Genomic DNA, 57,671 nt, shown 5'->3' with positions numbered 1-57,671 from the left:
CGGCTAACTTTTCAAGCACTGGGCGTGTTTTTTCATTCACATAGTGCTTCAAATTGCGCACGCCGCCGTAAATACTGTTATCCAGGGCCAGACGAAAACCAAAAGCAGTTTTTTCGGTCGCATTATGCGTCAATACCGCCAGAAAATAGTCCTCAACCCGGCTGTCAGTCTGATAATTTTCAAACCAACATTTGCATTTGTCTTCAGATACATACCAGCTTGATGGCGAAATCCAGAGATAATCTTTATCTTCAATATTGGAATTCCCATGCCAGTCATTCGCCAGAACACACTGTTTTACGCATTGATCAAAAGCTTTTATGAAGGCAGGTTCAATCTGATTTTCAAAAACAACGGCCGCCTGGTTAAACATCTTCAGTTGCGAAAGAAGCAGCGCACCCGCCTGACGTTCCTCATCATTGTAATAGGTCATTTTTATTCCTTTATTTATAACTTACGCATGTGATCGATAAAACTGATTGCCGAACAGGCCGCCATCAGACGTGCGTTTGAAATGGGCTTTGATGATGTGATTTCCTGATAGGTATCTGCAACGGCATTATCAAATGCCAGAGCAAGCTGTCGCCACGAAATCGCCGGGATATGTTCAGGTAAAACGTTGGGTCCAGCCGTTTGCGACGCCCCTCCATGAGTGGTTAAAAACACCACAGCCCAGGGACGAATACCGGCCCTGGCGACAGCTTCATCACAATAGCGTTGCATTTGATTTTCCTGTTCCCCGGCCCTTATTTTGACCTCGATTAACAAGAAAAACGTATCGCTATCCATTTCTATATCGACACGATTGCGACTATCGCCAGTAGGGTTTGTCTCAACCTGAACCCGGCAATAACGCTTGAATTCTGAGGGGAATTTACCTTCACTTCGTTTGTGAAGTATTTTCAATAACGCGTTAAGTGGACCTGGACCAAAGCCATGACTCCCGGCCGGGTCCAGTAGCCATGCCAGCAGCGTCGAGTTACGTACTTCATTGTGGCCTATACCCGCAGCGTGCCACGGATCAAAGCGAATCGAATCATGACGTATAGCGAGAAGGGGTTTGTTCAGCGCAGTGAAAAAATGTTGCAAAGCATCAGGCTCTGGAAATAAGACGGGATTTGAGCGGTCATCTGAAATGTTCAGACCCTTTGGCCATTGCTGGAAAAATAACGCTAATTTTTCCGCTAATCCAGATTGGGTTTGTTCCATTTAATATATCATCCGTAACAATGGGTATATATTGTTGTATCGGCAATATGTCTTCTAAACTTAATTAAATTTCGTTTTGCTCTCGCCATTGTTTTACCATTTCATCCGTTACCTCATTCTTATAACAGACTGGAGCATACCCTCCGGCCTTGCTCCATGCACTACGTCGGCCACATGAGCTACCATTTCTTGCTCGATTAAAAGGGCACGCGCAGACGCTGGGATAAGAGGCAATAGATTCTGCAATAACATTTTCTTTAACCTTCGCATCCGACACACCATTGTTTTTTGCCATCGCGCTGTTCGTCATAAAAACGCAGCACGCAGCCAAAATCGCCATCAAATATGGTCTAATTTTCATTTAAATTTCTCATTAAAAGGAAGAAAGCAAGTACACATTAGGACGAGAATAAATGAAAAGTTATGATGTAAAACAATAAAACATATTTGCTGATGAATCTCAGGCTCGTTGGCACAGCCAGACTGAATGACCGCCGCACTCTGGATCTTCAAACATCACATCGATGACCGCGAAACCAATTTCCGCCAGCCGTTGCCGGTACTCATCGGGTGACAGGCTGGCGTGATACAGCGGCTCGCCCTCAAATTCCCCCATCGCGATACCGTTGTCCGTCCCGCTGGTGAACATCAATACGCTGCCAGGATGGCTGTGACGCGCAAAAATCGGGAACATCTGGCGCTGATCGTCTTGTGTCAGGTGGAAAAAACTGTCCCAGGCGATCAGCCCGTCGAAGGTTTCTTCCAGCGCCATCTGGCGCATATCCAGATTCACCCAACGTTGTTCTGGAAACGCCTGAAGCGCCCTTTCCAGCATCGCAGACGCACCATCGACGCCCGTCAGCTGATAGCCGTGGCGGATAAAATGTTCCGCGATAGGTACTCCGTTACCGCAGCCGATATCCAGAATCGAGCCGTTTGATCCGATCAGCCGGGTAAATTTGTCTAGCCAGCCTTTTTCCATCAAATGACGGGCGCGCAGCCGCGCAAAGGCGCAGGCATAAGTCTCGTAGATATTCAGGATATTTTTCGCGGCGGCATCAGACATGTCTAGCCTCGTTTGGATGGGGTTTGTGCAACGTTTATACCTTACACGACCGGCTGAAAACAAAAAAAACCGGCGCAGGTGCGCCGGTTTGTGCGTGCGAATAGCGTGCTTATCAGGCGTTAGTCACCGGTTTCGACTCAGTTTTAGTCTGAGCGTTCTCCAGCATCCGACGCACCGGAACGATCAGCACCGCCAGAACAGCGGCACAAATCAGCAGTGCAATTGAGCAACGCGCGAAGAGATCCGGCAGCATATCCAGTTGGTCAGCTTTCACGTGACCACCGATCAGGCCCGCCGCCAGGTTACCCAGCGCGCTGGCGCAGAACCACAGCCCCATCATCTGGCCGCGCATTCTCTCTGGTGCCAGCAGGGTCATGGTCGCCAGACCGATCGGGCTAAGACACAGCTCACCCAGCGTCAGCATCAGAATACTGCCCACCAGCCACATCGGGGAAACGCCTGCTCCGCCGCTGCTCAGGACATTTTGCGCCGCCAGCATCATCAGGCCAAAGCCCGCCGCCGCGCACAGAATGCCGATAACAAACTTGGTCATGCTGCTCGGACGCAGGCCTTTTTGCGCCATCATCGGCCATGCCCAGCTAAACACCGGTGCCAGCAGAATGATGAACAGCGCATTGATTGACTGGAACCACACGGCTGGAATTTCAAAATCACCGATCATGCGGTTGGTGTAGTCGTTCGCAAACAGGTTAAACGAGGTCGGTTTTTGCTCAAACGCGGACCAGAAGAAAGCGGCAGACACCAGAAGGATAAAGCACACCAGCAGACGCGCGCGCTCTTTGCGATTCAGACCGGCAAAGACAAACAGGTAAATGAAGTACAGTGCCACCGAGATTGCAATTACGTAGACCAGCATACTGGCCACCGCGACGGGGTTGATCACAATGATGCCCTGCGCAATCAAGGTAATGACCACCGCCACACCGACGGCCAACGCCAGCAGCCAGCCGCCGACGCCATTTTTCTTCGCCACCGGGCTGTTCCAGGTGGAATCCAGACCGACTTCGCTGTCGTAGCGTTTCATCGACGGGACGGCAAACAGGCGGAAGATAACCAGCGCGACCAACATCCCGATACCACCGATGCCAAAGCCCCAGTGCCAGCCGTGAGTTTTAATCAGCCAGCCGGAGATCAGCGGCGCGATAAACGACCCCATGTTGATGCCCATGTAGAACAGGGAGAAGCCGCCGTCACGACGCGCATCGCCTTTCTTGTAGAGCGTGCCGACCATCACCGAGATACAGGTTTTGAACAAACCGGAACCGAGAACGATAAACATCAGGCCGATAAAGAACAGGTTGTTACCCATAAAGGCCGAGAGCGCGATCGACAGATGGCCGAGCGCAATCAGAATCGAGCCGTACCACACCGCGCGCTGCTGGCCGAGCCAGTTATCCGCCAGCCAGCCGCCCGGCAGTGCCGCCAGGTACATGCTGCCCGCAAAAATACCGACGATAGCCGATGCGTTCTCGCGTGCCAGCCCCATGCCGCCGTCATAAACGGTCGCAGCCATAAACAGAATCAGTAACGGACGAATACCGTAGAACGAGAAGCGCTCCCACATTTCCGTAAAGAACAGCGAGCCAAGAGGATAAGGATGACCGAAGAAAGTTCGACTTTCTTTTTGATTAACAGAGGATTGCATAATTCTCCCGAAGAGGTGTGTCGTGTTGCAAATCACCACCAGATTGTTTGCCAGCCCAAGATGTGCAAGGCCAGTCTTTTACATCCAGCGAAATATTATTTAACCATTTGATAACCGGACGGTGGTTTTGTCTAGTGCCCGGAGTAGGACTTTAAGATGAAAATTCGATAGATGTCTAGTTTTGTAGATTTTTTGTTTGATAAAAGTCGGTAATTATTGACATCAATGCCAAGACCACAGCCCCTTCTGAGAACGAAATAGCGACGCAAAAACGCCTCTGCTTTACTTCACTGTTGAATTATTTTTTTCAATATTATGAACATTCAAATAACTGCTTAATGGGTCTACGATTAGACCCACAAAAAACTTGAGTGTAAGACACTCAATATATAAGAATGCAAAATAAGAACCCACCCTGAAGCAAGGAGAGCTTTAAGACAGCACCAGGGAAATTAATTCTCCTTAAACCAGGAAAATGACAATAGAGGAATCAAAGCGGGGCGGTATCACGCCAACCTGCGGGACGGATTTCACCAAAAAACTCTGGGGGTAAAAGTTTGTATCTTTTATCAAAAATAATGAAAGCGCTGATCGTGATTGTTCTTGTGAGTTCTTTTATTTGGGCATTAATACCTGAATCAGAAGCTTCTCTTCATTATTCTCATCGTGGTCGCGCATGCACTTCAGGTGCGTTGTGTTTATTATAATGGGGGTGTTATTGCTGTCCCCTCAATCTGGTTTATGATGATAAAAATAATTATTGATGAATGCGACAGTTTTTACCGACACGGCATGAATGCGTTGCTTGGTAAGGTATTTCTGGAACAATTTGATGAATGTATTTCAGTCACCAGCGAAATGGCACCGCACAGCATCGCGATGGCGGATGTGATTGTCCTCGGGCTTTCGCCCGGAGAAATCAGTATCTGCCACCCTTTCTTACATGCACGTAAGAAAAACAGCCTGATTCTCGGGATTTACGAAGGCAACCACAAACCGCAGTTTGATGATCTACCACTGTGTTTTAAAAATATTATTTTTATCAATCGTACTGAACCTGTAAGCAGAATTAAAAAGAAAATATTCCACGGCTGGGAAAGCAGTCGCACGCAGTCAATCTTGCCTCATCACTGGAAGTGTCATGACTGCAAACATAAAACGCTTTCGCCACAGCAGATAAATGTCGCAACGCATTATTACCGGGGTGACAGAGCAGAGCAAATTGCCGGAATTATGCACATTAGTGTGAAAACTGTTTTTACGCATAAAAGAATGATCATGGGTAAGTTTGACGTTCATTCAGATTACGAGTTATTCACTTTACTAAAAGTCATGAAGGCGCTGAATCACAACACCCCTGACTTTCTCGAAGCAGAAAGAGAGTTGAAGCGGGCATAAACCACAAAGGATGTGTATGAAATTGTCGCCACCATTACTCTGGTCCTTCATTGGAATAAGCCTGACATGTGCTCCTCTATATATTCATTCTGCTGGACTTGTCTCTGGCGATAATATTCTTCGAAGCGATCTGACATGGCTAAATAACCGTAATATTATCAATATCAATCTGTCCACCTGGCCGCTTAGCCAGGACGAAATTGAACGTGCGCTTCGCAGCGCTAAAAGCCAGGATAATCCAGCTGCCCAACGGGTCATCACCAGGGTGCGTTCTCGTCTGGGCGACATTAAAGCGCCCCTGAGAGTTAGCTCCTGGACGCAATCAGCAAAACCGATATTACCGGCAGGTTTTAGCGCTTCCAGAACCAGTGCCAACGGGTTCAGTGCAGCGCTGGAGTTCAGCGGAGAATTCTGGGATATAAATTTACAGGGGCAACGCGAACACGATCAGTATATCGATGATATTACACGTGGAAATTTGAACGGGGCCTTTGCCGGGATGAACGTTTTCAACCAGTGGATCGCCTTCGGGGAAATACCGCAATGGTGGGGGCCGGGCAATGACGGAAGCCTTATTCGCTCTGATGCCGCGCGTCCGGTCGTTGGGTTTATGATGCAGCGCGCTGAACAGTCACCGTTTGAATCCCCGTGGCTTTCCTGGGCCGGACGCTGGCAATATCAGCTTTCCGCAGGGCAAATACGTCAGTATCACAGTCCTGAAGAACCGAAGCTGATCGGCGGGCGACTCACCTTTACTCCCGTAGATTCTCTGGAAACTGGTTTTTCCAGAATTATGATGTGGGGAGGCAAAGGTCGTCCAAATGATATGGCCTCGTTTCGCGATGCTTTCCTGGGGCGAGATAATACGGGAAGTCAGGCTCGTGACCCCGGCAATCAAATGGCGGGGGCGGATATTAACTGGAAGCTATTCACCCTCACCGGGCTTCCGCTCTCAGTGTATGGGCAGGTCATCGGAGACGATCAGGCCGGTGTTTTACCCTCACATAATACGTTCTTAGCCGGTCTGCAGGGGAATTATCTTTGGGGCAACCGGCAGGTAAACGGGTATCTCGAAGGTGCGGATACGCGTTCAGGAATGAAAAAAACCGGCAATATTTATTATCACTATTGTTACCACGAGGGCTATTACCAGCAAGGCGCTTCTCTGGGAGAGGCGATGGGCGGCGACGGGACGCGTTTTTCCGCAAAGGTTGAGCTGGTACTGGAAAATGAACAGCGTTTTAGCACCCGGCTAGTGTGGGCAAGAGTCAACCGCGAATCGCAGGCCATCAATAGCAGGTATCCTTACGCAGATACGTTAAAAGGTGCAGAGCTGGGCTGGTCGGCGCCGGTCTCGAAAAGGGTAACGCTCGCGCTGGGAGCCTGGTATGTGGACAGCAGCACTCAGCAAAATGATGTGGGAATAGCCGCGAAGCTGGATTTTTTCTGGGCTGATGGCGTTTAAATGCTCAGAACAAAATAATTCACTCATCTTAAGTCTTTTTTAATCTTTCCTTTGGTCGTACTTATCAAACTGGTGTTTTATGCCAGAAAAAGTGCGATCACCCCGATTTCGCTGCCTTCTACACAAGTGATAATAACTTTCATTATCATCCTTTAATAATTGTGCTGTAATCCGCCTCGTTATGCTTTCTGGTGCTAATGACTCACTTTTATGAAGGATTAACTTATGAAATTTGGCGTATCGTCTTTATGCTCCCTCGCGATGATGACTTCCTCGATGCTGCTTGCGCCGCAGGCAATGGCAGCCGACAACAACGAAGGCATCGTGGTGTATAACGCGCAGCATGAGAACCTGGTTCAGGCATGGGTGGATGGCTTCACCAAAGAAACCGGTATCAAAGTGACGCTGCGTAACGGCGGCGACAGCGAGTTGGGTAACCAGCTGGTGCAGGAAGGCAGCGCGTCCCCTGCCGACGTGTTCCTGACCGAAAACTCTCCGGCGATGGTGCTGGTTGATAACGCCAAATTATTTGCACCGCTGGATGCCGCGACGCTGGCTCAGGTGGCCCCAGCTTACCGTCCAGAGCATGGCCGCTGGACAGGCATTGCAGCCCGCAGCACAGTGTTCGTTTACAACCCGGCGAAACTGACCGAAGCACAGCTGCCGCACTCGCTGATGGATCTCGCAAAACCTGAGTGGAAAGGCCGTTGGGCGGCGTCTCCATCAGGGGCGGATTTCCAGGCTATCGTCAGTGCCGTCTTGGCCCTGAAAGGTGAAAAAGCGACGCTTGAGTGGCTGAAAGCGATGAAAACCAACTTTGTGGCTTACAAAGGCAACAGCACGGTGATGAAAGCCGTGAATGCCGGTCAGATTGATGGTGGCGTGATCTATCACTATTACCGCTTTGTCGACCAGGCAAAGACCGGCGAAAACAGCAAAAACACCCAGCTCCACTACTTTAAACATCAGGACCCAGGCGCGTTCGTCAGCATCTCCGGCGGCGGTGTGCTGGCTTCCAGTAAGCACCCGCAGCAGGCTCAGGCCTTTATGAAGTGGGTCACTGGCAAAGCGGGCCAGGAATCTCTGCGCACCAACGACGCGTTTGAATATGCGGTGGGTGTGAACGCGGCATCCAACCCGAAACTGGTTCCGCTCAAAGATCTGGATGCACCAAAAGTTGAAGCGTCATCGCTTAACAGCAAAAAAGTTATCGACCTGATGACTCAGGCTGGCCTGCTTTAATCGTAACAAACGTGGTGAGTGCTGAATGTCCGTAGTGAATGTTACTGATAAATCCATCGCGGCGCGTCCGGTGTCACAGCACCGCCCCGCGCCCGTGATGGTGATAATGGCGGTGGTGTTTTCGCTGCTGTCGCTGATCCCGCCGGCCTTTATTGTGTACATCAGTTTTGATACCGGCTGGGATACCGTTAAAGCACTCATCTTTCGCCCGCGTGTTGCTGAGTTGCTCAGCAACACGCTGTTATTAGTCCTGGTGACCGTGCCACTGTGCGTGTTTGTGGGGGGGCTGCTCGCCTGGCTGACAGAACGAACCACCCTCGCGGGCCGCAGGGTTTGGTCGATGCTGGCGGTTGCCCCACTCGCCATTCCGGCGTTCGTGCAAAGCTATGCCTGGGTGAGCGCCGTGCCCTCGATTCACGGTTTGAGCGCGGGCGTTTTCCTGTCTGTGCTTGCCTATTATCCCTTTATTTATCTGCCCGTCGCCGCCGTGCTGCGCCGTCTGGACCCGACGCTCGAAGATGTGGCGGCCTCGTTAGGCACGCCGCCGCTGCGCGTCTTTTTTCGTATTGTCCTGCCGCAGCTGCGCCTGCCAGTATGGGGAGGTGCATTGCTGGTCGCACTGCACCTTCTGGCGGAGTACGGCCTGTATGCCATGATTCGCTTCGACACCTTCACTACCGCCATTTACGATCAGTTCCAGTCGACGTTCAGCGGTCCGGCGGCCAATATGCTGGCGGGCGTGCTGGCGCTGTGCTGTCTGGCTATTTTGACGCTGGAAGGTGCGACGCGCGGTAAAGCACGCTACGCGCGAGTCGGGGCCGGAGCGCCCCGCGAACAAAAACGCGGGCAACTTCATTACGCCTCTCAGTGTCTCGGGCAAGTTTTCGCCTTCGCGGTGATCCTGCTGGCCTTTGTGGTGCCCCTCGCGGTGCTCTGTCGCTGGCTGTGGCTGGGCGGTTTAGAGAACTGGAACCAGGTCAATCTGTGGCTATCGCTCCAGCAAACCCTGGTGCTCGCCTCCAGCGGTGCAATACTCACGCTGCTTGCCGGTGTGCCGATTGCGTGGCTCTCGGTGCGTCATCCTCGCCCGCTGTTCCGCGTGCTGGAGGGCTGTAATTATTTCACCAGCTCGCTGCCCGGCATTGTGGTGGCGCTGGCGCTGGTCACCGTGACCATTCACTACGCGCGCCCCATCTACCAGACCGAAATCACGCTGTTCCTGGCGTACCTGTTGATGTTCGCTCCACGCGCACTGATCAACCTGCGCGCGGGCATCGCTCAGGCCCCCGTAGAGCTTGAAAACGTGGCCAGAAGCTTAGGTAAAACGCCCGCCACCGCGTTGTGGAGCGTGACGCTACGCCTTGCCGCACCCGGTGCCGCCGCTGGAGGCGCGTTGGTTTTCCTTGGCATCTGTAATGAGTTAACCGCCACGCTGCTGCTTTCACCGCTCGGCACCCGCACGCTGTCGACCGGGTTCTGGGCGTTGACCAGTGAAATTGATTATGTCGCCGCAGCGCCTTATGCCCTGCTGATGATCCTTATCTCGCTGCCGCTCACCGGCATTCTCTACGTGCAGTCACAAAAACTCGCAGGGTTGTAAGATGATTGAGTTATCGAACATTTCGAAGAAATTCGGCCAGATCACCGTGCTGGACGACCTGAACCTGAAAGTCGAAGCCGGAAGCAGAACGGCGATTGTCGGGCCGTCCGGTTCCGGTAAAACCACCCTGCTGCGCATTCTTGCCGGATTTGAAACCCCGGATGCCGGGCAGATCACACTGAGCAATCAGGTGCTATTCGACCAGCACACCTTTGTCCCCGCCCATGAGCGAGGCATTGGTTTTGTGCCGCAAGAAGGTGCGCTGTTTCCGCACATGAAAGTCGGCGACAACATCGCTTACGGTCTGAAAGGCTCGAAAGAAGAAAATCGCCTGCGCGTGGCGGAATTGATGGAACTGGTGTCTCTCGATAATCGTCTTGCCTCACACTGGCCGCATGAAATTTCCGGCGGTCAGCAGCAGCGAGTGGCACTGGCCCGCGCGCTGGCGCAAAAACCGGCGTTGATGCTGCTGGATGAACCCTTCTCGGCGCTGGATACCGGTCTGCGTGCCGCCACGCGCAAAGCCACGGCGGATTTGCTGGAACAGGCCGGTGTCGCCACGATTCTGGTGACGCACGATCAGCAAGAAGCGCTGTCGTTTGCCAGCCAGATTGCGGTCATCCGTAACGGGCGTTTTACCCAGGTCGGCACGCCAGTGGAGGTTTACTCCCGGCCTGTAGATGAAGAGACCGCGCTGTTTCTCGGTGACGCATTGATTTTCGCGGCGCAAGTGCACGATGGCATGGCGCGGTGTTGCCTGGGCGATGTCCCCGTCGGCAATCCGCAACTCACGGGCGACAGACGCATTATGCTGCGCCCGGAACAACTGAGGATTATGGCTGACCATCCGCAGCCAACAGCGATAGTCAGCGAAGTGGATTTCACCGGCCATCTTTCGACGCTGACCTTAACGTCCCCGGACTGGCCAATGGCGTTGCAGGTCAAAACCTTGAGCCAGCAGCACTGGCAGAAAGGGGCGGCAGTCAAGGTAACGATCAACGGCCAGGCCTGCGTGTTAGCCGCCTGATACATTTTTTACAGCCGCCCGCTTTTCGGCATGCAGGGCGGCTGTTACTCTTGAATTCCGGAGCGTCGTGCTCGTCAGCAAAATGTCAGGCAACTCAAATGAAAACTATCACTCTCAGTGACATGCGTCAGCAGAGCGACGCGGCAGCCAGTGCCCCACGTTTACGCGCTCATCGTAATCTTCACCCTGAATTAAGCGACCCGGTACAACGCCTGGCCATTGCGATGGAACCGGGCACCTATGTCCGACCTCACCGCCATCCGCACACCTTTGAACTGCTGTTTGCGCTGAGTGGCCGTTTCCTGGTACTCAACTTTGATGACGAGGGCAATGTCACGCATCGCGTGGTGCTGGGCGAAGAGTGCAAGGTCGTTGAAATGGCGGCGGGCACCTGGCACTCGGTGCTGTCGTTAGATCACGGCGGCGTGATTTTTGAAGTCAAACACGGCGGCTATCAGCCGGTAGCGGAAGACGATTTTGCCCGCTGGTCCCCGGCAGAGGGGGAACCGGCCACCGCCGAACTGCTGCGCTGGTCAGCTGAGGCGCAAATCGGCGACACCGGTTTTAAAGCCTAGTCATCGCGCTGCGCGAAGCCCCTGCTCCGCTTCGCGCGCCTTTCCCCTTCGGAAGTCTTAGCCAGGTTCACAACTCTGCAACATCCTGATTCCGGCACTTCTGCCCGCATGCTAGGCTGCGATCATGTCCATCAGCCCCCTTCGTTGCAGGCCACATGAAACCCAGATTCCCTTTTCAGGTGAAGCTTTTTCTGTCGCTAGTGCTCTTTTCCTGCCTGCTGCTGGCGATTTTGGGCGGGATTTTGTATCACGTCATCGACAAACAGTTGCATCATGATTTAGGCCAGCGCGCACGGGTGCAGGCCAGTGAAATTGCCCTGATGCCGGGGCTGGCAGAGAAAGTCGAAGCCCGGGATATCGACGGCATTGCTCGCATAATCCAGCCGTTACGCGATCAAAGCGATGCCAGCTATTTCGTGATCGGCGATGTAAACGAGCAGCATCTGTATCACTCCGAATCGCCGGAGCGCCTGAACCTGCCGATGATTGGCGGTGATAATGCCGAGGTGCTGCGCGGCAAAACCATTATCTCGATGCGCCAGGGCGGCATTGGCGTATCGCTGCGCAGCAAAGCGCCCATTTTCGATACGCGTCATCAGGTGATTGGTATAGTTTCCGTCGGCTATCTCACTTCTTACATCGCCAATATCAACGCGCGTCTGCTGTGGCAGGCGGCATTGTATGGCGTTGCCCTGCTGTTGCTGTTGTTTCTCTTTTCGTGGATTTTCACCCGCAACGTTAAAAAACAGATGTTCTGGCTGGAGCCAAAAGACATTGCCCTGCTGGTACGGCAACAAAAAGCGCTGCTGGAAGCGATGTATGAAGGCGTTTTTGCTGTGAACGGCGAGCGACAGCTGATTCTGATTAACCGGGCCGCGCGGGAGCTGCTCGATTTGACGCAGACGGAAGAGAAGCTGATTGGCAAACCGCTGGACCAGGTGGTGCATCTTCCTCCGGCCTTTTTCGCCGACAGCGGTGTGGCACAACACGACCAGATTACGGTGCTCAATCAGAAGCAGATGATCGTTAACCGCGTGGCGATTACGCTGGACCCAGGCGAAGCCAACGGCTGGGTGTTTAGCTTCCGCGATAAAAATGACATCAACACCCTGAGTAGCCAGTTAAGCCAGGTCCGGCGCTACGCCGACAACCTGCGCATCATGCGCCACGAACAGCTGAACTGGACCGCCACACTGGTCGGCCTGCTGCAAATGCAGCGCTATGACGATGCGATTCACTACATTCAGGCCCAGTCGGAGGGCGCGCAAAAGGTGCTGGATTTTGTCTCCTCGCGCTTTACCTCACCGGCGCTGTGCGGGCTACTGCTGGGGAAATACGTAAGCGCGCGGGAAAAAGGGATCGAACTACAGTTTGATCCCGTGTGCCAGCTGATGCGCATTCCTCCGGGGATCACCGAAACAGCGCTGATGTCGGTGCTAGGTAATCTGCTGGATAACGCCGTGGACGCCACGCTGAAAATGCCCCTGCCCCGCGCGCCTGTCGAACTCTATATTTCAGACCGCAATCGAGATCTGCTGATTGAAGTCGCCGATCAGGGCAGCGGCGTGGACGATGCGCTGAAACCCCATCTTTTTGAACAGGGCGTGACCAGCAAACCGCAGACAAACGATGAGCTGGCGGGGGCCGAGCACGGAATTGGTCTCTATCTGGTGGCAGGCTATGTGCAAGGGGCCGGTGGCAACATTGAAGTGACGGATAACACGCCGCAGGGCACGCTATTTTCGGTGTTCATTCCTTTTGAAACAGGAGGAGTCCATGACGCACAGCCAGCCGCTTGATGTGGTCATTGTGGAAGATGAGCCGCATCTTGCCGAACTGCATCGCGAGTATATCGAACAGAATTTCCACCTGCGCGTCGTCGGGATCGCGAGCACGCTTGAGCAGGCTCGCGCCCTGTTGCAGCGCCACCAGCCGCGGTTGATCCTGCTCGATAATTATCTCCCGGACGGTCAGGGCGTGGACCTGATTGACAGCCCGTTACTAAAAAGCTTCGAATGTTCGGTGATCTTTATCACTGCCGCTAGCGATATGCAGACCTGCAGCCACGCCATGCGCAGCGGCGCGTTTGACTACCTCATCAAACCGGTCTTTTTCCAGCGCCTGCGGGCGTCGCTGGAACGTTTTATGCTGCTGGTCCACACCCTGCGTCAGCAAAAAGTGGTCGATCAGCACGCGCTGGACAAGCTGTTTAATCTCCCTGCCGCCGACACCTCCGCCGTGCCGTCAACCAAAGGCATCGAACCCAATACCCTTGAGCGGGTGAAACAGGTTTTCAGCGACGATCCTGACACAAACTGGTCCGTGGAACAGGTGGTGGAAAAAACCGGCATCAGCAAAACCACCTGCCGTCGTTATCTGGAATACTGCGTGGAAGCAAAGTTGATAAGCGCGGAGCTGCAGTATGGCAGCATCGGGCATCCACGAAGGTTGTACCGAAAAGTCCCGTAACAACCGCCCGGTGGCGCTGCGCTTACCGGGCCTACAGGGTCATCACGCTTTTGTCGGCCGGGAGGTTTTGGGATGGGCGGTTTAAAACACCCGCCCGGCGGCGCTTCGCTTGCACGAGCCTACAGGGTCATCACGCTTTTGTAGGCCGGGAGGTTTTGGGATGAGCGGTTTAAAACACCCGCCCGGTGGCGCTACGCTTACCGGGCCTACAGGGTCATCACGCTCTTGTAGGCCGGGTAAGGCGCAGCCGCCACCCGGCAATTCGCGGGCACCGTTCAGCCATTCCTGCAATCGTTACATTCCCCTTCAATTTTTGCTGAAGAGCCGCCGCATTTAATAACTTTGCCCGTAATCACATCGCCTGTATTTATATCCAGCAAGGTAGAATAGGCACGCGCGCAATTAACAAGGTTGAACCAGGGAATTAAAAGAAAGGAATGAAAGTAACGTAATTAAGAAGACGCAGCGCAAAGGTGCTAGAACACCTTCACGCCGCTGACCACAAACAACTTAGAAGGAGTTATTTATGGCTGTTCAGAAGTGTATGCCAGATCCTGTCGTGGCCCAAACAGATCTTCCAGGATCAGAGGCTAATGATCGTTTCCCCGAGGTGACTCGCAAAACCAGCGCCCGCCGTCTGCACGGAAAAGCGCCCGATGCCGCCGCGATCCATCCCAGAGCCGACACTCCGGAATCCAGCGCCGCCTGCTGCGAGCTGCATTCGCGGATCCGCCAGAGCTATATTCCCCTTCAGGGCGAATGGCTGAAGAGAGCCGGGTTTTTCGACGGAATGCCGGTCAAAATCCGCGTCATGCCGGACTGCATCGTCATCACCCCGCAAAACACCCGCGAGCTGTGGGGCTGCCTGGAAGGCCTGAGCATCATCGATATTAACCAGCGCAAAGTCGCCACCTGGCTCAAAACCTTCCCCTATCCCCTGAACGATACCGGCAATATCCCGGCGATCCGCCGTAAACCGGAGGATGGATTGATTCGCGGGGGAAGTTGACTGGATAGCTCCCGGCCTGAGGGCCGGGAGAATTTGGTATGGGGGGAATGGCTGTTTTGAGCGAGAAGCGGACATTGCTAAGAGCATTATGTTTGAATCAACGAGGAGCAGGTCAGCGTCTAAAACTAAGCAGCTTAGTCCGAAACATTATTTATTGTAGTTTTTGCATCTTCAGTTGATACCACATACAGTGGATGAGGAGGAGCCGGACAGGCCAACATCAATTTAGAACGCGCCATTTACCCTGTTGCGCTTTAATGATGCCAACAACCGCGTTAAATTTAACATTTTATGGGTGGACGCATATGGACCAAGAAAGTTTGAATAAGCTCACTGAAGAGTATCAATCGAAATACGATAAACATCTAACTCCTGAACTTGACATGACGTCATTAGTATTAAAGGCCCACCTTTTCTTGGAAGAGATTTTGTACGAAATTGTTTTACTTCACTGTAAGGCTCCTAATGCTTTAGAGGGTATTCAATTCTCATTTCATCACAAATTGAAATTAGCAGAAGCGCTTTACGGAGTTCATATGTATAAGATAGAGTTCCCTAGAGGTGTGTGGCCTGTACTTGATGCACTAAATAAACTTAGAAATGAGTTGGCTCATAGAATAGATAGTCCAAAGCTTGAAGATAAGATTGTTAATTTTTTAAGGGCATCAGAAGAAAATATGATGAAAGAAAAATCACCACGGAATTTCGATGAAATATTATGCGACCCTAAGCTTTTAACGGAAAGAATGCTCAGCGTATTATTATACGTTCTTGGATGGCTTGGTTACATGCATGGTATAATATACTTGAATCCGCCCGAAAAATTTTTAGCACCTCTATTTCCAGATGTTAATAAAAAAAGTTAGTTTTCCCCACAGTCCACTTTTGGCTGTAAGTTCAACGGGTCGATGTAACGCTACACTTAATCAAGGGGGACGTTGCCATGAAACGAAGAACTCGAATTACTACACGCCAGAACAGAAAGTGATTATCTGGGACAGATATAAGCAAGGGGATTCCCTGCATCAGCTCGTACAGCGACATACCATGCTGTAAGCTGGCCAGTGCGGTCACCGCTTAGGCTTGTCCCCGGGGGCTAATTATTATTCCACCGCTGTATTCGGAAGGTACGCCAGCTCTCACGCAAAGCATCGGTATCACCGTACGGTTGAGGAGGATACCGCCGGCAGGCTTATCGCGGTAAGCGGGAGACTTACAGCTACACGGGAACATTTACCGAAAATTTCCAGTCAGATTTTGCTGACCTGTGAAGGCTATGAATATCTCCGTAAAAGTCTTTGAAAAACACAAAGGAGATGTGGCGGAAACCCTCAACTGGTCAGACCTGCTCATGTTTTCGAATGCAGAGCCGATAGCTAACGATAGCTAAGATGTTCTTAACCATGGATACATATTGATGGTAAATTCATTTGGCGATGCTTAGGTGCATCGTCTTTTTTGATTAGGGCCGAAAATAGGGATGATGTGATATTTCCTGCCTGTTAATTACCAAATCAAATGTTATGGAATGTTATTATTCAAATTGGGGGGGGGGTGGTTATATGAAGAATAGTAATTCAGCCACTAAACAAGAAGTTGTATGGTTTGAAAAAACAGTTGAGTACAAATTTATTGCTGACTGTCTGGAGAAAGGAATTATTAAAAGTATAGCTCCTTTGGACGGGATTCAGGAGCGGGTAGGTGACACTATTATAGTTACTAAAGACTCTTTGAAAAACTACAGGTTTTATATTGTAGAGTTTAAAAAAGACCTCGGGAGCAAGGGGTTTAATTCAGAGGTCAATAATAAATTCCTTGGGAAAGTGTCAGGTTATAATGCTGCCAGAGATTGTTTTAGCGACGAGGGAAAACCTTCAATAAAGGGACATTATTTTGTTGGTGCTCAGTATGAAGACTCTAATTTTCAATTGATTGTGAGGGATTATTTCGCGCCAAGCAGAGATACTCATGAGACACTAGAAGATGCTTTCTCTTCAATAGTTGGAATGACGCAAGAACAGTTCGCACTCTATGTAAACCGTTTTACATCTCATAAAACCAGCCAGAAATGCTATAAGTGCTCAGATTCAGACAATGGGGGCGACAAAGCCACATCGCCTGCTGGACCTAACCCAGGAGGTAATGGGTTAAGTGTAGAAAAGCATATCAGTATGGTGGTTGCAATAAATCCTGACAATAAGGAATGTATAACTTTTCCTTTAACCTCGGTGCAGGTAACTGATGGGTTGGGGGGATTACCAGAGGTAAATATTTCTCCTGATTTTGGGGGTGATGGTGGTGCCGGGATTGTCATCAAAACTGAAATCATCATCGTACACCCTATATATATGGAACCAGAACCGGGTGAGCTTTCACATCCAGATGATTTGGAAGAAGAAATTGCCGGTTAGCTTTATATTTACTGCACTAATCAAAAATTATATCGGGTTTATTGATCCCCTACGGCTCGCCGGCTGGCCGGTAAGCGCTGTCAAACCGCAAAGGGATGCGTTTCGGACCTTGCGGGTATGGCCTGATGGCGAAAATGCATGATAATGATGATCAAGGTGGGTCCGCAACGAGCGAGAAGCGGATATTCATGTAGCATTTATGTAAATAAGCCCTCGGATAGAGAGGGCTGTTATCTGATCTAAGCTTGTTTTTGCCTAACAGTATTTAGTATGAGCGAATAAGCTTATCGTAGGCCGTTGCTTTCGATAGGTTCGGTAACTGGGGGTCAGTCGATGCTATGATCGCATTTAGAGCTTGCGAGGTTATTTGATTGGTAGTTCTGCTAACAAAATGTGATGCTATATGTTTATATCGAGAAGCACATGTTTGAGTTGCAAGCCTAGATATTACGTCTTTATCATAAATTATTTTAACGAACTCTTTTAACTCAGCCTCGCCGAACTTACCAATCATTTCTTCATAGTAAGAAACGGCCATGTTAGACACTCCATAGCTGTTACCCAAATAACATAAAACTATAGTCTTAACATATTCGAATCGAACTGAATCAGGAACATTTCCAGCAGAAGAGATATATGCAGCCAAAGAAGATGCATGAGCTGGTTCATTATGGAAATTATTCCATCCAAAATGGGCTTGGTATAGATTCGTCACTCTGATTGATATTTCAACAGCCAAAGAGTCAGATGGAAGATATGGAAGACCAGATACAGTTGTTAAAAACTCATTAGCCGCATCTTTCCTAGCTCTCTCACCGTTAGCTGCAAAAGATTGATATCTTATACCACAACTATACTTCGTAGTTTCTGACGAAAGATCCCAACATTTTTTTGCAATTCCTTTTATATTATTCTTAACCTGTACAGCTGCATTGTCATTAGTATACATCCCAAATATAGTTCTTAAGAAAGAATCAACAACATCTTGAGGCAGGCTTTCCATCGCGGATTTTATATGGGCTAAGTCATCGCCATCTAAGATAGCGCCTCTGATGTTAGATAGTACTCTCTTTATTTGTAATGCAGAAGGTTCTGGTTCTTTCGCAATCACTTCTTTGATGCAGGTTTCAAGCCACGAGATGAGCATGAATCCTGTTAGCTGACTTTGGTTAGGATGTGCTGCACTAGCCCAGTTCCTCATGTCTCTTATATAATCAAGATGTTTAAAACCTATATCCGAAAGTAATCCTGTTAAGTGGCAACCCTTAACAAGTTCCCACTCCTCTATATTAACTAAATCATCTACAGTTTTAAGTTTATCTCTTCTTTTTGTGTCAGTGACAATACTGTCATAAAAATAGTCTATATCGTTAAGGGAAACCTTCCATCTTAAATTTACTACTGTTTCATTCCATAAAAAATTGAGTGCTGCATCAAAAAGGCCAGCGCCGCACGCTGCAATAAACTTTGATAGATATAAAGAATCTGCACGCCTTACACTGTCAATACCGCCAATAACCTTTGGGAAGTTATCGATTACAGTGTATCTCTGATCATTGCCGACTAAAACGCCATTTGCCGGAAGATTCAAATCGGTGAGGTAGGTAGTTAATGATGTTGTGAAGTTATCAACACCAGTTGTTACTGCGGTTGTATTTACTGTAGTAGGAAGATTACTCATCTTTAACCCTTTTAATTCTTTGATAGTAGGTAAATCAGCTAATTTTCAAATCAATCCATTTTTAATTTAACGGGAATTTAACTACGAAAAAAACTCATATTGCTTCTCTCACTCCATCTGATTTGTCTTGAAGGTCGTGACGGTCGACTATTACGGCTTAATTTAGAAGGTCTGCTCTTTCTTGATGATCTACTTGGTCGAGACTTTCGGCTTGGTCGCGATGGCCCACCAGAACTATAAACTGTAAAAAAAACATAAGCCCCATTTTTATAATCTATAACACTCCCATTATATAGCCAACCTAAATACTCACCTGAATATGAAACTATAAATTCATTATTATATAAATAGGCTAGTGGGGTACCGTCATAGTGATAAAAATTTTCACCATCACTGTGTAGGTAAAAAATTGGCATCCCAGTACAGTCATAGAAAGATATAATTTCGTTATCTGGGAAAGGATTGGATACGTTAATCATCAACACTCCTTGGTGTAGGAATCCTGCTGTAATGTGTAGCAGCCTATTGCATGTTACACATTTTCATGTCTATAGCAATGTTCTGAATTATAGGCATGTAGTCTGCTTTAATGAACAGATTAGCATGGCTCCTGACGTGTCCTAGGATTAGATCCAAACCTCAGTTAGCAATATTGCGTTGTTGCCCCTGACTCCTTTGACCACGGTAAACCGTTTTAGCAACTTCCGCTCCTGGCACAAAGCCGACTAACACACGCTCCCCAAGGATAGAGAAGATAACTCCCCCTCTCCACTGAACCAGAACATCCGCCATTCCCCTTAAGGCATCCGCTGCACTGTGTAAAACACCCGCCCGGTGGCGCTAAGCTTACCGGGCCTACAGGGTCTTCACGCTTTTGTAGGCCGGGTAAGGCGCAGCCGCCACCCGGCAATAAAACCTTTCCCGTGGTTTCTATGGTGTTAATTGCTTAAAAAAGGCCAGCAATCACACTTCGGAAACAGAGCCTGTTGCCCCCTATTGTCTGAAAATCACCATCGGCTATGTTGAGTTTTGACTACTAAAATGTAACTGAAAGGTTAATTACAATGTCGAACACAACACTCCGTATTTCTCTGCTTACCGCTACTGTGCTTTTCTCCGTTTCTGCAATGTCTGCTCTGCCGCAAGGCTATCCGGCGGACTACCAAAAGGTCGTCGACGCCGCGACCAAAGAAGGCAAAGTGGTTATCTACTCCACTACTGACACCAAAGCTGCCGGGCCGCTGATTCAGGGCTTTGAGGCGGCGTACCCGGGCATCAAAGTTGAATACAACGACATGAACAGTACCGAACTGTACAACCGTTTTATCAGCGAACAGGCTGCTGGCGGCGGTAGCGGCGACGTGGTGTGGAGTTCTTCAATGGACACCGGTCTGAAGCTCGCCACCGACTATGCCCTGGAGTACAAATCCCCGGAACAAGGCCAGCTGCCAAAATGGGCGGTGTGGAGCGATAAAGCCTACGGCACCACTTACGAGCCGGTGGTGTTTATCTATAACAAGCGCATGATCCCGGCGAACGAAGTGCCGGATTCTCATGCCGCGTTAGCAAAACTGATCGCCAGCCAGGCCGATAAATTCAAAAGCAAAGTCACCACCTACGATATCGAGAAATCGGGCCTCGGCTTTATGCTCTCGGTGCAGGATTCCAAAGCCGATCCGAACTATTTTAAAACCCTGGCTGACGTCGCCAAAGGCGGTTTAGCCGTGCAATCTTCCACCGGCACGATGATGGAACGCGTCTCCTCCGGCGAAAACCTGATTGGCTTTAACATCCTGGGTTCTTACGCCGAAGCGCGTGCCAAAACGGACCCGTCGCTCGGCATCTCCTATCCGAAGGATTACACCCTGGTGTTGTCTCGCGTGTCGTTCATCAGCCAGCAGGCGCAAAACAGCAACGCCGCGAAGCTGTGGCTGGACTACGTGCTATCTGAAAAAGGCCAGAGCATTCTGGCGAACCAGGCCGACATCCCCTCCATCCGTAACGATATCGAAGGCAAAAACGACATTGACGGCATGACCAAAATGCTCGGCAACGCGCTGAAGCCGATTCCGGTGGATGAAAGCCTGCTGGAATACCTGCAGCCGAAAAAACGCCTCGATTACATCAAACAGTGGCGCGAAGCTGCCGGCAAATAACCTCAGGCCAGCCACTCTGCGTCTGATTGCCCGGTGACGGCTCACGCCTTACCGGGCCTACAAAAAGTAAGCCGGATAAGCGCAGCACATCCGGCAACCAATGCCGTTCCTCAGGGTCAACAGCCAGGGAAACCCTATGCAAGCCTTACAAAGAAAATGGCAAAGCCTGCCCCGCGGCGTGGTGGTGTTGATCACCGCGCTGGTGATTTACGTTCCTTTGTCGTTCATCGTGATACAAAGCTTCTTATCCGCACCGTTCTTTTCCCCGTCGAAAGAGTGGAGTCTGGAGTCATTTGGCTTCATTTTCACCGACCCGGATTTTTATAAAGCGCTGAGAAGCGGATTTATTCTCGCTTTCGGCCTGGTCGCGATCGCCATTCCGCTCGGGGGCGTGCTGGCCTTTTTGATGGTGCGAACCGACCTCCCCGGACGCCGCCTGATCGAGCCGCTGATCCTCGTGCCGATCTTTGTCTCGCCGATGGTGCTCGGCTTTGGCTACGTGGTGGCCGCAGGTCCGGTGGGGTTCTTCTCCCTGTGGGCGCAGTCGCTGATCGGCTTCGTGCCGTGGAACATCTACGACATGTCGAGCATCGTGGTGATTGCCGGGCTGACGCACGTTCCACACGCCTATCTGTATATCTCCTCGGCGCTGCGCAGCGTCGGGTCTGATGTGGAAGAAGCCGCGCGTATCGCCGGTGCGTCGCCGTTGCAGGTTATGACCGCCGTCAGCCTGCCGATGGTGCGCCCTTCTATTCTTTACGCCGTCGTGCTGCTGTTTTTCCTCGGGCTGGAAGTGTTCGGCCTGATGCTGGTGCTCGGCGATCCGGAAGGCAACATGGTGCTGGCGACTTACCTGTACCAGCTAACCAATAAACTCGGCACGCCGTCTTACCATCTGATGGCCGCCGTCGCCGTGGTGCTGATCTGTATCACCATTCCGCTGGTGATGCTCCAGCGCCGTCTGATGCGCACCGCCAACCGTTTTGTCACCATGAAAGGCAAAGCCTCTCAGGCACGTGCGTTGCCGCTGGGCAAGTGGCGCTGGGTCGCCGGTGCCGTCGTCGCCTTCTGGCTGACGGTCACGATTGGCGTTCCGCTGCTGGGCGTGGTGCTGCGCGCATTTATCTCCAACTGGGGCGTGGGCGTGTCTGTCTGGGATGAGCTGTCGCTCAACACTTTCCGCACCATCTGGCAGCAGCCAAACCTGCTGCGCGCGATCGTCAACTCGATGGCGATTGGCGTGTTCGGCGGCGCGCTGGCGGTGGTTTGCTATCTGTTTATCGGCATCGCCATGCACCGTAAACCGGACAACACCACCCGCTTCCTCGATTACAGCGTGCTGGTGCCACGCGCGGTGCCGGGCCTGCTCGCCGGGCTGGCGTTCCTGTGGGTATTCCTGTTCCTGCCAATGTGGCTGGATAACGCCCTGAAATCTGGCTGGTTTTCGGGTATGCCGTGGTCGCAGTGGCTGCGCGATAACCTGATTGTCTGGCTGCGATCGCTTCGCAGCACCATCTTCAGCGTCTGGCTGGCCTACACCGTGGTGTGGATGGCGTACGGCCTGCGGCTGATCTCTTCCACGCTGTTACAGGTGGCACCGGAACTGGAAGAAGCGGCGCGCAGCACCGGAGCAACACGCGGGCAGATCACCCGCCACGTAACGATTCCTCTGTCTCGTTACGGTTTGATTGGTTCCTGGTTGTTGATGTTCCTGATTTTCGAGCGTGAATATTCTACCGGCGTGTACCTGCTTTCGCCGGGCACGGAAACCATCGGGTCGATGCTGGTTTCCCTGTGGGCTGCAGGCGCGATCGATATCGTGGCCGCGCTCTCCTTTATCAACATCCTGCTGGTGGTCGTCGGCCTGGGGATTGCCCTTCGTTTTGGAGTCAAATTACATGATTGAGTTAACGGTCGAGAATCTGCATTTAACCTACGGCGACAATCCGGTGTTGAAGGGCGTGTCGATGAACCTGAAGCGCGGCGAAGTGGTGTCACTGTTGGGGCCCTCGGGCAGCGGCAAAACCACGCTGCTGCGCGCCGTCGCCGGGCTGGAAAAACCGACTCAGGGCGCAATCGTCATCGGCAACAACAAAGTGTACGACGGAACGCCGCGCAGCGAAGTCCCTGCCGAAGAGCGTAATCTCGGGCTGGTGTTTCAGTCCTACGCCCTGTGGCCGCATAAAACTGTGTTTGAGAACGTGGCCTATCCGCTGAAACTGCGCAAAGTGCCTGCCAAAGAGATCACCCAGCGGGTGCAGGATGTGCTGGATCAACTTGGGCTGGGGCATCTGGGCAAACGTCACCCGCATCAGCTTTCCGGTGGTCAGCAGCAGCGAGTGGCGATTGGCCGTGCGCTGGTGTATAACCCGCCGGTTATCCTGCTGGATGAGCCGCTGTCGAACCTCGATGCCAAGCTGCGTGAAGAAGCCCGCGTGTTCCTGCGAGAGCTGATCATCAAACTGGGGCTGTCGGCGCTGATGGTGACGCACGATCAGAATGAGGCGATGGCGATTTCTGACCGCATCCTGTTGCTCAATAACGGCAAAATTGAGCAACAGGGCACGCCGCAGGAAATGTATGGTTCGCCGAAGACGCTGTTCACTGCAGAATTTATGGGGAGCAACAACCGTCTGCACGGCAAAATCACCGAAGTCCGCGACGGCAAAGCGCGCATCGAAGGCAGGGGCTGGTCGCTGTGGGGCAAAGCCGCAGAAGGCGTGCAAAGCGGTCAGGAAGGCACGGCGGTGATCCGCGTCGAACGCGTGGCGTTAGTCGAAGGACCAGGGGAAAACCAGTTCGAACTGCCGCTACTGACCAGCATGTATCTCGGCGATCGCTGGGAATACCTGTTCAGGACAATCGGCGATGATTTCGTGATCCGCGCTTATGGCACTGAGGTGCGTGACCCGCAGCATTGCCACCTGGCATTACCGGAAAATCACGTCTGGATTTTCCCGAAAGGGTGATGGCGAAAGGGAGCGATTATGTCGCTCCCTTTTTACAGAAATTTGATTTGGGGTTGTAGTGGTCATCGGGTTTGTTTCAGATAAACCATGTCACGTAACTGTATGCCGCCCTCAAAGATAGGATGATCATAATTATCGATAAAGAAATCCTTCACCCGATGGGAGTCAACAAACCCACAGCGCTTATAGAAATCAAGGGTAAAAGGCACATCACCCGTGCCGACATACAGAGTGTTAAAAGACGTTAGGTAGGTTTTTTTGAGGAATGCGATCATGGCCTTACCATATCCCTTTCTTTGGGATGCAGGATCGGTGGCGATATTTTTCAGTTCACACTCGTGGCTATTTAACGCCACAACAACCGCAATGCATTTCACGCCATTATCATCCAGCTTGAACATTCGCCCTGCGTCGAGATAGCGATCAATCATATCCTCTTGCTCATCACCCAGAAGAAGGAGTTCAAGGAAGTCTTTTTTGTTATGTAACACTTCTGTGATGAGCATGATGGTTCCCTTGTTAGCTTTATCCTCGAAGGAATTATTGCATTATCCAGTGGGGCTAAAGAGATTTTCGTTCTGGAAATGGGAGATAGGGGCTGGATGAAGCGGGTTCTAAGGGCGTTGAGTTGGTTTTGATAGACTTGGGAAGAGTTTGAAATGGTGCCGATAAGAGGAGTCGAACCTCCGACCTTCGCATTACGAATGCGCTGCTCTACCAACTGAGCTATATCGGCCCTGAAAGGCCGGTTACGAGCGTAACCACGGGGCAAAATGTTAAAACTAACAGGGTGATGCGTCAATGGCCTTGCGAATCAAATGCCTATTTTTGCATCACCCTCGTTTATTTACGCACGAATCGTATCATCGCCGTAGCCGATCCACTTGTAGGTGGTCAGCGCTTCCAGCCCCATCGGGCCACGGGCGTGCAGTTTTTGCGTGCTGACCGCCACTTCGGCGCCCAATCCAAACTGACCGCCGTCGGTGAAGCGCGTTGAAGCGTTCACATACACTGCGGAAGAATCCACTTCATTGATAAAGCGATCGGCGTTGCGCAGAGTGCGGGTCAAAATCGCGTCGGAGTGCTGCGTGCCGTGGGCGCGAATGTGGGCAATCGCAGCGTCCAGATCAGCGACCACTTTCACATTCAGATCCAGCGACAGATACTCATCGTCATACTGCTGCGCTTTTACCGCTTCCACTTTCGCAGGGCCATCTTTCAGCAGTGCCAAAGCCTTGTCATCCGCATGCAGCGTCACGCCGCTCTCGGCCATCTGTTTGCTCAGAGCAGGTAAGAAAGTCTCGGCAATGCCCTGATGCACCAGCAGCGTTTCAACGGTGTTACAGGTGCTTGGACGCTGAGTTTTGGCGTTGACGATAATCTTCAGCGCAGGTGCGATTTCAGCGCTGTCATCCACAACGATATGACACACGCCAATCCCGCCGGTGATCACCGGAATGGTCGATTGCTCGCGGCACAGCTTGTGCAGACCCGCGCCACCGCGTGGGATCAGCATGTCGATGTATTTATCCATACGCAGCATTTCATTGACCAGCGCACGATCCGGGCTTTCGATAGCCTGAACCGCACCCGCTGGCAGGCCGCACTCTTCCAGCGCCTGCTGAATGACTTTCACCGTCGCCGCGTTGGTACGCCACGTCTCTTTACCACCGCGCAATATGGCTGCGTTACCGGTTTTCAGGCACAGAGAGGCAACGTCAACGGTCACGTTCGGGCGCGCTTCATAAATCACGCCGATAACACCAAGCGGGACCCGGCGACGTTCGATACGCAGGCCGCTGTCGAGCAGACCGCCGTCGATCACCTGTCCGACCGGATCGGCAAGATTACAGACCTGACGCACATCGTCGGCGATGCTTTTCAGGCGCGCAGGGTTCAGCGCCAGGCGATCGAGCATCGCCTCGCTCAAACCATTTTGACGTGCGTCAGCTAAATCCTGTTCGTTAGCGAGCAAGATTTGCTGTGATTGCGCTTCCAGATAGTCAGCGATTTTTTCCAGAACGCGGTTTTTTTCGCGACTGGAAAGGAGCGCCAGTTTGTAAGAGGCGGCTTTGGCAGCAGCACCCATTTGTTCCAGCATGATTGGCTCCTTAGCGAATGATCATATCGTCACGATGCACAGCAACCGGGCCATATTCATAGCCCAGAATAGCGTCGATTTGCTGTGAGTGATGCCCGGCAATGCGTCTAAGCGCGTCGCTGTTGTAGCGGCTGACGCCGTGGGCAATATCGCGACCTTCAAGATTACAGATACGAATCACTTCACCACGGGAGAAGTTACCTGTCACGCTTTTAATTCCTTTCGGAAGTAATGAACTCCCTCTTTCCAGAATCGCCGACGTCGCACCTTCATCAACGGTGATTTCACCCGCTGGCGGAGCGCCGAAAATCCAGCGTTTACGGTTTTCTAGCGGAGAGGCTTCAGCATGGAAACGCGTGCCGACGGAAATGCCTTCCATGACATCACCAATCACACCGGGACGGCTACCAGCAGCAATAATGGTATCGATACCCGCACGACACGCCACATCAGCAGCCTGCAGTTTGGTGCCCATCCCACCGGTTCCCAGCCCGGAAACGCTGTCTCCAGCAATCGCGCGCAGGGCGTCGTCAATGCCGTAGACATCTTTAATCAGCTGCGCCTGCGGGTTATTGCGCGGGTCGGCGGTAAACAGCCCTTGCTGATCGGTGAGCAGCAGCAGTTTATCCGCACCGGCCAGAATCGCGGCCAGCGCGGAGAGATTATCGTTGTCGCCAACTTTGATTTCAGCCGTCGCCACCGCATCGTTCTCATTAATAACCGGAACGATGTTGTTATCCAGCAGCGCACGCAGAGTGTCGCGCGCATTCAGGAAGCGTTCCCTGTCTTCCATGTCCGCGCGGGTCAGCAGCATCTGGCCCACGTGTATACCGTAGATAGAGAATAGCTGTTCCCACAGTTGAATCAGTCGACTTTGCCCTACCGCCGCCAGCAGCTGTTTAGAAGCGATGGTCGCGGGGAGTTCGGGATAGCCCAGATGTTCGCGCCCGGCAGCAATGGCGCCAGACGTGACAATCACAATACGGTGACCTGCGGCATGAAGTTGTGCGCACTGGCGGACAAGTTCAACAATGTGGGCGCGATTAAGGCGGCGCGATCCGCCTGTTAAAACACTGGTACCGAGTTTTACCACCAGCGTCTGGCTGTCACTCATGATTCTCTGCCATTCAACAATAAGGGAAAATGATGTCAATCAGACGTTTTAACAGGACTCAGCGCCGTTGCCAACTGCTGGCGCATAAAGCACGCCACTTTGTTGCGCGGGATCAGGAAGCGTAGCGGCAGATTTTTACAGATTTATGACTGAAAAAATAAAACATACTTTTTTAGACATATTCTTACTTTGTCATAAAACGTTCACCCGCAGACGATAAAACCCTTCCTGTTTTTCACGGGGTAATAAGTCGAGTCTTATTGCTCAGCGAATATTAGCGCGTTTTATAAAACATCAGGATTGAAAATGAAAAAGAGCACTCTGGCATTAGTGGTAATGAGCGTTGTGGCCTCCGCATCTGTACATGCAGCAGAAGTTTATAATAAAGACGGAAATAAACTCGACGTGTACGGCAAAGTAAAAGCAATGCACTACCTGAGTGATGACGATACCAAAGATGGCGACCAGACTTATGTTCGTTTCGGCTTCAAAGGCGAAACGCAAATTAACGATCAGTTGACCGGCTTTGGTCGCTGGGAAGCTGAATTCTCCGGTAACAAAGCTGAGAGCGATTCCACGCAGAAAACCCGTCTGGCCTTTGCCGGCTTGAAACTAAAAAATATTGGCTCCTTCGACTACGGCCGTAACCTCGGTGCGCTGTATGACGTGGAAGCGTGGACCGATATGTTCCCGGAATTTGGCGGCGACTCTTCCGCTCAGACCGATAACTTCATGACCAAACGCTCAAGCGGCCTCGCCACTTACCGCAACACTGACTTCTTCGGCGCGGTTGATGGCCTGGACATGACGTTGCAGTATCAGGGTAAAAACGAAGGTCGTGATGCCAAGAAACAGAACGGTGACGGCTTTGGTACATCTTTGACCTATGATTTCGGTGGCAGCGATTTCGCCGTCAGTGGCGCATACACCAACTCTGATCGTACCAACGCGCAGAACCTGCTGGCTCGCGGTGAAGGTGATAAAGCTGAAGCCTGGGCAACCGGTCTGAAATACGACGCTAATGATGTATACCTGGCGGCGATGTATTCTGAAACGCGCAATATGACACCAATTTCGGGTGGCTTTGCGAATAAAGCACAGAACTTCGAAGTGGTCGCGCAATATCAGTTCGATTTCGGTTTACGTCCATCCCTGGGTTATGTCCAGTCTAAAGGCAAGGATATTGAAGGGATCGGCGATGAAGACCTGGTGAAATATATTGACGTGGGCGCAACCTACTATTTCAACAAAAACATGTCTGCGTTTGTTGATTATAAAATCAACCAGATTGATGACGACAATAAACTGGGTGTGAGCAGCGACGATATCGTTGCCGTGGGTATGACCTACCAGTTCTAATAGCGATGCATTAAAAAAACCCGGCACGAAAGTGACCGGGTTTTTTATTGTCTGCTGCTTTGGCGGGAAAAGCGTTATGCGGAGAGCTTAACCTGCTGGTTGGTGAAATCATCGGCAGGCTCAAGCTTTAAATTCAAGGTCGCCAGCAGTTCACGCGCCCTGTCGTGAAAACCGCGCAGCGTGAGCTCGAGGCGATCGATAACTTCCTGATCTTTGATAGTCGTCGCTTCCCAGTGCCCGTCTTTGTTAAACAGGCCAAAGTGATAGCTATAGGTAAAACGCTTCTCTTCAGCGTCCATTTCCATCCACCAGCCCCAGAACTCCCGTTTTTCGGGTGCAGGCTTCACGTTGACGCAAACAGCCAGGCAGTCGAAAAAAAAGCGATTCTCTTCACACTGCTCTTCTCGAATATACGGGCCAAGAGCCATGAACTTCTTAATCAGTCTACTTTTCGGGTGTCCACTCGGTAACGTCATTGCGATCTCCTTTTGTGAAGCCACTGTTTTACCAAACCATCAAAATTTAGCAATCTCTTAACACAATCTCTGGGTGATCCAGCGCGTAATCTCGTTGAGTGCTTTGTCAAAATTCTGATACACCGGGCTAAAGGGTATCTCAAGCAGTTTGCCATCCACAGATGACGATGTGATTAAACGTGACTCTTCTTCCGGGCTGAACGGATCGTTTTTCCAGAATCCGGAAAGCATCGGTGTCGGACAACGACGTCCTAGCAGGCCCTGGGTTTTTAACGAATAGCGATTCAACTCCACACGCAGCGCTTCGTCTGATGCATCATGCATGCCAAGACGGCTCGCCAGGACGTCGAGATACATCTCTGGCACGCTTGCTTGTCGGGTTGGGTCACTTAATAACGCGTGGACAACCGGCCCGAGACACGCCACCGCTTTCAGGCGCGACGATTCAAGATAAGCCAGGCGTACCGCGACATTCGCGCCAAAGCGGAAGCCAAAGGCAGCGACTTTGGTGTGATCAACCCAGGGAATATTCTCCAGCGCTTTTAACGCATGCTGGTGCAATAAGCTGGAATCCTGCGTCAGTTTCCACTTTGAGGAAAAACCAATAGACGGCATATCCAGCGTCAGCATCGCGACCCCTTTTGGTGCGAAGTAGCGCTCAAACAGGCTGAAATAATCAATTTGCAGGGAATCCAGGCCGCCGCACATCATCACCGTCGGGAACGGGCCTTCGCCTGGCGGCATGTGCAGAAATCCCGTGACCGGCGCCCCGCCGGGAATGGTGAACTCAATTTCGCGCACATTGCACGGCAAACGCTGAGCGGCTTCTTCGTAAGCGCGGTTCGCCAGCGCCTGCGCCTGTTCTGCCAGGTCGTCGCCTTTCAAATGCGGGTAAGCAGCGATGCTGTATAGATTAGCTGCATGAAGCCAGTGCTTCCCGCTGAGGGTTTGATCTTGCTCCTGAGAGGCTTTTTGCTGCCAGAGCATCGCCTGGGAGGCCCACTCGTAAATCCAGTTGCCGCCGCGATAACCGACCACCGTGTCGTACAGATCGCTGTCGGTACGATCGGCCTCACTCATGACGATACGCGCCTGCACGTCGAGGATTTCGCGGGCGTCAATGCCGCGCCAGATCCACATCAGACGGTTAATCATGCGATACCAGTGCGGTACGTTTTTGCCGTCCAGGGCGGACTGCACAGAAGGCTGAGTGCCAGGGTTGAAGCGACGAACAAGGGTCGACGTTTCCGGGTGTTTGAAACGAGGTTTGAACAGGGTTTCGCTAAGATTCGCCTGGGTCATTGCGCGCTGCCTCCATGATTACGTCACATTAAACCCATTGTAACGCGCTGGAGGCTAAAAAAAACAACGCCCGGCATCACCGGGCGTTAAAAATAATTTCGGACTGTAATTATCGGCTGGAGATTGGCGGGATAAATGCCACGCCCATATCCCACGGCTGTTCAATCCAGGTATCCTGCGGGATGTCGATCACGTAGTCGTTCACCAGTGGACGGCCAGCCGGTTTAGCGAAGATAGTCACGAAATGCGCTTTTGGGTACATTTCGCGGATCGCAACAGCAGTGCCGCCGGTATCGACCAGATCGTCAATCACGATAAAGCCTTCGCCATCGCCTTCAGCGCGTTTCAGCACGGTCAGCTCACGCTGGTTATCGTGGTCATAGCTGGAGATGCAGACGGTATCGACATGGCGAATACCCAGTTCACGCGCCAGCAGTGCGCCCGGAACCAGACCGCCACGGCTCACGGCAATAATGCCTTTCCACTGTTCAGAAGGCATCAGGCGTGCAGCCAGTTTACGTGCATGAATCTGCAACATGTCCCAGGTGACGACGTATTTTTCGCTCATGTGAAGTGTCCCAGCCTGTTTATATACGGCTTAAAAAGTGTTCGAGGGGGAAATAGGTTGCGCGAGATTATAGAGATCTGACGCACTAAAAACCAGTGTTTAGCGGCGCGGGGCGGAGTTTTTACTTGCTTTATGCTAGCAGCAGACGGAGAAAGTGGTATTCTCAACCTCATCTCGCAAGCCCGACTTGTGCTGACTATCACTCTGCTAACCCTGTGACCTGCAAGCTTGTTTGCAGCGCCACGACAAGGAGACTTATCGTGTCTGAACTGTCTCAATTATCGCCACAGCCACTGTGGGATATTTTTGCCAAAATCTGTTCCATTCCTCACCCTTCCTATCACGAAGAACAGCTTGCCGAACATATTATGGGCTGGGCGAAGGAAAAAGGCCTGCACGCGGAGCGTGACCAGGTAGGCAATATTCTGATTCGTAAAGCGGCCACCGCCGGTATGGAAAACCGCAAACCGGTTGTGCTTCAGGCGCATCTGGACATGGTGCCGCAGAAAAATAACGACACCGAACACGACTTCACCAAAGATCCTATTCAGCCCTACATTGATGGCGAGTGGATCAAAGCACGCGGCACCACGCTGGGTGCAGATAACGGTATTGGTATGGCATCTGCGCTGGCTGTGCTGGCTGACGACAGCGTTGAGCATGGTCCACTGGAAGTGTTGCTGACCATGACCGAAGAAGCCGGTATGGACGGTGCGTTTGGTCTGCAGGCTAACTGGCTGCAGGCGGATATCCTGATCAACACCGACTCTGAAGAAGAGGGTGAGATCTACATGGGTTGCGCCGGTGGTATTGATTTCATCTCTACCCTGCCGCTGACCCGTGAAGCAATTCCTGCTGGCTTCCAGACCTTCAAGCTGACGCTGAAAGGTCTGAAAGGCGGTCACTCCGGTGGTGATATTCATTTAGGTCTGGGCAACGCCAACAAACTGCTGGCACGCTTCCTGGCGGGACACGCCGCTGAGCTGGATCTGCGCCTGGTTGATTTCAACGGCGGTACGCTGCGCAACGCGATCCCGCGTGAAGCCTTCGCGACCGTAGCTGTTGCGGCGAATAAAGCCGACGAGCTGAAAAACCTGGCGAATGTCTACCTGGATATCCTGAAAAACGAACTGTCGGCGAAAGAGAAAAATCTGACCGTGGTTCTGGAATCCGTCTACACTGATAAAGCCGCGCTGACCGCGCAGTCTCGTGACAGCTTTGTGCAGTTGCTGAACGCCACGCCAAACGGCGTGATCCGCAACTCTGACGTGGCGAAAGGCGTGGTAGAAACCTCCCTGAACGTCGGCGTCGTGACCATGACTGATGACAGCGCAGAAATCATCTGCCTGATTCGCTCGCTTATCGACAGCGGTAAAGAGTACGTGGTGAGCATGCTGGAATCTCTGGGCAAACTGTCTGGCGCGAAAACCTCCGCCAAAGGCAGCTACCCAGGCTGGCAGCCAGATGCGACTTCTCCAGTGATGGCACTGGTGCGTGAAACCTATCAGCGTCTGTTCAACAGCACGCCGAACATTCAGGTGATTCACGCAGGTCTGGAGTGCGGTCTGTTCAAGAAACCGTACCCAGATATGGACATGGTTTCCATCGGGCCGACCATTACTGGCCCGCATTCTCCGGACGAGCAGGTGCACATCGAAAGCGTGGGCCACTACTGGACGCTGCTGACTGAACTGCTGAAATCGATTCCGGCTAAGTAAGTTGCTGTATGTGCCCGGCGGCACTGCGTTTGCCGGGCCTACAGGGGATGGGTGCGGTCTGATGCCCGCCCCCCGGCCCTCTCCCACGGGAGAGGGTGCAAACACTAAAAACGGCAACCTGGTTGCCGTTTTGCATTTACCTTCTGGCCACCAGGCTTTTTTATAGCCCCAGCACCAGCTGTCGCTCCAGCTGCGGGTCCAACAGCGTAACGTGCAGCCCCACCAGCCTCACTCCCCTTCCCCCTCGACGCTCCTGCCAGGCTTTTTTCGCCGTTTCAATCAGATCGTCTTTGTTCAGGCGCGGCCAGACGTGTTCCTGAGTCGTCTGCTGGAAATCGTTGAACTTGAGTTTCACGCCCTGGCGGGCAATCAGCAGATCGGGTTTGACCTTCGCCAGCCGTCGTTCCAGCTCGGGATAGAGCTGCTCGACAATAATGGTTTCGCAGTCGCTCCAGTCGTGGATATCTTCTGCCAGAGTGCGCTCAACGCCCACAGATTTACGCAGGCGCTCGCTGTTGATACTGCGCTCATCAATCCCCTGGCTACGCTCCCACAGGACCCGACCAAACTTGCCAAAGCGCTTGAGCAGCATCGCCAGATCGCTGTTCTGTACGTCTTCGCAGGTTCGCAGGCCGAGCGTCTCCAGTTTAGCGGCAGAGACTTTGCCAACGCCGGGGATTTTACCCAGCGGCAGCGTTTTCAAAAAAGCCGGAACGTCATCAGGTGTAATGACGTACTGCCCGTCGGGCTTGTTCAAATCAGAGGCAATTTTGGCGAGGAACTTCACCGGTGCAATTCCTGCGGAAGCCGTCAGATTCAGCTCGTTAAAAATGGTCTGGCGGATTTCCTGCGCCATCAGGGTAGCAGAGCCGTGACAATGCAGGCTGTCCGTGACGTCGAGATAGGCTTCGTCAAGAGAAAGCGGTTCAATCAGCGAGGTATAGCGGGAAAAGATTTCCCGAATGCGAACCGAGGCTTCTTTATAGGCATCAAAACGCCCCGGCAATAGAATGAGATGAGGGCAAAGCTTAAGCGCCATCGCCGTGGGCATGGCGCTACGCACGCCAAATTTGCGCGCCGGATAGTTGGCGGTGCTGATTACCCCGCGCTGAACGCGGCTGCCGCCGATGGCAATCGGGACATCCCGCAGCGCCGGATTATCACGCATCTCCACGGCAGCAAAAAAGCAGTCCATATCGACATGGATTATTTTGCGCATACTCAGCCCTCACATTTACTGGATAAGTATACAGTTAAAATATCAAAATTGAAAAGCGCCGTGATGACCTGGCGTTCACCCCTTTTCGCACATTTCCTGGTTTAAAAGAGAGCCTGATAAGTTATAAATACAAACTAATTTGTAAACTCAAAGCTTGATGCTTGCGAAAAAATGCAGCGATGCTAATGTGAGCGCTCCTAATCCAGATAATTCTGATTTCGGGTCTCTTTTGCCGTCCTGGCAAGTTGGTTTGGCTTTATCAAGGAACTTGTAGTATGCGTAAAATCGCATTGTTCATTGCGATGCTTCTGATCCCGTGTGTCTCGTTTGCTGGTCTGCTTAGCAGCGACAGTTCGACCACCCCGATCAGCAAAGAATATAAACAGCAGTTAATGGGATCACCGGTTTATATTCAGATCTTCAAGGAAGAACGCACGCTCGATCTATTTGTCAAAATGGGCGAGACATATCAGCTGCTTGATAGCTACAAAATTTGTAACTATTCCGGCGGGTTAGGCCCGAAACAACGTCAGGGTGATTTCAAAAGTCCTGAAGGGTTCTATACCATTCAGCGTAATCAGCTTAAACCCGACAGCCGCTTCTATAAAGCCATCAACATCGGTTTTCCGAATGCCTATGATCGCGCGCATGGTTACGAAGGTAAATACCTGATGATTCACGGTGCCTGCGTGTCCATTGGCTGTTACGCCATGACGGACAGCGGTATTGATGAGATTTTCCAGTTTGTGACGGGCGCATTAGTGTTCGGGCAGGCCGGTGTGCAGGTGAACATTTATCCGTTCCGCATGACCGATGCCAATATGCAGCGCCATAAGTATTCGACCTACGCGGATTTCTGGAAACAGCTGAAACCGGGTTACGACTACTTCCAGCAAACGCATAAGCCACCGACCGTGTCGGTCGCGGATGGTCGCTACATCGTCAGCAAACCGCTGAGTCATGAAGTCGTCCACCCGCAACTGGCATCAAACTACGCGGTTCCCGAGGCAAAATAACGCCCACTCGCCTGGCATGATCTTTTGCCAGGTTTCATTGCCCGTCAGCGGCTGAGTGGCGATAACCGTGACCACATCATCAGGTGTGGTTTCGGTTTGAAAATCAATTTCCACATCCTGATCGAGCAGCTTGGCCACACCAAACGGCGCGCGGCGCGTGATCCAGAAAAGGTTTGTCGAGCAGAACGCCATCACGTAACGCCCATCCGACAGCAGCATATTAAACACGCCCTTCTCACGCAACTCACAGGCCAGTGTGCCGATGTATTTAAACACCGCTTCCATATTTCCTGGCGTGCGCGGATAACGCTCTGTCAGCTTGTGCAGTAACCAACAAAACGCTTTCTCACTGTCAGTTTCACCTACTGGCCGAAAATTTCCCGTTTCCAGTGATTTATAGCCTGTCAGCTGTCCGTTATGGGCGTAGGTCCAGTTGCGGCCCCACAGCTCACGGGTAAACGGATGGGTATTTTCCAGCGCCACTTCCCCTCGGTTTGCCTGACGAATATGGGCAATGACCGAGCGGGATTTAATCGGGTAATCCTGTACTAACCTGGCGATAGGAGAGTTGAAGCTGGGTTGCGGATCTTTGAACGTGCGACAGCCTTTTCCTTCGTAGAAGGTAATGCCCCAGCCGTCTTTATGCGGCCCGGTTCCTCCACCGCGCTGTACCAACCCGGTGAAACTAAAGCAGATATCGGTTGGCACATTGGCGCTCATCCCGAGCAATTCGCACATACATCACCTCCACAACAGCGGGGGCATGAGTGCCCCCAGCGAAGACTTACTTGACCATCTCTTTTTCGATCAGCTGGATCAGGATATGAATCACTTTAATGTGAATTTCCTGGATTCGATCAGCATAACCGAAATGTGGCACACGGATTTCGATATCCGCCGTACCCGCCATTTTACCGCCATCTTTACCGGTCAGGGTGATGACTTTCATCCCTTTCTCGCGCGCAGCTTCAATGGCTTTAATCACGTTACCGGAATTACCTGAGGTGGAAATACCCAGCAGGACATCACCTTCACGGCCTACCGCTTCAACGTAGCGCGAGAAAATATGATCGTAACCGAAGTCGTTACCCACGCAGGAGATGTGGCTAACGTCAGAAATCGCAATTGCCGGGTAGCCCGGACGGTTTTCACGGTAGCGACCGGTCAGCTCTTCCGCGAAGTGCATGGCGTCGCAATGGGAGCCGCCGTTACCGCAGGAAAGCACTTTACCGCCGGCTTTGAAACTGTCTGCCAGCAGGACCGCCGCACGCTGGATCGCGTGAATATTGGCTTCATCTTTCAGAAAGTTGGCCAGCGTCTCCGCGGCTTCGTTCAGTTCGTTACGAATAAGATCCTGGTACATGAGGATAATCCTTCAGTATTGATGAATAACAAACGGAGTGTACCGGATAGCGTTGAGAGCGAGAAGCTAAAGCCATGCAAATCCTCCGGCGTTTTGATTATTCGTGCCTGCGAAAACCTGAACAATGTGAACCAGGTTGTAATTATTTTGTGAATGCATTGCTAAAAGAAATAACATCCACTACAACCATATCATCACAAGTGGTCAGACCTCCTACAAGCAAGGGAGCTTTTCGTTATGATGATTTTGAGCATTATCGCAACCGTTGTTCTGCTCGGTGTGTTGTTCTATCACCGCGTCAGTTTAGTTTTGAGTAGCCTGATTTTACTGGCCTGGACTGCCGCGCTTGGCCTGGCGGGTCTGTGGAATATCTGGCTTGTCCTGCCGCTGGCCATCATCCTGCTGCCGTTCAACGTTCCGGCGATGCGTAAGTCGATGATTTCTGCCCCGGTATTTCGCGGTTTCCGCAAAGTAATGCCGCCGATGTCACGCACGGAAAAAGAAGCAATCGACGCGGGCACTACCTGGTGGGAAGGCGATCTGTTCCAGGGCAACCCGGACTGGAAAAAACTGCACAACTACCCGCAGCCGCGCCTCACTGCTGAAGAACAAGCCTTTATTGATGGTCCGGTAGAAGAAGCGTGCCGCATGGCGAACGACTTCGAGATCACCCATGAAATGGCCGATCTGCCGCCAGAACTGTGGGCGTACCTGAAAGAGCATCGCTTCTTCGCGATGATCATCAAAAAAGAGTACGGCGGCCTGGAGTTCTCCGCTTACGCTCAGGCTCGCGTGCTGCAAAAACTGGCCGGTGTCTCAGGTATTCTGGCGATCACCGTCGGCGTGCCAAACTCATTAGGCCCTGGCGAACTGCTGCAACATTACGGCACCGAAGAGCAAAAAGATCACTATCTGCCGCGCCTGGCGCGTGGTCAGGAAATTCCGTGCTTCGCGCTAACCAGCCCGGAAGCTGGTTCTGACGCCGGAGCAATCCCGGATACTGGCGTCGTGTGCATGGGCGAGTGGCAGGGCCAGCAGGTGCTGGGTATGCGCCTCACCTGGAACAAGCGCTACATTACGCTGGCGCCAATCGCCACCGTGCTGGGTCTGGCGTTCAAACTCTCTGACCCGGATAAACTGCTGGGCGACGAGGAAGATCTGGGCATCACCTGTGCGCTGATCCCAACCTCTACCCCTGGCGTTGAAATTGGTCGTCGTCACTTCCCGCTGAACGTGCCATTCCAGAACGGTCCGACCCGTGGCCAGGATATCTTTGTGCCGATTGATTACATCATCGGCGGCCCGAAAATGGCCGGTCAGGGCTGGCGTATGCTGGTGGAATGTCTGTCGGTCGGTCGCGGCATTACCCTGCCGTCTAACTCTACCGGTGGTCTGAAATCTGTCGCGATGGGGATTGGCGCTTACGCCCATATCCGCCGTCAGTTCAAAATCTCCATCGGTAAGATGGAAGGGATCGAAGAGCCACTGGCGCGTATCGCAGGCAACGCCTATGTGATGGACGCTGCGGCCTCTCTGATCACTTACGGCATCATGCTCGGTGAAAAACCGGCCGTGCTGTCGGCTATCGTGAAGTACCACTGTACCCACCGCGCACAGCAGTCAATTATTGATGCGATGGATATTGCTGGCGGTAAAGGCATTATGCTCGGCGAAGGCAACTTCCTGGCGCGCGGCTATCAGGGCGCACCGATTGCCATCACCGTGGAAGGCGCAAACATTCTGACCCGTAGCATGATGATCTTTGGTCAGGGCGCGATTCGCTGCCATCCGTATGTGCTGGAAGAGATGGCTGCGGCACAAAACAACGATGTGGATGCGTTCGATAAACTGCTGTTCAAACATATCGGCCACGTCGGCAGCAACAAAATGCGCAGCTTCTGGCTGGGCCTGACGCGCGGTCTTACCAGCTCCACGCCGACGGGTGATGCAACTAAACGTTATTACCAGCATCTGAACCGCCTGAGTGCAAACCTGGCGCTGCTGTCAGATGTGTCGATGGCCGTTCTGGGCGGCAGCCTGAAGCGTCGCGAGCGTATCTCCGCGCGTCTGGGTGATGTCCTGAGCCAGGTGTTCCTCGCCTCTGCGGTTCTGAAACGTTACGACGATGAAGGCCGTCATGAAGCGGATTTGCCGCTGGTCCACTGGGGCGTGCAGGATGCTCTGTACCAGGCAGAACAGGCGATTGACGATCTGCTGGCGAACTTCCCGAACCGCTTTGTCGCTGGTGCGCTGCGCGTGGTTATCTTCCCGACCGGTCGTCATCATCTGGCTCCGTCTGACATCCTCGACCACAAAGTGGCGAAGATCCTGCAGGTGCCAAGTGCGACCCGCTCGCGTATCGGTCGTGGTCAGTACCTGAAACCAACTGCGCATAACCCGGTCGGTCTGCTGGAAGAGGCGCTGCTGGACGTGATGGCCGCCGATCCGATTCACCAGAAAATCTGTAAACAGCTGGGCAAAAACCTGCCGTTTACCCGCCTGGATGAACTGGCAAAACAAGCGCTGGCCGGTGGCATCATCGATCAGAACGAAGCCGCAGTGCTGGTGAAAGCTGAAGAGAGCCGTCTGCGCAGTATCAACGTGGATGATTTCGAGCACGATGAACTGGCGACCAAGCCGGTAAAGCTGCCGGAGAAGGTCCGCAAACCTGAAGCAGCGTAAACGAAACGCTTCCACAAACCCCGCCGCAAGCGGGGTTTTTTATTGCCACATTTTCTCTTTTTCCCGTGCTACAGTGTCAAAAAGCTGTCTTTCGAGGAGTCATGATTGTGCCTGGTTTGAAGATTACCCTTTTGCAACAGCCGCTGGTGTGGATGGACGGTCCCGCCAATCTGCGCCACTTTGATCGCCAGCTCGAAGAGATCGCCGGGCGCGATGTGATTGTCCTGCCGGAAATGTTCACTACCGGTTTCGCGATGGAGGCGGCAAAGCAGTCTTTAGCGCAGGATGAGGTGGTCGCCTGGATGCACAGCAAGGCGCAGCAAACCAACGCCCTCGTCGCCGGTAGCGCCGCATTGCAAACTGAACGCGGGCCGGTGAACCGCTTCCTGCTCGTTGAGCCGGACGGTACGCTGCACTTCTACGACAAACGCCACTTGTTCCGCATGGCTGATGAGCATCATCACTACGAAGCCGGGAACGAGCGCGTGGTGTTCGAGTGGCGCGGCTGGCGCATTCTGCCGCTGGTCTGTTACGACCTGCGCTTCCCGGTGTGGTCACGCAACCGCAACGATTATGATCTGGCGCTGTACGTCGCCAACTGGCCTGCCCCGCGCTCGCTGCACTGGCAGGCGCTGCTGGTGGCCCGCGCCATTGAGAACCAGGCGTATGTGGTCGGCTGTAACCGGGTGGGAACGGATGGCAACGGGCATCACTATCGCGGCGACAGCCGGGTGGTGAATCCGCAGGGCGAAATCATTGCGACGGCGGAGCCACATCAGGCGACGCGCATTGATGCAGAGCTGTCACTGACGGCGCTGAAAGAGTACCGCGAGAAGTTTCCGGCGTGGCAGGATGCGGATCCGTTTAGCATTGGATGAAAAAAAGCCGGGTGGCGGCTACGCCTTACCCGGCCTACATCTGTTTTCGCATGTGTTTTCGTAGGCCCGGTAAGCGCAGCGCCACCGGGCTCCAGACCGCACGGTTTAACTCACTAACGCCTGCCCGTCTTTGCGGCTTTCGGTCGCGGCAACGTAATGCCCTTCCGGCATGCGATAGATCACCTGCGCACCGCCGAAGTTGTAATCCTGCAACGGATCTTCCACCACAATCTGATGCCCACGCTCGCGCAGTGCCGCAATCGTGTTGCGATCAAACGTCGATTCGACGATCACTTCCCGGCCCTGCACCACACGCCAGCGCGGCGCATCGATCGCCGCCTGCGGGTTTTGCCCGTGCAGCATAATGCGCAGCGCCATTTGCATGTGCCCCTGCGCCTGCATTGGCCCGCCCATCACGCCGAACGACATCAGCGGTTTGCCCTGCCCGTCCATCGCAAAACCTGGAATAATGGTGTGGAACGGACGTTTACTGCCCGCCAGCGCGTTCGGGTGTTTCGGGTCAAGTACAAAACCGCAGCCACGGTTTTGCAGGCTGATCCCGGTATCCGGGACCACCACGCCTGAACCAAAGCCCATAAAGTTGGACTGAATAAACGAGATCATCATCCCACTGGAATCCGCGGCAGAGAGGTAAACCGTGCCGCTTTGCGTTGGGGCGCCGTAGGTGAAATCAGAGGCGTTATCCTGGTCGATCAGCGCCGCTCGCGATTTCAGGTAATGATCGCTTAGCAACTCTTTCGCCGCGAACTCCATGTGCTCTTCATCGGCGACATAGCGATCGAGATCCGCCAGCGCCAGCTTCATCGCCTCAATTGACAGATGCAGAGACTGCACGGAATCCGGATGATGCTTTTCGATCCCACACTGTTCCAGAATGCCAAGTGCGATGAGCGTGGCAATACCCTGCCCGTTTGGCGGCAATTCCTGCACCGAACCACCCGCAAAATCACGAGATAAAAGCTCGACCCAATCCACGCGATGGTTCGCCAGATCCTCTGCCGTCAGATGCGCGCCGTGCTCTTTGGCAAAGGCGGCAATTTTCTGAGCAAGTTCACCGCGATAGAAGGCTTCGCCGTTGGTTTTGGCGATCAGCTCCAGCGAATTAGCCTGCGCCGGGTTACGGAAGATTTCCCCGATGCGCGGTGCACGTCCTTCTGGCGCAAAGCAGGCGCTAAAGCCCGGCTGATCTTTCAGTTTGTTATATCCGCGCTGCCACAAATGGCCGATCAGCGGCGATACCGGGAAACCGTTGCGCGCATATTCAATTGCCGGTTGTGCGAGAGTCGTCAGCGGCAGCGTGCCGAAGCGCTCGGCCAGTGCCACCCAGCCGGAGACAGCCCCCGGTACGGTGACCGCGTCCCAGCCCAGCTCAGGTACGGCGGTTTTACCTGCATAAAGATCCGCATGCCAGCTGGCAGGCGAACGGCCTGACGCATTCAGACCGTGCAACTTTTCACCGTCCCAAATAATCGCGAAGGCGTCACTACCAATGCCACAGCCCGTCGGCTCGACCACCGTCAGGGCCATCGCCGTGGCGATCGCGGCATCAACAGCGTTGCCGCCCTGTTGCAACATCCGCATCCCAGCCTGCGCCGCCAGCGGCTGCGAGGTGGCGACCGCGTTATGCCCCATCATTGGCGGGCGTCGTGAATCGTAACCGGTCGTAAAATCAAGCGCTTTGGTCATCATGACTCCTTAGTCGTGGCGCGGATCGAGCGCATCGCGCAGCCCGTCACCGAGTAAATTAAAGCCCTGTACCGCGAGGAAAATAGCGACACCGGGGAAAACAGACATCCAGGGCGCCTGTTCCAGAAAACCTTTTGCCGTGTTAAGCATCGAGCCCCAGGAAGGGTTCGGCGGCTGCTGGCCAAGACCGAGAAACGACAGGCTGGCCTCGGCGATAATGGCGGAGGCAATCGCCAGCGTGGCTTGTACCAGAATCGGTGACATCACGTTAGGCAGAACATACTTCACGATGATCCAGCGATCCGGCAGACCAATCGCCTTCGCCCCGTCGATGTACTCTTCGTTGCGAATGGCGATCACCTGGCCGCGCGTCAGGCGTGCGAAGATTGGCATCGCCGACAGACCAATGGCGATCATCGCGTTGGTCAGGCTTGGGCCTAAAAACGCCCCCAGCGCGATCGCCATGATCAGGAACGGGCAGGCCAGCAGCGCCTCGATAAAGCGCGAGATCACCCCATCCCAGATCCCCTGGAAGTAACCGGCCACCAGCCCGAGCGGGACACCGATAACGACGGCGATCACCACCGACATACACCCGGCCATCAGGGAGGTTCGCGCCCCCCAGACGATGCGCGAGAGAATGTCGCGCCCCAGTTCGTCGGTGCCAAACCAGTAGAGTTCCGACGGCGGCTTTCGCACCGCCAGGAAGTTGGCTTTCACCGGGTCAAAGGGAGCCAGCCACGGCGCAATAAGGGCGATCAGCACAAAGATGCCGACAATCACCGCGCCAATGACTGCGCTTTTATTGGCGAGAAATTTCTTCAGGACCCGGTTTTGCGCGCGCGGCAGCGCCGGTACCACGGTTTGCGTCGTCAGTTCAGCCATGATTAACCTCGCATTTTCGGGTTGATGAGGACGTAGAGCACGTCCGCCAGCAGGTTCAACATCAGGAAACCAATCGCCACGATCAACACCACGCCCTGCACCACTGCGTAATCACGGTTAAAGACGGAATCGACGATCATTTTGCCAAAGCCTGGAATAGTGAAGACCTGTTCAGTCAGCACCGCGCCGCCCAGTAATTCACCAAACAGCAACGTCGTGAGTGTGATCACCGGCACCAGCGCGTTGCGAAACGCGTGCTTAAGGATCACCGCTTTTGGCAGCAGCCCTTTTGCCCGCGCGGTGCGGATGTAATCGGCTTTCAGCACCGCGATCATCGAGGCGCGCGTGTGGCGCATCAGCGTCGCCGCCAGCCCGGTGCCGAGCACCGACGCAGGCAGCAGCAGCGTACGCAGGTTTTGCAGCGGATCTTCGCTGAACGGCACGTAGCCCGAGGCGGGCAGCCACTGTAAATTCACCGAGAAGACCAGAATCAACAGGATCCCCAGCCAGAAGTGCGGTATCGAGATCCCGGAGATCGCCACAAAGTTAGCGCTGTGATCCACCCAGCTGTTTTTGTTCACCGCCGCGAGGATCCCCATGCTGATGCCGAAGACCAGCGCGATGATCATCGCCAGCAGCGACAACTCCATCGTCACCGGCAGTTTGCTGGCGATAAGCGACGTGACGGGCTCATGAGTACGTAAAGAGACACCCAGATCACCCTGCAGCGCGCGCGTCAGCCAGTCAAAATATTGCACCGGCAGCGGCGCATCGAGGTTCAGTTCTGCGCGCAGTTGAGCAATCACCGCCGGATCGCGCTCTTCCCCCGCCATCGCAATCAGCGGGTCGCCGGGCAGCAGTTTTTGCAGCCCGAAGACCATCATGCTCACCAGCAGTAAGGTCGGGATTGCCAGCAGCAGGCGTTTGCAAATCAGTTCCAGCATGGTTTCTCCTCACGCCCTCAGTTACTTAGCAAGCGACAAGCCCGCCAGACGCACGATGCCGTCCGGATACGGTTTGAAGCCCTGCACGCTTTTGTTCAGGCCAAAAATACGTGGCTCGAAATAGAGGTAAGCAATCGGCATATCGGTTTGCAGCTGCTTCACAACTTTGTCGTACAGCGGCTGGCGTGCGGCGGGATCGGTGCTCAGACGCGCCTGGGTCAGCCACTCGTCGACCTGCGCATTGCTGTAACGACCATCGTTGAGGTTGCCTTTACTGTTGATGAAACCAAAGATGCTGCCATCCGGATCCGGACGACCGGACCAGCCGGAGAAACTCAGCTGATAATCACCGCTCTGCTGGCGATCGAGCAGCGTGGCAAATTCGGTCATTTGCAGATTAAGGTTAATGCCTGCTTCTGCGGTCATTGCCTGCAGAACCTGGCCCACCTGCTGTGAAGTTGGGTTATTTGGCACCAACAGATTGACGTTCAGCGGCCCGTTAATGCCCGCTTCTTTCAATAACGCTTTGGCTTTTTCTACGTCGCGAGCCGGAACAGGCACGTTAACGTGGTATGGACTGACAGGGGAAAACGCCTGGTTTGCCGGAGTGTACAAGCCTTCGAACACCACCTGATTCAGCGCATCGCGGTCGATGGCCAGGGAGAACGCTTCACGCACGCGCGCATCTTTGAACGGATCGTTTGCCGGAACTTTGCCGTTATTGATGTTGAAGGTGATGCCCTGATAGCCAAGGCCGGTGACTTTCGCCAGCGCCAGTTTGCTGTCCGCTTCGACGGTTTTCACGTCGCTGGCGGCGATGCCTTCCGTCAGATCCAAGTCACCCGCGCGCAGGTTAGCCAGGCGCACGGAGGCGTCCGGGATCGGCAGATAGATGATTTTGTCGAAATGGTAGGCGTCTTTGTTCCAGTAGTTGTCGAAACGACTCAGAACGATGCGGTCCTGAGAGACGCGGCTGTCAAATTTGTACGGACCGGAGCAGACCGGATGAGCGGCGAAATCCGGTTTTTTGGCCGCTTCCGGGGCCATCATCGCCCCCGCGCGGTCGGTCAGTTGCATCAGCAGCGCCGCGTCCGGGGTTTTCAGGTGGATGGCGATTTGCGTCGGGCTTTTCACTTCCACCGATTCGACGGATGAGATTTCACTTTTACGCAGCGAGCCTTTCAGCGTCAGGGCGCGTTCGAGGTTGTATTTCGCCGCTTCGGCATCAAATTTTTCGCCATCGTGGAAGGTGACACCTTCACGCAGATTCATGGTCAGGGTTTTGTTGTCTTCGCTCCATGACCAGTCTTTTGCCAGACCCGGCACCACCTTCAGATTTTCATCCACGTCCACCAGCCTGTCACACAGGGAGGCAAAAACGAAGCGACCATAGTAGGTACGCGCCAGATGAGGGTCGAGCATATCCGGGTCTGCACCCAGACCGATTCGCAGAACGCTTTCCGAGTGTGCGGGTAGCGCAGCGCCCAACAACATAACACTTCCCAGTACGGTCAAAAGAGAATTACGCATTGTCATTATCATGAGTTCCTTGCTGGAAGAGACGAGAGTGATGCCGCATGTTCAAACAGCGCGCGGCGGCGCAAAAAGGCGGCGGATGGCGGTGCTATCTGGATAACACTGCGATCGCGGTTAATGTCCTGCCAGCGATGGCAAGAGACCTGGCGTCCACCGTCCAGAACCTGAGTAATAGGTTCGACCTGGCGGCATTCATCGGTGACGTACGGACAGCGGGTGTGGAAACGACACCCGGACGGCGGATTCGCCGGATTCGGTAAATCGCCCTGCAACAGCGGTGTTTCGCGCTGCATGCCCGGCTGCATTTGCGGCGCAGAGGCAATCAACGCCTGAGTATACGGGTGCAGCGGTGCGTCAAAAATTTCATCGACGGTCGCCAGCTCGACAATCTGGCCGAGATACATCACCGCTACGCGGTCGCTCATGTGACGAATCACCGCCAGACCGTGAGCGACGATCACCATTGTCAGTCCGAGCTGGTGCTTCAGACTTTCGAGTAAATTCACCACCTGCGCCTGGACGGACACGTCCAGCGCGGAAACAGGTTCATCGCCCAGAAGCAGTTTTGGCCCAGAGGCTAACGCACGCGCAATACCGATGCGCTGACGCTGTCCGCCGGAAAATTCGTGCGGATAGCGCCCGGCCCATGCCGCAGGCAGCCCGACGGTTTTTAGCAGTTCCGCTACGCGATACTGCCGGTCTGGCTTTTTCATATTCTGGTGAAGCCACAAAGGCTCACCGACGATCTGTTCCACCGTCATGCGCGGATTGAGCGAAGCAAACGGGTCCTGGAAGATGATTTGCAGCTCGCGGCGAAGCTGGTTAAGGCGCGAACCGGACGCATGGGTGATCTCTTCACCCTGATAAAAAACGCGCCCTTCGCTGGCCGCCAGCAGGCGGAGCAGTAAACGCCCAAGGGTGGATTTACCAGAGCCGGACTCGCCGACAATCGCCAGCGTTTCGCCAGGCATTACGGCGAGTGACACCCGGTCTACCGCTGTCACAAAACGCGCCGGGGTAAACAGCTTTTTCGGGCCGGGAAAAAGTTTGCTCAAATCACGGGCTTCAAGAATCGGGGTGGTCATGCGATTTCTCCCAACGCAATGTGTTGCTCAAGTGGCACGCGGAAACAAGCCACCTGATGGGCGGTTCCCAGCGTATTGAGCTGTGGTTTTTCGTCGTGACAACGGGTCTGGGCAAACGGGCAGCGGGTGGCAAAACGACAGCCCTTCGGCATGGATTCAGGCAGCGGCACGCTACCAGGAATCGTGGAAAGCTGGCCTTTACGTGCGCCGAGTGACGGGATAGATCCCATCAGGCCGATGGTGTACGGATGCTGCGGATCGGCAAAGATACTCTCGACGCTGCCCTGCTCCACCACCTGTCCGGCGTACATCACCGCCACCTGCTGCGCGACTTCGGCAACCACGCCCAGATCGTGAGTGATCATCAGCACGGCGGTGCCGGTTTCGGCTTTTAAGGTATTCAGCAGCGTCAGAATTTGCGCCTGAATGGTGACATCCAGCGCCGTTGTCGGTTCATCGGCAATCAGAAGACGCGGGTGGTTGATCAGCGCCATCGCAATCATCACACGCTGACGCATCCCGCCGGAAAGCTGGTGCGGATAGGCTTTAAGACGCATTTCCGGGGCCGGGATCTGGACTTTTTCCAGAATTTGCAGCGCGACCTTCATGGCTTCAGTTTTGGACATTTTCTGGTGGCGAATCACCGCTTCGCTAAGCTGATCGCCCAGCGTGAAAGCCGGGTTAAGGGACGTCATCGGCTCCTGAAAAATCATCGCCAGTTCGCTACCGCGAAGATCGGCGTATTCACGCGGGGAGAGCTTGCGCAGATCGTGGCGGCGGAAGTGCATCTCCCCACTGACAATTTGCGCACTTGCGGGCAGTAGCCCCATCAGCGCCAGCGAAGTGATACTTTTTCCGCAACCAGATTCACCCACCAGCGCCAGCGTTTCACCGGATTTGACGGTGAGTGAAATACCGTCGAGCACGCTTACTGGCGACCCGGCGAATTTCACATTGAGATTGTGCAGGCGAAGGACTGGCGCTGCCTCCTTAAAAGGGATCGTCGTCATAACAGGGAATCATCCTCAAGGTTGATGGCCTGGATCAGGGCAGTTTGCAGGGTTTGCAGGTGTTCGCGCATGGCGGCGGCTGCTTCATTAGGCTGGCGATGGATAATCGCGGTCATGATTTTGTGGTGATGATCGTTGTAGCTGTCGACACGCTCCGGCGTTCGCGCCAGCTCACGCAGATGCTGCCAGCCAGGCTCGCGCCGGACGGCATCAATGGCATCAAACAAGCCCAGCATCAGGCGGTTGCCCGCGGCTTCGGCAATAGCGCGATGAAAGGCGCTGTCCCACAGTTCATTCAGATCGCGGTCATCCGGGCTGACCTTATCGATGCGTTCCAGCATGCGCTGCATCAGCGCGAGGTTTTCCCTGGTGGCACGCAGTGCCGCAAGACGGGCTAAGCCGGGTTCGAGCTGCAGACGCGCTTCCATCACTTCCAGCAGATTGGTTTGCTGTACCAGCCCCTGAAGCGCCAGAGGTTCAACCGGCGCGGCGGGGCCAATAAAAGTGCCTTTGCCCTGCTTGCGCCAGATGCGTCCCTCTTCTTCCAGCACGTCCAGCGCACGGCGAACTTCGCGTCGCCCTACGCCGAGTGTTTCCGACAGCTCACGTTCAGTGGGCAGCGGAATGCCTGGTGTTGACTCGTGCTGGTTGATTAGACCGCGCAACTGCTCAAGCGCGGTGCTGGAATTAGCCAGAAACCGTGACGGTTTTTCCATATTGGTTCGCCTGCTCTCATCATTGCTTTATTGTTATTAACAATAAGTTATTGATATAGATAAATACTTATTGCCCTAATGATTAAGCAATTTGCGAACCAATAAATGATTGGTTCAGGAACTTTCTGGAAAATCGTAAGTAAGCTAATGATTATCTGGAGATTATTTTTACAAGATTGTTACAAGAAGAAATGTTTATAGCGGAGTGAAAAGCAGGATTTGCACATTATAAGTGCAATAGTCGCACCAAAATCGAACAATTGTTAATTAATTGCACTGCGATTATTAACTTTTTGTTAACTAACTTTGAGATGAGATAAGAAAAGGAAAGCGCTGAAATGACGAAAGCCTGAATCATTTCTGATTCAGGCTTTCTAATGTGGCGGAACGGACGGGACTCGAACCCGCGACCCCCTGCGTGACAGGCAGGTATTCTAACCGACTGAACTACCGCTCCGCATTGTTCCCTTGGGAACGAGGCGAATATTACGGTTTGGTTCTGATCCCGTCAACGCTTTTTCTCAACTTTTGAATCGGTTGCTGCAAAATTCGCCCACACGGTGATTTTAACAGCATTACTGTGTCCGTTACGCTCGCCAGAGGCAGCTGCCGCCTTTCTTTTGCACGAGATCGAGACGTGATTCATGGGCCGCGACCTCTTCATCACTGGCTAAAATCACCCGCAGGCGACTCGCCTGGCGCACCACGCGCTGAATTCCAGTATCGCCCGCCTGACGTGAATCGTTTTCGTTGCTAAAGGCCATCGATGTTTGCCCACCCGTCATGGTCAGATAAACATCCGCCAGAATCTGGGCATCGAGCAATGCGCCGTGCAGCGTACGCTTGGTGTTGTCTATTTCATAGCGCGAGCACAATGCATCGAGGCTGTTGCGCTTGCCGGGGAACATTTTCCTCGCCAGCGCCAGACTGTCGGTGACTTTGCAGAAGGTATTGGTTTTTGGAATACCGCGATTCAGCTTGCTGAATTCATAGTCCATAAAGCCGATATCGAACGATGCGTTGTGGATGACCAGCTCCGCCCCGCTGATGTATTCGATAAACTCATCAGCGACATCTGCGAACGTCGGTTTATCCAGTAGGAACTCATCGGCAATTCCGTGAACGCCAAACGCTTCCGGGTCCACCAGCCGATCGGGTTTCAGGTAAACGTGGAAATTGTTGCCGGTGAGACGACGGTTGATCACTTCGACTGCGCCGATCTCAATGATCTTGTGCCCTTCGTAGTGCGCGCCAATCTGGTTCATACCGGTGGTTTCGGTATCGAGGACGATCTGTCGTGTAATTGCAGTGCTCATATCGGTCATTTATGTCAGACTCGTCGTTTTACTGATCGTTTCAAATACAGGAAGTCTACCAGAGATGACTAAGCAGGTAGAAATTTTCACCGATGGATCTTGCCTCGGAAATCCAGGGCCGGGCGGCTATGGCGCCATTTTGCGTTACCGTCAGCACGAGAAAACCTTTAATGAAGGCTATCGTCTGACCACCAACAACCGCATGGAGCTGATGGCTGCCATCGTTGCGCTGGAAGCATTAAAAGAAGATTGCGATATCGTGATCAGCACCGACAGCCAGTATGTGCGTCAGGGGATTACTCAGTGGATCCACAACTGGAAAAAGCGTGGCTGGAAAACCGCGGATAAGAAACCGGTTAAGAATGTCGATCTCTGGAAACGTCTGGACGCCGCGCTGAGTCATCACACAATCAAGTGGGAATGGGTGAAAGGCCATGCTGGGCATCCGGAAAACGAACGTTGCGACGAGCTTGCGCGTGAAGCAGCGATGAATCCTATTCATGACGACGTGGGTTATCAGCCGGAATCCTGATCAGGGTTTTCGGTACTGCCGCGTTGCTCCGACGGTCTGACGGATTTGTGCTTTTGATTTGCTCTGCTTCATCGGATTCAGCGTAAGAGGAACCGTTCGCTTACGCGCCACGATGAGCTGCATACATCCCAGTGCTGGCAGATGCGTTGTCAGCATTTTTCCGCCCTTCCCCGCCCAGGGTAACACCTGGAAGCCACTGTAATACATCACTTCAAAATTCAGCAATGACAGCCAGTCGAGCTGACGGGTGAAGGTAAACATGCGGCTATTATAAGGTGACGTGCGGCGTAAAACCGGCACCAGCTTGCGCAGCCCCATCAGGCTCATCGGATTGAAACCGCTCAGCACCAACCAGCCATCATCAATCAGCACCCGATCGGCTTCACGCAGCAAACGGTGCGGATCCGTACACCAGGGCAAGGTGTGGGCCATCAAACAGGCGTCGACAGATTTCTCAGCGAATGGCAAATGGAGCGGATCGGCTTTAACCTGAAGAGGATGACCGTTAAGTGACACATTTACCTGATGGGAGATGGCACAGCTTTCAGAGTTGATTTCCGCGCTCAGATTGCCAATCTTCAGCAGATGAAAACCATACATTTTGGCAAACCAGGGATTGAGCTGACGCTCCAGCGCTTCGCGATAGTGTTCACCCCATCGCAACTGAGACCAGTGTTCTGGCGCTGAGACAATCTGAGGTATCCTTGCCGGCTTCATCAACACACCCGTTACGTTATGAGAGGTAATTTATGAATCTTATCAGTATTCCCGCGTTTCAGGACAACTACATCTGGGTTTTAGTCGACGACGAGCAGCACTGCATTATTGTCGACCCAGGTGACGCGGCACCAGTATTGAAAGCAATAGAGGAAAACGGCTGGCAGCCAGAAGCCATTTTACTGACTCACCATCATAACGATCACGTTGGTGGCGTTCCTGCCCTGCGGGCTAAATTTCCGCATCTGGTGGTATACGGACCGCAGGAGACACACGATAAAGGCACCACACGCGTAGTCAAAGATGGCGAAAAAGTCATCATACGAGGATGCGAATTGTCTGTATTTGCCACACCAGGTCACACTTCCGGACACATTTCTTTCTTCAGTTTCCCTTATCTTTTTTGCGGGGATACGATGTTCTCAGGTGGCTGCGGAAGATTGTTTGAAGGCACACCAACGCAGATGTATCAATCGTTCCAGAAGATTAACGCCCTTCCTGACGAAACCCTCATTTGTTGCGCACATGAGTATACATTAGCAAATATGAAGTTTTCATTGAGTATCCTCCCTGAGGATCCTGCGATTCAGGATTATTACCACAAAGTGAATGAGTTACGGGTAAAAAAACAAAATACACTGCCCGTAATTCTGAAAAATGAGCGCAAAATAAATTTATTTCTAAGAACCGATGATATTGATTTAATTAATAAAATTAACCAAGAAACAAATTTGCAACAACCTGAAGAGCGTTTTGCATGGTTACGGTCAAAGAAAGATAACTTCTGAGAATTGCGGGTTGCCTTTTCAAAATTTCGCCGTTATTATCGCTCGTCTTTTAAGCAACTATTGACACACACATGAAGGCAAAAGCGATACTACTCGCCTCTGTCCTGCTTGTTGGGTGCCAGTCTTCTCAGAATACTGGTAACGTTCAGCAGCACGCACAGAGCCTTTCTGCAGCTGGTCAAGGGGAAGCAGGGAAGTTTACAAGTCAGGCGCGATGGATGGACGATGGGACGTCATTCGCGCAGGATCAGGACTTGTGGGCCTCTATTAGCGACGAGCTGAAGATGGGAATTCCGGAAAACAACCGGATTCGCGACCAAAAACAGAAGTATTTAAGTAATAAGAGCTATCTCCACGATGTAACTTTACGGGCAGAGCCGTATATGTACTGGATAGCAGGGCAAGTTAAGAAACGTAACATGCCTATGGAACTGGTACTACTACCCATAGTGGAGAGCGCTTTTGACCCGCACGCGACGTCTGGCGCCAATGCCGCAGGCATTTGGCAGATCATTCCGAGCACAGGGCGCAATTATGGTTTGAAACAGACACGCGGCTACGATGCGCGTCGTGATGTAGTCGCTTCAACGACTGCCGCTCTCGACATGATGCAACGTCTGAACAAGATGTTTGACGGCGACTGGTTGTTAACGGTTGCAGCGTATAACAGCGGTGAAGGTCGTGTCCTGAAGGCAATGAAAGCGAACAAATCTCGTGGCAAACCCACCGATTTTTGGTCACTCTCACTACCACAGGAAACTAAGCTTTACGTACCGAAGATGTTGGCTTTGAGCGATATACTCAAAAACAGCAAACGTTATGGCGTCAAACTGCCTTCGTCCGACGAAAGTCGCGCACTGGCACGAGTCAGCCTCAGCAGCCCGGTTGAAATGAAACAGGTCGCTGATATGACGGGTATGTCGGTACAAAAGCTGAAGACCTTTAATGCTGGCGTGAAGGGTTCTACGCTGGGCGCGAATGGGCCACAGTATGTTCTCGTTCCGCAGAAACACGCAGCACAGCTTCGTGATTCTCTGGCATCAGGTGAAATTGCTGCTGTTCAGTCAACGCTGATTGCAGACGCGTCATCCGTTACCAGCCGTAGCTACAAGGTTCGTTCAGGTGATACGATTTCAGGCATTGCATCACGTCTCGGCGTGAGCACTAAAGATCTGCAGCAGTGGAATAATCTGCGCGGTTCAAATCTGAAAGTTGGCCAGAACCTGACGGTTGGCGCAGGCAGCAGTGCGCAGCGTCTCGCCCGTAATAGCGATAGCATTACTTATCGTGTACGTAAGGGTGATTCGTTGTCCAGTATCGCGAAAACGCACGGCGTGAACATCAAAGATGTGATGCGCTGGAACGATGATACAGGCAATCTGCAGCCAGGCGATCAGCTGACGTTGTTTGTGAAAAACAACGCGACGCCAGATTCCTGACAGCCAGTCTCATAAAGAAAGGCACCGATTCCCCCGGTGCCTTTTTTATTGCCGTTTATCCGGCTTTTTGCGCTTCGGCCAGGATTGTATCGCTGGTAAACGATCCCTCTTCCTGCAGTTCAAAGTACGCCTTCACTTCTGCCGAGGCACTCTCCTGATACAAGCGAATTGCCTGACTTAATGCCTCTGGTGTGCGCATACGCGAAATCCATGAGGAGAACTCCAGCGGCAATCGATCTGTCACCAGGGAACGGGAAATTAACCCCGCCTCAGTCATCATCGCGAACCATTCACCGCTGGAATAATTTCGTACATGTGAAGTATCCCGCAGAGCTTCAACAGTCTGCAGCCAAATATCGCGAACCGGGTTTCCCGGCGACATGATATCCATGATGATAAAAATCCCGCCCGGCTTCAGCACGCGTTTGATTTCGCGTAATGCCTGACCCACGTCGTGCCAGTGGTGTGCCGAGTAACGACTGATCACAACCTCAAAAGATTCATCGTCAAACGGCAAGGACTCAGCATAGCCTTGCCGGGTCGTAATATTATTCAGCCCTTTATCTTGCGCGGCGTGGGTAACAACATCCAGCATCTGACGAGATAAGTCATAAGCCGTCACCTGCGCGACCTGCTGTGCGGCAACAAAGCTGGCATGCCCTGCTCCGCAACCTAAATCGAGAACGTGCGCATGCGGGAAGGCTGACAGTCGCTCGCCAAGACGCACCAGATCGCGGCCAGAAGCGTGTACCGCGCTGATCAGATAGGCGTTTGCCTGAGAGCCGAACTGTTTTTCTACGTTGTCATGATGGGATTGTGTTGTCATTGTACTGTCCTTTGTTATGAGAAAAATAAAGGGCAGTACCTGCGCAGGCCTGCCCGACGGCAGACCTGACGCACCATTACTTATCAGGTTTGCCGGGACTGAATTCGACTAGTAGTGGATTGTGATCGGAGGCGCGCGTCACCAGCACGGAGGCTTCATGCACGTTCAAACCACGATAGAAGACAAAATCAAGCGGGCGACCAAATGCTTTACGCCGCTGGTCATCGGTAAAACGCACTTCGCGCAGGGACATTTCACGCGCAAAACGATACAGGGCATTCATACGCGGACGACTCCAGGCATTGAAATCCCCCGCCATGATAATCGGCCCACTGTGATGCGCTATCTGATCGCCAATAGGAAGTAACTGCTTACTGTACACATCGACACCGAGGCTGAAATTCACAGCGTGAATGTTCACCACCATTAGCAAACGGGTATCCGGCAGAGGATAGACCGTCACCAGCGCTGATTTTGCCAGACGCAAGATGGGCTCGCGTTCGCGAAGCGGGCAACAGTAAACCGGGTGTGCAGCGGAGAGCGTCATGACACCCGATGGGTGTTGAGGTAATACAAAGGCCGGAACCTGGTCGGCGGCCAAATAGTTTGTGGTCGCAAACCGGACTAATTCAGGTGTGGTTTGCGCCTCCTGTAATAAGACCAGATGCGCATCTTTACCAAAATTCTTCAGAACGGATAACCATTCGGCACGCTGCTGCTTGAAGATGTTCCACACCAGCACGCGAATTTTTTCATCACTGCTTAACGGTGCGCCAGCGGGCAATGCCTGGCCAAGACTCGCAAACGACCCCGGAGGCAATATTCTCTCCGCAGGTTGTCCGGCAATATAGCGCATGGCATAGGTATTTTTTCGCACTTTTGGAAACGACCTCTATAGCATTAAACCAGCCCGGAAAACGGACTGGTTCTACTGTTATAGGGATTTTAGGTCACACTTTCAACGCAATTACTCATAAACCTCTGTCTGGTTTTGTAAGCAAGCGCTTACTGATACTTATCCCAGTGCGACGCGAGCAGGTTTATCCAGGCGTCCGCTGACGCCAATCAGCAGGAAGGCAGCCATTACGATTACCGCGCCAATCCACGGTGTCTGCGCCAAACCAAAATGCTCAACCGTTTGGCCACCGATAATTGAGCCAAGCGCGATGCCAATATTAAACGCAGCAATGTTTAAACCAGACGCAACATCAACGGCATTCGGCGTGTACTGCTCGGCTTTCTGAACCACGTAGACCTGCAGCCCGGGTACATTACCAAAAGCAAAGATCCCCATCACCAGAATAGTGCCCAGCGATGCATACTGAATGGAGGCTGTAAACTGGAACACCATCAGGAGCACAACCAGAGCCGCGAAAATGAATTTCAGAGCAGGCACAGCGCCGTGCTTATCAGCGAGTTTTCCGCCCCAGATATTACCGATCGCCACAGAAACGCCGTATCCCAATAAGATCCAGCTCACCGCGCTCGGCGAGAAGCCCGCCAGGTCCTGCATCATCGGGGCCAGGAAAGTAAATGCTGTAAAGACTCCCCCATAGCCTAACGCTGTGATGGCATAGATGATCAACAGACGAGGATGTGTCAGCACTTTAATCTGATCGCGAAGGCTGGCACTCGCACGGCTGGGAATATTCGAAGGCACCAGGATCGCGCTGGCAATCAGGGCGATCACACCCAACAGAGAAACTGCCAGGAAGGTTTCACGCCAGCCAAAATGCTGACCAATAAACGTACCCAGCGGAACGCCGGTCACCAGTGCAACTGTCAAACCGCCGAACATAATGGCTATGGCAGATGCCGCTTTCTCTTTTGGCACCAGGCTGGTCGCAATGGTTGAGCCGATAGAGAAAAACACACCATGAGCGAGGCCGGTCAGCAGTCGGGCAATCACCAGAGTAGTGTAGTCCGGGGCCTGCCAGGCAAGAATATTACCGGCTGTGAACAGCACCATTAGCGCCATCAACAGCTGTTTGCGTGGGAAACGCCCGGTCAGCGCCGTCAAAACCGGTGCGCCAATCGCCACACCCAGCGCGTAAATAGAGACCAGCAATCCCGCAGAAGGCAGGGTAATTGATAGTTGATCGGCAATCGTAGGAACGAGGCCCACAATAACAAACTCAGTCGTGCCAATTGCGAAGGCACTGATCGTCAGGGCAAGAAGCGCCAGTGGCATAAAATACTCCGTGTCATCAGGATTAAGATGACACGAAGTATGCGCCAGTGTTTAAATAACAAAAATGGTCAAAATATCAATAGAATTTTGCGGGTGGTGCAACAATGAAAGCAACGTCAGAAGAGCTGGCAATCTTCGTGGCCGTCGTAGAAAGCGGAAGTTTTAGCCGGGCCGCAGAGCAGCTAGGACAGGCCAATTCTGCGATCAGCCGTTCCGTTAAAAAGCTGGAAATGAAGCTTGGGGTGAGTTTGCTAAACCGGACAACGCGCCAGCTGAGCCTGACAGAAGAAGGTGAACGCTATTTTCGTCGCGTGCAGTCGATTTTGCAGGAGATGGCCGCAGCAGAAACAGAGATTATGGAAACACGGAGCACACCGCGCGGACTTTTACGCATCGATGCTGCCACTCCGGTCGTGTTACATTTTCTGATGCCATTGGTGAAGCCCTTCCGTGAGCGCTACCCGGAGATGACTCTGTCGCTTGTCTCATCAGAGACGTTCATCAATCTGATCGAGCGGAAAGTGGATGTAGCTATCCGTGCTGGAACATTGACAGACTCTAGCCTTCGCGCTCGTCCACTGTTTACCAGCTACCGTAAAATTATCGCCTCACCCGACTATATCGCCCAGCATGGCAAACCCGAAACGGTAGAAGAGTTAAAAAACCATCTTTGCCTGGGATTCACCGAGCCGTTATCGCTTAACACCTGGCCGATTGCCTGCAGCGATGGCCAGCTTCATGAAGTGGCAAGCGGACTGTCTTCTAACAGTGGGGAGACATTAAAACAGCTTTGCCTGAGTGGGAACGGTATTGCTTGCTTATCTGACTATATGATTAATAAGGAGATTGCGCGGGGTGAACTGGTGGAGTTGATGGAAGATAAACGACTGCCGGTCGAAATGCCGTTCAGTGCGGTGTACTACAGCGATCGCGCAGTCAGTACCCGTATTCGTGCTTTTATCGACTTTCTGAGCGACCATATAAAACAGCTCCCGAAGGAGCTGTAAGAGGGTTTTGAGGCTACAGAGGGTGGAATAAATTAATCCCAGTCTGGCGCTAAACCTTCCGGGCTCACCAGGCGGTCATTGCAATCGAGTGCAGCGATCGCTTTTTTATCTTCGTCATCCAGCTGGAGATCCAGTGCCAACAGATTGCTCGCCAGGTTCTCACGTTTCGTCGAAGATGGGATCACGGCATAACCTTCACCCATCGCCCACGCCAGAATGACCTGCGCAGCCGTTGCATTGTGCTTGTCAGCAATACCCGCAATAACCTCATCTTTCAGCGCCTTGCCGTAAGCCAGCGTCATGTACGACGTGATGTGGATACCGTGATCTTTTGCCCAATCAACCACTTTACGGTTTTGCAGATAAGGAGAAAGCTCAATCTGATTGGTCGCGATATTTTCTGCGCCGATTGCTGCAATTGCCTTTTTCATCAGTGGGATAGTGAAGTTTGAGATCCCGATTTCACGCGTCAAACCTTGCTCTTTCGCTTCCAGAAGCGCCTGCATGAATTCTTCTACAGACACCGCATCACCCGGAGAAGGCCAGTGGATCAACGTCAGATCGACATAATCAGTACGCAGATTTTCAAGGCTCTCTTTCAGGCTTGAGACCAATCTGTCTTTGCTGAGGTTTTCAGTCCAGATTTTCGTAGTGATGAATAATTCTTCGCGTGGTACGCCGCTTTCCGCAATCGCCTGACCTACGGCGGCTTCGTTGCCATAGATTTGTGCCGTATCAACAGTACGGTAGCCTAATTCCAGAGCGGTTTTGACAGATGCGATGACAACGTCGTCTTTCAGGCGGAAAGTGCCGAGACCAAATGCAGGGATAGTCATGTAAATCCTCTTTAATCATAGTGTTCGTAAACTGAGGATGATTATCACGTGTTAAGGGTATGTTGAAAAAGGGCGAAAAATGCAGAGGATTTTTGCGTTTATAGCAATAATAAAATTACAGACAAGAAAAAGCCCTGAGCGTTAACTCAGGGCTTTCTTAATAAGTGGCGGAACGGACGGGACTCGAACCCGCGACCCCCTGCGTGACAGGCAGGTATTCTAACCGACTGAACTACCGCTCCACCGAAGACTTCTGTAACCACCGGATTGATGCACCGGTTTACTACTTAATTTGATGCCTGGCAGTTCCCTACTCTCACATGGGGAGACCCCACACTACCATCGGCGCTACGGCGTTTCACTTCTGAGTTCGGCATGGGGTCAGGTGGGACCACCG

At 52.8% G+C, this 57,671-nt stretch carries 51 protein-coding genes, 3 tRNA genes, 1 rRNA gene and 1 pseudogene (1 of these 56 running past the window's edge); 23 read left to right on the top strand and 33 right to left on the bottom strand.

Annotated features, from left to right (window positions below; genetic code table 11):
- The 5 genes from JBO43_RS12140 to JBO43_RS12120 all read right to left on the bottom strand — a co-directional run.
- Positions 1–433: the 5' portion of a hypothetical protein gene (locus JBO43_RS12140; protein ID WP_095280912.1), read on the bottom strand. 203 nt of this gene lie to the left of the window's left edge; the window shows 433 of its 636 coding nt (coding positions 1–433); its start codon is at positions 431–433; its stop codon lies beyond the left edge, outside the window.
- Positions 434–447: 14 nt separating this feature from the next.
- Entirely contained in the window at positions 448–1,209 is a 762-nt protein-coding gene (locus JBO43_RS12135; RefSeq protein WP_202674407.1) for a PDDEXK-like family protein, read from the bottom strand.
- A 64-nt stretch (positions 1,210–1,273) separates the two neighbouring features.
- Positions 1,274–1,570, bottom strand: coding sequence for a hypothetical protein (locus JBO43_RS12130; protein WP_202674406.1), 297 nt, complete (start codon positions 1,568–1,570; stop codon positions 1,274–1,276).
- 99 nt (positions 1,571–1,669) lie between these two features.
- Entirely contained in the window at positions 1,670–2,275 is a 606-nt protein-coding gene (locus tag JBO43_RS12125; protein WP_202674405.1) for a class I SAM-dependent DNA methyltransferase, read from the bottom strand.
- Between the two features lie 112 nt (positions 2,276–2,387).
- Positions 2,388–3,941, bottom strand: coding sequence for a peptide MFS transporter (locus tag JBO43_RS12120; protein WP_095280908.1), 1,554 nt, complete (start codon positions 3,939–3,941; stop codon positions 2,388–2,390).
- A gap of 741 nt (positions 3,942–4,682) precedes the next feature.
- Here JBO43_RS12120 and JBO43_RS12115 point away from each other — a divergent pair.
- The 11 genes from JBO43_RS12115 to JBO43_RS12065 all read left to right on the top strand — a co-directional run bounded on the left by JBO43_RS12115 (position 4,683) and on the right by JBO43_RS12065 (position 17,137).
- Positions 4,683–5,339 (top strand): helix-turn-helix transcriptional regulator, encoded by a 657-nt coding sequence (locus JBO43_RS12115; RefSeq protein WP_202674404.1) that lies wholly within the window; start codon positions 4,683–4,685, stop codon positions 5,337–5,339.
- A gap of 16 nt (positions 5,340–5,355) precedes the next feature.
- Positions 5,356–6,804 carry a capsule assembly Wzi family protein gene (locus JBO43_RS12110; RefSeq protein WP_202674403.1) on the top strand — a complete coding sequence of 483 codons (1,449 nt, stop codon included), beginning with the start codon at positions 5,356–5,358 and terminating at the stop codon, positions 6,802–6,804.
- A 225-nt stretch (positions 6,805–7,029) separates the two neighbouring features.
- Positions 7,030–8,046: an iron ABC transporter substrate-binding protein gene (locus tag JBO43_RS12105; RefSeq protein ID WP_103947669.1), complete on the top strand. Its 1,017-nt coding sequence runs from the start codon at positions 7,030–7,032 to the stop codon at positions 8,044–8,046.
- 97 nt (positions 8,047–8,143) lie between these two features.
- Positions 8,144–9,646 carry an ABC transporter permease gene (locus tag JBO43_RS12100; RefSeq protein WP_407929813.1) on the top strand — a complete coding sequence of 501 codons (1,503 nt, stop codon included), beginning with the start codon at positions 8,144–8,146 and terminating at the stop codon, positions 9,644–9,646.
- Position 9,647: 1 nt separating this feature from the next.
- The gene (locus tag JBO43_RS12095; RefSeq protein ID WP_202674401.1) at positions 9,648–10,673 is read left to right on the top strand and encodes an ABC transporter ATP-binding protein; all 1,026 of its coding nucleotides are present in this window, start codon (positions 9,648–9,650) and stop codon (positions 10,671–10,673) included.
- A gap of 98 nt (positions 10,674–10,771) precedes the next feature.
- Positions 10,772–11,248, top strand: coding sequence for a WbuC family cupin fold metalloprotein (locus tag JBO43_RS12090; protein WP_095280903.1), 477 nt, complete (start codon positions 10,772–10,774; stop codon positions 11,246–11,248).
- Between the two features lie 155 nt (positions 11,249–11,403).
- Positions 11,404–13,047: an ATP-binding protein gene (locus tag JBO43_RS12085; RefSeq protein ID WP_202674400.1), complete on the top strand. Its 1,644-nt coding sequence runs from the start codon at positions 11,404–11,406 to the stop codon at positions 13,045–13,047.
- The gene (locus JBO43_RS12080) at positions 13,025–13,717 is read left to right on the top strand and encodes a response regulator (RefSeq protein WP_103949965.1); all 693 of its coding nucleotides are present in this window, start codon (positions 13,025–13,027) and stop codon (positions 13,715–13,717) included. Before JBO43_RS12085 ends, JBO43_RS12080 begins: the two co-directional genes overlap by 23 nt.
- 526 nt (positions 13,718–14,243) lie before the next feature.
- Complete coding sequence (locus tag JBO43_RS12075; RefSeq protein WP_202674399.1) at positions 14,244–14,726, top strand: SymE family type I addiction module toxin; 483 nt, start codon at positions 14,244–14,246, stop codon at positions 14,724–14,726.
- 305 nt (positions 14,727–15,031) lie between these two features.
- On the top strand, positions 15,032–15,592 hold the full coding sequence (locus JBO43_RS12070) for a hypothetical protein (protein ID WP_202674398.1): 561 nt from the start codon (positions 15,032–15,034) through the stop codon (positions 15,590–15,592).
- 696 nt (positions 15,593–16,288) lie between these two features.
- A complete protein-coding gene (locus tag JBO43_RS12065) occupies positions 16,289–17,137 on the top strand; it encodes a hypothetical protein (RefSeq protein ID WP_202674397.1) in 849 nt (282 codons plus the stop codon).
- A 265-nt stretch (positions 17,138–17,402) separates the two neighbouring features.
- Here the strand turns inward: JBO43_RS12065 and JBO43_RS12060 are convergent, their stop codons facing one another.
- Positions 17,403–18,818: a hypothetical protein gene (locus JBO43_RS12060; RefSeq protein WP_202674396.1), complete on the bottom strand. Its 1,416-nt coding sequence runs from the start codon at positions 18,816–18,818 to the stop codon at positions 17,403–17,405.
- A 77-nt stretch (positions 18,819–18,895) separates the two neighbouring features.
- Positions 18,896–19,297, bottom strand: a complete 402-nt coding sequence (locus JBO43_RS23185) for a 4-fold beta flower protein (protein WP_156033834.1) — start codon at positions 19,295–19,297, stop codon at positions 18,896–18,898.
- 585 nt (positions 19,298–19,882) lie between these two features.
- Between JBO43_RS23185 and JBO43_RS12055 the strand changes: the two genes are divergently transcribed.
- The 3 genes from JBO43_RS12055 (at position 19,883) to JBO43_RS12045 (ending at position 23,943) form a co-directional block, all read left to right on the top strand.
- On the top strand, positions 19,883–20,974 hold the full coding sequence (locus tag JBO43_RS12055; RefSeq protein ID WP_103947674.1) for an ABC transporter substrate-binding protein: 1,092 nt from the start codon (positions 19,883–19,885) through the stop codon (positions 20,972–20,974).
- A gap of 136 nt (positions 20,975–21,110) precedes the next feature.
- On the top strand, positions 21,111–22,880 hold the full coding sequence (locus tag JBO43_RS12050) for an ABC transporter permease (protein WP_202674395.1): 1,770 nt from the start codon (positions 21,111–21,113) through the stop codon (positions 22,878–22,880).
- A complete protein-coding gene (locus tag JBO43_RS12045) occupies positions 22,873–23,943 on the top strand; it encodes an ABC transporter ATP-binding protein (protein ID WP_202674394.1) in 1,071 nt (356 codons plus the stop codon). The genes JBO43_RS12050 and JBO43_RS12045 overlap by 8 nt, the downstream gene beginning before the upstream one ends.
- A gap of 62 nt (positions 23,944–24,005) precedes the next feature.
- Here the strand turns inward: JBO43_RS12045 and JBO43_RS12040 are convergent, their stop codons facing one another.
- The 4 genes from JBO43_RS12040 to proB all read right to left on the bottom strand — a co-directional run bounded on the left by JBO43_RS12040 (position 24,006) and on the right by proB (position 27,158).
- Positions 24,006–24,449, bottom strand: coding sequence for a GNAT family N-acetyltransferase (locus JBO43_RS12040; protein WP_202674393.1), 444 nt, complete (start codon positions 24,447–24,449; stop codon positions 24,006–24,008).
- A 154-nt stretch (positions 24,450–24,603) separates the two neighbouring features.
- A tRNA-Thr gene (locus JBO43_RS12035) sits at positions 24,604–24,679 on the bottom strand.
- Positions 24,680–24,790: 111 nt separating this feature from the next.
- Entirely contained in the window at positions 24,791–26,044 is a 1,254-nt protein-coding gene (gene proA / locus JBO43_RS12030) for a glutamate-5-semialdehyde dehydrogenase (RefSeq protein ID WP_202674392.1), read from the bottom strand.
- Positions 26,045–26,054: 10 nt separating this feature from the next.
- A complete protein-coding gene (proB, locus tag JBO43_RS12025) occupies positions 26,055–27,158 on the bottom strand; it encodes a glutamate 5-kinase (protein ID WP_103947679.1) in 1,104 nt (367 codons plus the stop codon).
- 306 nt (positions 27,159–27,464) lie between these two features.
- Between proB and phoE the strand changes: the two genes are divergently transcribed.
- A complete protein-coding gene (phoE, locus tag JBO43_RS12020) occupies positions 27,465–28,517 on the top strand; it encodes a phosphoporin PhoE (RefSeq protein ID WP_095280893.1) in 1,053 nt (350 codons plus the stop codon).
- 74 nt (positions 28,518–28,591) lie between these two features.
- Here phoE and crl read toward each other — a convergent pair whose 3' ends face one another.
- The 3 genes from crl to gpt form a co-directional block, all read right to left on the bottom strand.
- Entirely contained in the window at positions 28,592–28,993 is a 402-nt protein-coding gene (gene crl, locus JBO43_RS12015) for a sigma factor-binding protein Crl (RefSeq protein ID WP_095280892.1), read from the bottom strand.
- Positions 28,994–29,050: 57 nt separating this feature from the next.
- Positions 29,051–30,295 (bottom strand): esterase FrsA, encoded by a 1,245-nt coding sequence (frsA, locus tag JBO43_RS12010; RefSeq protein ID WP_095280891.1) that lies wholly within the window; start codon positions 30,293–30,295, stop codon positions 29,051–29,053.
- A 109-nt stretch (positions 30,296–30,404) separates the two neighbouring features.
- Complete coding sequence (gpt, locus tag JBO43_RS12005; protein ID WP_095280890.1) at positions 30,405–30,863, bottom strand: xanthine phosphoribosyltransferase; 459 nt, start codon at positions 30,861–30,863, stop codon at positions 30,405–30,407.
- A 260-nt stretch (positions 30,864–31,123) separates the two neighbouring features.
- On the opposite strand from gpt, the gene pepD reads away from it, so the two are divergent.
- A complete protein-coding gene (gene pepD / locus JBO43_RS12000) occupies positions 31,124–32,581 on the top strand; it encodes a cytosol nonspecific dipeptidase (protein WP_202674391.1) in 1,458 nt (485 codons plus the stop codon).
- A gap of 160 nt (positions 32,582–32,741) precedes the next feature.
- Here pepD and dinB read toward each other — a convergent pair whose 3' ends face one another.
- Entirely contained in the window at positions 32,742–33,800 is a 1,059-nt protein-coding gene (dinB, locus tag JBO43_RS11995; protein ID WP_095280888.1) for a DNA polymerase IV, read from the bottom strand.
- Between the two features lie 275 nt (positions 33,801–34,075).
- Between dinB and dpaA the strand changes: the two genes are divergently transcribed.
- On the top strand, positions 34,076–34,816 hold the full coding sequence (gene dpaA, locus JBO43_RS11990; RefSeq protein ID WP_095280887.1) for a peptidoglycan meso-diaminopimelic acid protein amidase: 741 nt from the start codon (positions 34,076–34,078) through the stop codon (positions 34,814–34,816).
- On the opposite strand, the gene JBO43_RS11985 is transcribed toward dpaA, so the two are convergent.
- Together JBO43_RS11985 and lpcA are read right to left on the bottom strand one after the other, a co-directional pair.
- Positions 34,787–35,554: a class II glutamine amidotransferase gene (locus JBO43_RS11985; protein WP_095280886.1), complete on the bottom strand. Its 768-nt coding sequence runs from the start codon at positions 35,552–35,554 to the stop codon at positions 34,787–34,789. The two genes, dpaA and JBO43_RS11985, sit on opposite strands and share 30 nt — an antisense overlap.
- A gap of 46 nt (positions 35,555–35,600) precedes the next feature.
- Positions 35,601–36,179 carry a D-sedoheptulose 7-phosphate isomerase gene (lpcA, locus tag JBO43_RS11980; RefSeq protein ID WP_095280885.1) on the bottom strand — a complete coding sequence of 193 codons (579 nt, stop codon included), beginning with the start codon at positions 36,177–36,179 and terminating at the stop codon, positions 35,601–35,603.
- A 237-nt stretch (positions 36,180–36,416) separates the two neighbouring features.
- Between lpcA and fadE the strand changes: the two genes are divergently transcribed.
- Positions 36,417–38,861, top strand: a complete 2,445-nt coding sequence (fadE, locus tag JBO43_RS11975) for an acyl-CoA dehydrogenase FadE (protein ID WP_103949973.1) — start codon at positions 36,417–36,419, stop codon at positions 38,859–38,861.
- A gap of 107 nt (positions 38,862–38,968) precedes the next feature.
- Positions 38,969–39,739: an amidohydrolase gene (locus JBO43_RS11970; protein WP_095284183.1), complete on the top strand. Its 771-nt coding sequence runs from the start codon at positions 38,969–38,971 to the stop codon at positions 39,737–39,739.
- 105 nt (positions 39,740–39,844) lie between these two features.
- On the opposite strand, the gene JBO43_RS11965 is transcribed toward JBO43_RS11970, so the two are convergent.
- From JBO43_RS11965 to dnaQ, 9 genes are all read right to left on the bottom strand, one after another.
- The gene (locus tag JBO43_RS11965; RefSeq protein ID WP_103947681.1) at positions 39,845–41,446 is read right to left on the bottom strand and encodes a gamma-glutamyltransferase family protein; all 1,602 of its coding nucleotides are present in this window, start codon (positions 41,444–41,446) and stop codon (positions 39,845–39,847) included.
- Between the two features lie 9 nt (positions 41,447–41,455).
- Positions 41,456–42,331: an ABC transporter permease gene (locus JBO43_RS11960; RefSeq protein ID WP_095280882.1), complete on the bottom strand. Its 876-nt coding sequence runs from the start codon at positions 42,329–42,331 to the stop codon at positions 41,456–41,458.
- Positions 42,332–42,333: 2 nt separating this feature from the next.
- Positions 42,334–43,275 (bottom strand): ABC transporter permease, encoded by a 942-nt coding sequence (locus JBO43_RS11955; RefSeq protein ID WP_095280881.1) that lies wholly within the window; start codon positions 43,273–43,275, stop codon positions 42,334–42,336.
- Positions 43,276–43,296: 21 nt separating this feature from the next.
- A complete protein-coding gene (locus tag JBO43_RS11950) occupies positions 43,297–44,811 on the bottom strand; it encodes an ABC transporter substrate-binding protein (RefSeq protein ID WP_174348708.1) in 1,515 nt (504 codons plus the stop codon).
- Positions 44,812–44,813: 2 nt separating this feature from the next.
- Positions 44,814–45,896, bottom strand: coding sequence for an ABC transporter ATP-binding protein (locus tag JBO43_RS11945; protein ID WP_095280880.1), 1,083 nt, complete (start codon positions 45,894–45,896; stop codon positions 44,814–44,816).
- Complete coding sequence (locus JBO43_RS11940; protein WP_202674390.1) at positions 45,893–46,906, bottom strand: ABC transporter ATP-binding protein; 1,014 nt, start codon at positions 46,904–46,906, stop codon at positions 45,893–45,895. Before JBO43_RS11940 ends, JBO43_RS11945 begins: the two co-directional genes overlap by 4 nt.
- The gene (locus JBO43_RS11935; RefSeq protein WP_095280878.1) at positions 46,903–47,622 is read right to left on the bottom strand and encodes a FadR/GntR family transcriptional regulator; all 720 of its coding nucleotides are present in this window, start codon (positions 47,620–47,622) and stop codon (positions 46,903–46,905) included. Before JBO43_RS11935 ends, JBO43_RS11940 begins: the two co-directional genes overlap by 4 nt.
- Positions 47,623–48,002: 380 nt before the next feature.
- Positions 48,003–48,079 (bottom strand) — tRNA-Asp (locus JBO43_RS11930).
- Positions 48,080–48,209: 130 nt separating this feature from the next.
- A complete protein-coding gene (dnaQ, locus tag JBO43_RS11925) occupies positions 48,210–48,938 on the bottom strand; it encodes a DNA polymerase III subunit epsilon (protein WP_199184169.1) in 729 nt (242 codons plus the stop codon).
- On the opposite strand from dnaQ, the gene rnhA reads away from it, so the two are divergent.
- Positions 48,892–49,470, top strand: a complete 579-nt coding sequence (rnhA, locus tag JBO43_RS11920) for a ribonuclease HI (protein ID WP_165790642.1) — start codon at positions 48,892–48,894, stop codon at positions 49,468–49,470. The two genes, dnaQ and rnhA, sit on opposite strands and share 47 nt — an antisense overlap.
- Here rnhA and JBO43_RS11915 read toward each other — a convergent pair whose 3' ends face one another.
- Positions 49,471–50,187: a class I SAM-dependent methyltransferase gene (locus tag JBO43_RS11915; protein ID WP_095280875.1), complete on the bottom strand. Its 717-nt coding sequence runs from the start codon at positions 50,185–50,187 to the stop codon at positions 49,471–49,473.
- A 32-nt stretch (positions 50,188–50,219) separates the two neighbouring features.
- On the opposite strand from JBO43_RS11915, the gene gloB reads away from it, so the two are divergent.
- Together gloB and mltD are read left to right on the top strand one after the other, a co-directional pair.
- Positions 50,220–50,975 (top strand): hydroxyacylglutathione hydrolase, encoded by a 756-nt coding sequence (gene gloB, locus JBO43_RS11910; RefSeq protein WP_202674389.1) that lies wholly within the window; start codon positions 50,220–50,222, stop codon positions 50,973–50,975.
- 71 nt (positions 50,976–51,046) lie between these two features.
- The gene (mltD, locus tag JBO43_RS11905) at positions 51,047–52,414 is read left to right on the top strand and encodes a murein transglycosylase D (RefSeq protein ID WP_095280873.1); all 1,368 of its coding nucleotides are present in this window, start codon (positions 51,047–51,049) and stop codon (positions 52,412–52,414) included.
- Between the two features lie 55 nt (positions 52,415–52,469).
- On the opposite strand, the gene JBO43_RS11900 is transcribed toward mltD, so the two are convergent.
- From JBO43_RS11900 to JBO43_RS11890, 3 genes are all read right to left on the bottom strand, one after another.
- A complete protein-coding gene (locus JBO43_RS11900) occupies positions 52,470–53,240 on the bottom strand; it encodes a class I SAM-dependent methyltransferase (protein WP_202674388.1) in 771 nt (256 codons plus the stop codon).
- A 76-nt stretch (positions 53,241–53,316) separates the two neighbouring features.
- Complete coding sequence (locus tag JBO43_RS11895) at positions 53,317–54,117, bottom strand: endonuclease/exonuclease/phosphatase family protein (RefSeq protein ID WP_103947687.1); 801 nt, start codon at positions 54,115–54,117, stop codon at positions 53,317–53,319.
- Between the two features lie 138 nt (positions 54,118–54,255).
- Positions 54,256–55,431 (bottom strand): MFS transporter, encoded by a 1,176-nt coding sequence (locus tag JBO43_RS11890; RefSeq protein ID WP_202674387.1) that lies wholly within the window; start codon positions 55,429–55,431, stop codon positions 54,256–54,258.
- Between the two features lie 104 nt (positions 55,432–55,535).
- On the opposite strand from JBO43_RS11890, the pseudogene yafC reads away from it, so the two are divergent.
- Positions 55,536–56,449 (top strand): annotated as a pseudogene (gene yafC, locus JBO43_RS11885) (DNA-binding transcriptional regulator YafC).
- Positions 56,450–56,470: 21 nt separating this feature from the next.
- Here yafC and dkgB read toward each other — a convergent pair.
- From dkgB to rrf, 3 genes are all read right to left on the bottom strand, one after another.
- Complete coding sequence (dkgB, locus tag JBO43_RS11880) at positions 56,471–57,274, bottom strand: 2,5-didehydrogluconate reductase DkgB (protein WP_202674386.1); 804 nt, start codon at positions 57,272–57,274, stop codon at positions 56,471–56,473.
- 165 nt (positions 57,275–57,439) lie between these two features.
- Positions 57,440–57,516 (bottom strand) — tRNA-Asp (locus tag JBO43_RS11875).
- A 55-nt stretch (positions 57,517–57,571) separates the two neighbouring features.
- Positions 57,572–57,671, bottom strand: a 5S ribosomal RNA gene (gene rrf, locus JBO43_RS11870); the annotation flags it as partial.

Origin of the sequence: Lelliottia jeotgali (assembly GCF_016771845.1) — a bacterium.
Taxonomy (GTDB): domain Bacteria; phylum Pseudomonadota; class Gammaproteobacteria; order Enterobacterales; family Enterobacteriaceae; genus Enterobacter; species Enterobacter jeotgali.
Note: the sequence above shows the minus strand (reverse complement) of the source record. Positions and strands in the feature narration are given on the sequence as shown.

Coding starts and splice junctions, on each gene's coding strand:
- JBO43_RS12055 (WP_103947674.1), top strand. CDS start 19,883: ATGTCGAACACAACACTCCGTATTTCTCTGCTTACCGCTACTGTGCTT.
- JBO43_RS11955 (WP_095280881.1), bottom strand. CDS start 43,275: ATGCTGGAACTGATTTGCAAACGCCTGCTGCTGGCAATCCCGACCTTA.
- JBO43_RS12120 (WP_095280908.1), bottom strand. CDS start 3,941: ATGCAATCCTCTGTTAATCAAAAAGAAAGTCGAACTTTCTTCGGTCAT.
- proA (WP_202674392.1), bottom strand. CDS start 26,044: ATGCTGGAACAAATGGGTGCTGCTGCCAAAGCCGCCTCTTACAAACTG.
- JBO43_RS11935 (WP_095280878.1), bottom strand. CDS start 47,622: ATGGAAAAACCGTCACGGTTTCTGGCTAATTCCAGCACCGCGCTTGAG.
- dpaA (WP_095280887.1), top strand. CDS start 34,076: ATGCGTAAAATCGCATTGTTCATTGCGATGCTTCTGATCCCGTGTGTC.
- JBO43_RS11915 (WP_095280875.1), bottom strand. CDS start 50,187: ATGAAGCCGGCAAGGATACCTCAGATTGTCTCAGCGCCAGAACACTGG.
- JBO43_RS12105 (WP_103947669.1), top strand. CDS start 7,030: ATGAAATTTGGCGTATCGTCTTTATGCTCCCTCGCGATGATGACTTCC.
- JBO43_RS12100 (WP_407929813.1), top strand. CDS start 8,144: ATGGTGATAATGGCGGTGGTGTTTTCGCTGCTGTCGCTGATCCCGCCG.
- JBO43_RS11950 (WP_174348708.1), bottom strand. CDS start 44,811: ATGACAATGCGTAATTCTCTTTTGACCGTACTGGGAAGTGTTATGTTG.
- lpcA (WP_095280885.1), bottom strand. CDS start 36,179: ATGTACCAGGATCTTATTCGTAACGAACTGAACGAAGCCGCGGAGACG.
- JBO43_RS11940 (WP_202674390.1), bottom strand. CDS start 46,906: ATGACGACGATCCCTTTTAAGGAGGCAGCGCCAGTCCTTCGCCTGCAC.
- dnaQ (WP_199184169.1), bottom strand. CDS start 48,938: ATGAGCACTGCAATTACACGACAGATCGTCCTCGATACCGAAACCACC.
- JBO43_RS11965 (WP_103947681.1), bottom strand. CDS start 41,446: ATGACCAAAGCGCTTGATTTTACGACCGGTTACGATTCACGACGCCCG.
- JBO43_RS12040 (WP_202674393.1), bottom strand. CDS start 24,449: ATGCTCATCACAGAAGTGTTACATAACAAAAAAGACTTCCTTGAACTC.
- phoE (WP_095280893.1), top strand. CDS start 27,465: ATGAAAAAGAGCACTCTGGCATTAGTGGTAATGAGCGTTGTGGCCTCC.
- JBO43_RS12125 (WP_202674405.1), bottom strand. CDS start 2,275: ATGTCTGATGCCGCCGCGAAAAATATCCTGAATATCTACGAGACTTAT.
- JBO43_RS12085 (WP_202674400.1), top strand. CDS start 11,404: ATGAAACCCAGATTCCCTTTTCAGGTGAAGCTTTTTCTGTCGCTAGTG.
- JBO43_RS11890 (WP_202674387.1), bottom strand. CDS start 55,431: ATGCCACTGGCGCTTCTTGCCCTGACGATCAGTGCCTTCGCAATTGGC.
- JBO43_RS12070 (WP_202674398.1), top strand. CDS start 15,032: ATGGACCAAGAAAGTTTGAATAAGCTCACTGAAGAGTATCAATCGAAA.
- JBO43_RS11900 (WP_202674388.1), bottom strand. CDS start 53,240: ATGACAACACAATCCCATCATGACAACGTAGAAAAACAGTTCGGCTCT.
- gloB (WP_202674389.1), top strand. CDS start 50,220: ATGAATCTTATCAGTATTCCCGCGTTTCAGGACAACTACATCTGGGTT.
- fadE (WP_103949973.1), top strand. CDS start 36,417: ATGATGATTTTGAGCATTATCGCAACCGTTGTTCTGCTCGGTGTGTTG.
- JBO43_RS12050 (WP_202674395.1), top strand. CDS start 21,111: ATGCAAGCCTTACAAAGAAAATGGCAAAGCCTGCCCCGCGGCGTGGTG.
- JBO43_RS11945 (WP_095280880.1), bottom strand. CDS start 45,896: ATGACCACCCCGATTCTTGAAGCCCGTGATTTGAGCAAACTTTTTCCC.
- JBO43_RS12065 (WP_202674397.1), top strand. CDS start 16,289: ATGAAGAATAGTAATTCAGCCACTAAACAAGAAGTTGTATGGTTTGAA.
- JBO43_RS12115 (WP_202674404.1), top strand. CDS start 4,683: ATGATGATAAAAATAATTATTGATGAATGCGACAGTTTTTACCGACAC.
- dinB (WP_095280888.1), bottom strand. CDS start 33,800: ATGCGCAAAATAATCCATGTCGATATGGACTGCTTTTTTGCTGCCGTG.
- dkgB (WP_202674386.1), bottom strand. CDS start 57,274: ATGACTATCCCTGCATTTGGTCTCGGCACTTTCCGCCTGAAAGACGAC.
- gpt (WP_095280890.1), bottom strand. CDS start 30,863: ATGAGCGAAAAATACGTCGTCACCTGGGACATGTTGCAGATTCATGCA.
- frsA (WP_095280891.1), bottom strand. CDS start 30,295: ATGACCCAGGCGAATCTTAGCGAAACCCTGTTCAAACCTCGTTTCAAA.
- crl (WP_095280892.1), bottom strand. CDS start 28,993: ATGACGTTACCGAGTGGACACCCGAAAAGTAGACTGATTAAGAAGTTC.
- JBO43_RS11960 (WP_095280882.1), bottom strand. CDS start 42,331: ATGGCTGAACTGACGACGCAAACCGTGGTACCGGCGCTGCCGCGCGCG.
- JBO43_RS12075 (WP_202674399.1), top strand. CDS start 14,244: ATGGCTGTTCAGAAGTGTATGCCAGATCCTGTCGTGGCCCAAACAGAT.
- JBO43_RS12110 (WP_202674403.1), top strand. CDS start 5,356: ATGAAATTGTCGCCACCATTACTCTGGTCCTTCATTGGAATAAGCCTG.
- JBO43_RS12045 (WP_202674394.1), top strand. CDS start 22,873: ATGATTGAGTTAACGGTCGAGAATCTGCATTTAACCTACGGCGACAAT.
- JBO43_RS12090 (WP_095280903.1), top strand. CDS start 10,772: ATGAAAACTATCACTCTCAGTGACATGCGTCAGCAGAGCGACGCGGCA.
- JBO43_RS12130 (WP_202674406.1), bottom strand. CDS start 1,570: ATGAAAATTAGACCATATTTGATGGCGATTTTGGCTGCGTGCTGCGTT.
- JBO43_RS12095 (WP_202674401.1), top strand. CDS start 9,648: ATGATTGAGTTATCGAACATTTCGAAGAAATTCGGCCAGATCACCGTG.
- JBO43_RS12080 (WP_103949965.1), top strand. CDS start 13,025: ATGACGCACAGCCAGCCGCTTGATGTGGTCATTGTGGAAGATGAGCCG.
- JBO43_RS12135 (WP_202674407.1), bottom strand. CDS start 1,209: ATGGAACAAACCCAATCTGGATTAGCGGAAAAATTAGCGTTATTTTTC.
- mltD (WP_095280873.1), top strand. CDS start 51,047: ATGAAGGCAAAAGCGATACTACTCGCCTCTGTCCTGCTTGTTGGGTGC.
- JBO43_RS11985 (WP_095280886.1), bottom strand. CDS start 35,554: ATGTGCGAATTGCTCGGGATGAGCGCCAATGTGCCAACCGATATCTGC.
- JBO43_RS12060 (WP_202674396.1), bottom strand. CDS start 18,818: ATGAGTAATCTTCCTACTACAGTAAATACAACCGCAGTAACAACTGGT.
- JBO43_RS23185 (WP_156033834.1), bottom strand. CDS start 19,297: ATGATTAACGTATCCAATCCTTTCCCAGATAACGAAATTATATCTTTC.
- proB (WP_103947679.1), bottom strand. CDS start 27,158: ATGAGTGACAGCCAGACGCTGGTGGTAAAACTCGGTACCAGTGTTTTA.